Source organism: Microbacterium sp. Leaf320, from assembly GCF_001423485.1.
Taxonomy (GTDB): Bacteria; Actinomycetota; Actinomycetes; order Actinomycetales; family Microbacteriaceae; genus Microbacterium.
This window is the reverse complement of sequence record NZ_LMOD01000002.1, coordinates 336,781-392,055: the sequence shown is the minus strand read 5'-3', so window position 1 is coordinate 392,055 and position 55,275 is coordinate 336,781. Positions and strand designations below refer to the sequence as shown.

Below are 55,275 nucleotides of genomic sequence, written 5' to 3'. Positions count from 1 at the left end.
GCAGTTCGGCCCATGCGCTGGTCTTGCCTTGGGTACTCACATCCGCCGCGGTGTCCACGGGAAGACCCAGACCATCCGCCGGATCCACGGCGAGTCCCACGGCGACACGCTCGTCGCCGACCGGATGCTCTCGTTTTTCCCGCCGGGCGGCTGCAGCGTCGGCATCCGCTCCTGTGTCGATGATCCCGGCGCGGCGCACCTCGCGCTGCAGCATCCACGCCGTCACCGCCGCGACCGCGTGGCAGAGCGTCATGACGGCTCCGACGAGCCATCCGCCGACGCCCAGCAGCAGGCCGCCGAGCGGGCCGCCGGCGAGCTGGATCGCAGCATCACGCCCCTGATTCGCAGCCTGCGCGCGGCCCATGGCGTCGTCGGGCACGATCTCCTTGATGGCGCTCTCGCCGGCGACGTCGAACAGTCCGCTGCGCGCCGCCAGCAGCACGTCGGCGATGAGGAGCGTGGCGAAGGTCAGTGCGCCGCCGAGCGCCAGCAGGGTGAAGGCGCCCGCCAGCAGGATGCCGATCAGCGAGCCGATCAGCATCAGTAGGATGCGCCGGTGACGATCGGCGAGGATGCCGCCGGCGAGCGTGAGCAACAGCCGGGCGACCATGCCCGCGCCGCCGATGATGCCGGCCTGCGCGGGGTCGTTCGTGACGATCAGGGCGAGCAGCGGGATCGCGAAGGCGAACAGGGCGGCCGCCAGCCCCTTGCTCGTGTCGCTCACGAGCCAGGTCAGGTATCGGGTGTTGCGCCACAGACGGTGGGGCTCGGTCACGGTCGTCATGCTACTCACCGTAATTGCGCAAGAACAGTTGCGCAATACTTATTGCGCAACTTCCTGTGCGGATACACTCTCGGTATGGCGGAGGCGAAGAACGACGCGGACCAGGTCTGGATGACGTCGGCGATGCTCAAGGCCTACGCGCATCCGCTGCGTCGTCAGATGATCCGGCTGTTCTCGCGTCGCGAGCACCTGCGTGCGGCCGACGTCGCCGCCGACCTCGACGTGCCGGCCAACAGCGCGAGCTTTCACCTGCGGGTACTGGCCGATGCGGGCCTCATCGAGGAGGCTCCCGAGCATGCCCGCGACCGCCGCGACCGCGTCTGGAAGTCGCGCAGGGGATCGTTCAATGTCGGCGGGCCCGAGCACCCGGTGCCGGACGAAGCTCTGGGCACGGCCATGGTCCGTTCGGTCGCCGACGATCATCAGGACATGCTGAACCGCGTGGTCGCCTGGACTCCCGAATATCTCTCGGGTCGAGCGGCCGAGGTGCATGCCCACTTCTCGCAGCGCATGGTGCGCCTCACCGAGGCCGAGTTCGAAGCCGTGATGGAGCGCGTGCAGGAGGTCATCACCGAGGCGGTCGACGCCCACGACAAGGACGACCCCGCCGGGCGCTCATGGCAGGTCGACATCCTCGCCGCCGACGACACGATCTGAACCGCTACGCTCCTGCGCTCTCGGGACGGTCGCCATCCGCCTCGTCGGTCTCGCGGTGGCCGCTGAGGATCAGGATGCGGCGCAGATGCATGGCTGCGAGCACACCGGGTCCCATCGAGCGGCGCACGTCGATGGTGCGGACGTCGACCGTCTCGAGCAGCAGGCGGATCGCCCGCGCCGCCTCGGCCCTGGCGCGGTGGTCTGCGGCGGTCAGCGGCTCCTCCTGGCCGATGACGTCGGCGACGGCATGGCACGCGGCCGACAGCGGCTCGGGCAGTGCGGGATCGAGCGCGAGGGCGCCCGGTCGGTCCCAGATGGTGTCTGCGATCTCGTCGGAGATGTCGCGGATGAGGTGGGCGACCCGATCGAGGCGCGTCAGGTCGGCATGGATGTGCTGCGTCTCGCCCCGTCGACCGCGCGCCCTGACGTTGCCGCGCCGACTGTCGTCCGCATCGGCCAGAGCCTCTCGCAGAGCCGAGGTCGTGTCGGCGAGAGACGCCGCATCGTCCGCCCATTTCTCATGCTCGGGCGGCCAGGATTCCGCTACGGCCGAGCCGATGTCGTGCAGGTGAGTGCTCAACTGCTCACGGAACGCGTCGACCCGTGCGGCTGCGGCGAGCGTCAGCGGGGCCGGTGCGATCACCACGTTGACGATGAGGCCGATGGTGACGCCGACCGCCATCTGCACCAGGTACCCGAGCGAGTAGTCGTCGGCGTTCTGGCCGCCGATGATCAGCACGAACAGCGCGGCGACGGGCACATACTCGCGGGCGGCGCCGAACCATCCGGTGCCGGAGATGAGCATGCCGACCCCGACCACGACGGGGATCGTCCACCATGTCGGGCCGACCGTCATCACGACGAGGAGGGCCAGGCCGATGCCGGTGGCGAGGCCGAGCAGCGTCTGCAGGCCCGAACGCAGCGACCCCATGAGGGTCGGGTACATGCTGACGAGCGCGCCGAGCGGGGCGTAGTAGGGGTACTCGTCGGTGATGCCCGGCATGTGCGGGGCGATGGTCCAGGCGAGACCCACGGCGAGCGTGGTCTTCGCCACGAGCAGGAGGCGGGCCGGATGCACGGCTTCGCGGATCTCGAGTGCGGCCCCCGAGCGGCGCGCTCGGAGTCGCGTACTGATGGTGGTCACGGCATCCCTTCGTCATCCTCCCCGCAGGTGACGCTATCCGCTGCGCCTTCGTGCTCGCACCGGGTTGCGTCCTGCGCTCGCGGCGAGTAGCGGGCGCAGACGCGACGACGCCGGCCGCCCTGTGAGGAGCGACCGGCGTCGAGGGTCGAGCGGACCCCGAAGACCCGGAGGATCAGGGAATCGCTCGGCGGAACGCGAGGAACGAGACGCCGACGAGAATCACGGTGGCGACGAGTCCCCAGAGTGCGAGTCCGAGTGCACCCGCATCGAGGATGCCGGTCCACACCTGCCCCCAGAGATCGAGTCTGGTCGCGAGGAACGCGAGTCCGACGAGGACCAGCGCGAGGCCGACACCGACGATGGTGAGCACCGTCGGGCCCCAGCTCTTGTAGATCGTCGCGCCGGTGAAGCCGACGACGAACAGGAAGAGCGCGAGGGTGAAGTAGACGATGAAAGCCCCGAGCGGGCCCGCCTCCCACAGCCACGGCAGGTAGAACACGTAGCCGTTGACGCCGTATCCGTTGGTCAGCGTCTCGATGGCGCCGCCGATCAGGAACACCACGCCCATGAACGCGCTGCCGAGGATCGCCGTGAGCAGCGTGCCGAAGAAGAAGTCCCGGCGCGTGATGCTCATCGCCTGCGAGAACGGGAAGGTGAGCGTCATGGCCGAGATGCCGATCGCGAAGAAGTACCAGAGCGGCGCCTGGCCGCCACCGCCGTACTTCGGGGTGTCGACGGGGATCATCGCGTAGATGAGCACCGAGATCACGACCGCGGAGCCGAGGATGATCAGCGGCACCCAGATGAACGTCTGGCGGTTGATCAGCTGCAGGCGGATGACATTGAGTGTGCGTCGCATCAGCGCACCTCCTCCTTCACATCGGAACCTCTCGTTGCGGAATCCGCCTCTGCCCTCTGGGTGAGCCGGACGATCAGCTGCTGCAGTGAGACGGGTGCGAGATCGAGACCGGCTGCCATGACCTCGGCGCGCTCGGCGGGCGACAGCGCTCCGAGCACCGTGACGGATGCCACGCGGCCGAGCGCCTCGCGGTGCAGTACCTCGCGGCCGGAGGCCCACGCGTCGACCTTGGCCGCATCTCCGACCACGGTGACGGCACGGTCGCGCACTGCATCCGTGTCTTCGTTGAGCAGGATCTTGCCGTTGTCGATCACGATGACCTTCTCGATGAGGTTCGAGACCTCGTCGATCAGGTGCGACGAGAGCACGATCGTGCGCGGATGCTCGGCGTAGTCCTCGAGCAGGCGGTCGTAGAAGATCTGCCTGGCGACCGCGTCGAGACCCAGGTACGGCTCGTCGAAGAAGGTGAGCTCGGCTCGCGAGGCGAGCCCGATGATGACCCCGACGGCCGAGAGCTGGCCGCGGGAGAGCTTCTTGATCGTCTGCTTCATCGGCAGCTGGAACTGCTCGATGAGTTCGTCGGCGAGCTCCTGGTTCCAGTTGTGGAAGAACAGGCTCGCGGCCTTGAACGCGTGACGCGGGTAGGCGTCATCCGGATACTTCTGGCTCTCGCGGACGAAGCAGATCCGGTTCAGGACCCGCGCGTTCTCGTAGGGGTGCTCGCCGAAGACGCGCACGGTGCCGGACGACTCGAAGTTCTGCGCGGTCAGGATCGACATGAGCGTCGTCTTGCCGGCGCCGTTGCGTCCGAGCAGGCCGTAGATCGCGCCGCCCTCGAGGCTGAGCGACACATTGTCGAGCGCGTTCTTCTCCTTGTAGTGCTTGGTGAGGTTCTGGACCTCGATGACGGCGGTCATGCGGTGGTCTTCCCTTCGGTGAGGTCTGGCTGTGCTGGCTGTGCTGCCCGCTCGCGGAGCAGTGCGGCGAGGTCTTCGGCGCCGAGCCCCAGCGTGCGGGCCTCGGCGAGGAGCGGGTCGATGTAGCGGTCGGCGAATGCGGCGCGGCGCTCGCCGAGGAGCAGATCCTTCGCCCCGGCGGCGACGAACATGCCGATGCCGCGGCGCTTGTACAGCACTCCCTTGTCGGTGAGCATGGCGACTCCCTTGGCTGCTGTCGCGGGGTTGATCCGGTAGAAGCCGGCGAGCTCGTTGGTCGAGGGCGCCTGCGACTCCTCCTCGAGCGAGCCGTCGAGGATAGAGTCCTCGATCTGCTCGGCGATCTGGAGGAAGAGCGGCTTGCCTTCTTCGATCACGAGTCCTCCGCTGTGGTTAGTGGGTTAGTTACTCGACTATGTAACCACTGAACCTCGGGTGTGTCAACCCGTTTTTCGGACAGGCACGGCTGGTGCAGTGTGGAACTGACCCCGTCTGGCGGTGGCGGTGGTGGTGGCGGCGCGAACGGTGTCAGCCGCGCACGTCGCGCGCGCGGAAGGCGAAGACCGACGCCACGACGAACACGAGAGCCAGGCCCCAGGTGAGGGCGAGCCCACCGGCATCCACACCCTCGGCGAGGGGCGGCTGACGGTACACCCAGGCGTACGGGGAGAGCGCGTTCAACCACTCGAGGTCGTCGGACTGTCGGGCGATCGCCTGCAGGACGTACCCGACCACGGCGATTCCTGCGCCGACGCCCGTCGCCCAGATGCGGCGACCCGTCGCTGCGCCGGCGAGCAGAGCGGCGGATGCCGTGAGGAACGAGAGTCCGGTGAGCGCGGCGCTCGCTCCGACGATGCGCCAGCCTTCGAGGCCGAGCTCGGCCGAGTCGTTCAACGCCCAGACGACGACCCCCGAGAAGACGCCGAGCCACAGCAGTCGCACGAGCACGGCGAAGGCCGACTCCAGCGCATACTGGCCGCGGCCGATGCCGTGCGCGAGGTCGAGTTCGGCCCGCCCGCTCTCTTCGGCGCCGGCGATGGCGGCCGAGCCCCAGGTCACCGCTGCGATCGTGAGCAGAAGGAAGCCGATCAGGCCGAAGAACGTGCTCTGCGCGTATCCGGCGCCGGTCGCGATCTGGTCGTACCCGAGGGTGTCGACGAGTTCCTTCGGCAGCGACGAGATCATGGCCTCGAGCTGGCCGTCGCCGGCGAGGCTCGGATACAGCGGCAGATAGAGGAACAGCACCGCGGCGAGACCGACGGTCCATCCGAGCAGGCTTCGCCAGGACTCGCGCAAGCTTCGCCGGAACACGGGCAGGATGCCGTTCATCTCTGCTCCTCCCTGTCGCGTCGCGATCGTCGGGTCGCGGGTCGGGCGGATGCCGGAGTGGCAGAAGCGCCGTACAGCCGCAGCACCGACTCTTCGAGGTCGGGTTCCTCCACGGTCAGATCGCGCACCTCGAATCGGGCGAGCACCTTGATGAACGGATCGATGGCGCCGTCGATCGTGCCGGACAGCTGCAGGATGCCGTCGGCATCGCTCGCATCGATGCCGGTGAGACCGGGCACGCGGTCGAAGTCGGCGCGGGTGGCCGCGGCATCCGTCGTCGAGATCTCAGCGCGCACGCGGCGGATCGATCCCAGGCGCAGCGAGGCGACGTCGCCGTCGGCGACGACCCGTCCGTTCGCGAGCACCGCGACCTCGTCGGCGGTCTGCTGGATCTCGCTGAGCACGTGCGAGCTGAGCAGCACGGTCTGCCCCGCGTCCTTCGCCTCGCGTACCATCTGCAGGAACTCCCGCTGCACCAGGGGGTCGAGGCCGCTGGTGGGTTCGTCGAGGATCAGCAGCTCGGGCCGGTGCATGAAGGCCTGGATGAGCCCGACCTTCTGCTTGTTGCCCTTCGACAGTGTGCGGACCGGGCGCGACAGGTCGACGCCGAGACGGTCGGCGAGATCGCGGCCGGTGCGGAGGGTCGCGGTTGCGTCGCGGGATCCCGAGACCTGGGCGTAGAACGCCAGCATCCGGTGTCCGCTCGATCGCCCCTCGAGGTGGAGCTCGCCCGGCACGTAGCCGATGCGTCGACGCAGCGCTGCGCCGCCGTGCCGGGGGTTCTCGCCGAGGACGCGCACCGAGCCGGATGATGGGCGGATGACGTCGACGAGTGTGCGGAGGGTGGTCGTCTTGCCAGCCCCATTGGGGCCGATCAGTCCGAAGACCGTTCCGGGGCGTACGTGCAGGTCGAGCTCGTGCAGCGCGATGCGACTGCCGTAGCGCTTATGCAGACGGTCGATCTCGATCGTGTCGGTCATGATGCGTCTCCTCTCGGGGTGTTCCCCTCGGCCGCGAGTGCGTCTCGTGCGCCGTCGAGCAGTGCGGTCGTCGAATAGATGCCGTGAGTGAGCAGTTCGAGCGTCGGCAGGGTGGTGCGCAGGAGCCCCGCCGGGCTCAGCTGGTCGGTGCCCAGTGCGCGAGCGATCTGCGCACGCATGACGACGGGGGCGAGTCCGATCAGCGTCAGCAGCATCGTCGTCATCTCGGGGTCGCTCATCGGCTCGAGCATCCCGGCCTCGCGCTGATCGGCGAGCACATCGCGGGTGTTGGCCAGGAAGCTGTCGAACAGCCGATCGGCGGCGGCCGAGCCGTCGGCGAGCATGCGCGCGAGGTAGTCGATATAGGGGCCGTAGCGCTCGAGGTCGTTGAGGGCGGTGCGGATGCGGTCGCGGGTCGGCGCGACGATGAGGTCGTGGTCCTCGTCGATGAAGACGCCGACGACATAGTCGTCGCACGCCGTGCGCAGGGCGTTCTTGTCGCCGAAGTGGTGCACGATCAGCGCCGCGCTGACGCCGGCCTGAGTGGCGATCGTCCGCATGCTGGTGGCGTCGTATCCGTCGCGCGCGAAGGCGGCGATCGCGGCGTCGCGGATGCGCGCGCGTGCGGTGAGATCGTCAGAAGCTGAACGCATGTACAGAAGGCTAAACACTTGTTCAGCTCTCGTCAAGAGGTCCCGCTCGTAGTCTTGAGGGGTGGACTTCCCCTATAGCCGCCTGCGCCGCTGGCCCGATGTCGAGGCCGACAACCTCCAGGCGTATGACGCGACCGACCTATTGCTGGTCGAGCGCGGGCTGGCGTCGGGGGTCGCCGGAAACGAGATCGCGGTGATCGGCGACGAGTACGGGGCGATCACGCTCGCACTCGCGGCCGCCGGTCTTGACGGCGTGCGCGTGCATCAGGACCTCGCAACCGGACGGCGTGCCCTCGCACGCAACGCCGATGAGCTGGGTCTGTCGGGATTCTCGTCGCACGAACTCGATGCGACACTGCTCGATGGGGCACGACTCGTGCTGCTGCAGCTGCCCAAGGCGCTCGCCGAGCTCGAGGAGATCACGGATGCCGTCGCCCGCTGGTCCGCCTCGGATGTCGTGCTCGTCGCCGGAGGCCGGGTGAAGCACATGACCATCGCGCAGAACGAGGTGATCGGGCGCGGTTTCGCCGAGGTGCAGGCGCAGCGAGCCGAACGGAAATCGCGCCTCGTGATCGCGAGTGAGCCGCGGCCGGTGCCCGCTCACCCGCCCTTCCCGGTGGTGGCGAAGCACGACGGACTGACTCTGGTCGCCCACGGCGGCGCATTCGCGGGGGCGAAGCTCGACATCGGCACACGGGTTCTGCTCGAGGTGCTCGGTCTCGACGGTTCACGACTCAGCATCGATGCACCTGACCCGACCGGAAGCGCGCCGGAAACGGCCGATCCGGCCGATCCCTCCTGTGTTGTGAACGGCGACGAGTCGAGCCCGGCCACGACCGTCGTCGACCTCGGCTGCGGAACCGGTGCGCTCGCCGCGTCATACGCTCTCGCGCACCCCGAAGCCCGCGTCATCGCCACCGACCGATCGGCCGCAGCTGTCGCCTCCGCCCGCGCCACTGTGGCCGCGAACGGCGTCGGCGATCGGGTCGCCGTCATGCACGACGACGCCGGATCCGCACTCGCCGACGCCAGCGTCGACGTCGTACTGCTCAATCCGCCGTTCCACCTCGGCAGCAGTGTGCACACGGGCGCTGCGACGCGTCTGTTCGAGGCTGCTGCCCGCATCCTCCGCCCCGGCGGCGAGCTCTTCACGGTCTTCAACTCCTCGCTCGGATATCGCGCCGAACTGACCCGTCTCGTGGGTGCCACCGAGCAGCTCGAGCGCACTCCGAAGTTCACGGTGACGCGCAGCATCCGCCGCTGATCGCGTGCGCCCCGGCAGCCCGATCGCGCCTCCGTGGTCCGAATCTCCGGAATCCGGACTTGTGAGGCGTGATCCGACTGCGGAAGCGCCCAGGGCCCGTCCCGCGAAGCGCCCGAAACGCCCGCGTGACACCGCACCACGGCCATGGCCGAAACCCGCACAATCCCCCGGTCAGCCGACGGAACTGAACGTCGCTCGGGATTACGGATTTGCCCCTGACCGGCCATTTCGTTACGTTGGTTGGTGGGCCTGACGGCCCGAAGACCAGTCCGCGATCACGTCCTTCTTTCGAATGTGCTGTGCTGCGAAGAGGCGTGGACGTACGGTCGATGCTCTATCGCGGTGGATCCGAAATCCGCCGTCCGCGCCGCCACAGCACCATGTCGAAACGGCCGGGAGGATCACCCGGGCGTAACCGAAGCAGGCTCAGCCAGCCGAAGGCGAGCCGCAGGGGAAACGTGTCCGAAATCGCTCTTGAAGCGCGCAATCTGTACAAGGTGTTCGGGAAGAATCCGAGCAGTGCCGTCCGTCGACTGAAGGCCGGTGAGAGCAGATCCGCGGTCAGCGACGCAGGAACCGCCGCCGTCATCGACGCCAGTTTCACGGTCAACCGGGGTGAGATCTTCGTGATCATGGGGCTCTCAGGCTCCGGCAAGTCCACCATCATCCGCATGCTCAACGGGCTGCACGAGGCGAGCGATGGTTCCGTCGTCGTGAACGGCGACCCCATCACCGGCATCCCCTCGTCGCGTCTGCGCGAGATCCGCCGCGACCGCATCTCGATGGTGTTCCAGCACTTCGCACTGCTGCCGCACCGCACGGTCGCCGCGAACGTCGCCTACCCGCTCGAACTCAAGGGGGTCGGCAAGGACGAGCGCCTGAAGAAGGCCGAGGAGATCCTCGCCCTGGTGGGACTCGAGGGCCAGGCCGACAAGCTGCCGTCCGAGCTCTCCGGCGGCATGCAGCAGCGAGTGGGCATCGCCCGTGCGCTCGCCGCCGACTCCGACATCCTGCTCATGGACGAGGCGTTCAGCGCCCTCGACCCGCTGATCCGTCGCGAGATGCAGGAGCAGCTGCTCGAACTTCAGGAGAAGCTGCAGAAGACGATCGTCTTCATCACCCACGACCTCAACGAGGCCATGTTCCTCGGCGACCGCATCGCCGTGATGCGCGACGGCCGCATCGTGCAGATCGGCACGCCCGAAGACATCCTCACCGACCCCGCCAACGACTACGTCGAGCAGTTCGTGCAGGATGTCGACCGCGCCCGGGTGCTCACGGCCGCGAACGTCATGGAGCGCCCGCGCCCGGTCGTCGCCGAGACCGCCGGGCCTCGCACGGCGCTCCGCCAGATGCGCGACGCGTTCATGTCGGCGACCTACGTCACGGGTCGCGACCGCAAGCTGCTCGGGATCGTCACCGACCGGGATGCGGTCAAGCTCGTGCGTCAGGGTGTCTCGACGCTCGAGTCGATCATCAAGCCGGTGCCGCAGAGCGTCAGCAAGGACGAGGTTCTGATGAACCTCTTCATCCCGTCTGTCGAGTCGCCGCTGCCCCTGGCCGTGGTGGATGCCGAGGGGCGCCTCGTCGGCGTGATCCCGCGCATCACCCTGCTCGCAGCCCTGGGCCCCGGCCCTGGCGCCACCGGTGAGCTCACCCTGCCGCTTCTTCCGATGCCGCAGGCCGAGATCGATGCAGTACTCGATGACGGATGGACGGCCGACCCCCACCCGGTCGTTGAGCGAGGAGCGCAGCACCGAGACGAAACGCAGCCGACGACGGAGGAGGTGCGCTGATGGATGGTTTCCGCATTCCCCTCGGCAGCTGGGTCGCAACAGGAGTCGACTGGATCAAGACGAACCTCGACGGTCTGCTCGACGTCATCTCGTTCGTGGTGAGCTTCCTCGTCGACGGTCTCACCCGCGCCCTGCTCAGCCCGCATTTCGCGGTCATCATCGTGATCGCCGCGCTCATCGCCTGGCTCGTCCGGTCGTGGCAGCTCGCTATCGGCACGGTCGTCTCGTTCGGCCTGATCGTGGCCATGGGCCTCTGGGTGCCGGCGATGCAGACGCTCGCCCTCGTGCTCGTCGCCGCGGTGATCGCCGTGCTGATCGCGGTGCCGCTCGGCATCTGGTCGGCCCGCAACGCGACCGTGCGTGCGGTGCTCAAGCCCGTGCTCGACTTCATGCAGACCATGCCGGCGTTCGTCTACCTGATCCCGGCGATCGTGTTCTTCAGCATCGGCGTCGTGCCGGGTCTCGTCGCGACCGTGATCTTCGCGCTTCCTCCGGGCGTGCGACTGACCGAGCTCGGCATCCGCGGTGTCGACTCCGAGACGGTCGAGGCGGGTCAGGCGTTCGGCGCGAAGCCGGGGCAGATCCTGCGCGGCATCCAGCTTCCGCTCGCGATGCCGACGATCCTCGCCGGCGTCAACCAGGTCATCATGCTCGCGCTGTCGATGGCGGTCATCGCCGGTATGGCGGGCGCCGACGGCCTCGGGAAGATCGTCGTCGAGGCGATCTCGACCATCAACATCGCCAAGGGCGTCGAGGCCGGTCTGGGCGTCGTGCTCATCGCCGTGTTCCTCGATCGCGTCACGGCAGCGCTCGGCGACCTCGGCAGCAACCGCTCGTCGCTGCTCGGGATGCTGGCGCGTCGTCGCACGCAGCAGCGTCTCGCCGCGGCATCCGCAGCGTCGGAGGTGGCTGTTTCGGCCGCATCCGCTCCCGCATCGGCTGAGGCAGCCGCTGCGAAGGATGCCGAGGACGAGGCAGAGCGCCAGAAGGCCGCACCGCGCCGCACCGCCGTCGGCGGCGGCGTGCACTGACTCATCCCTTCCGCACAAGAGAACACGCAGTACACAGCAACACAGCACCCATATATACGGAACGAGAGACATACACATGAAGAAGAAGATCCTGACGATCGCGGCCATCGGCGCCGCAGCGACACTGACCCTCGCCGGCTGCAGCGGCGACGGCATGGGCGGCACCGGCGGAGGCACCGGCGGCGAAGAATCCGGTTCGGGCGACAAGGGCACGATCACCCTCGGGTTCCTGCCCTCGTGGACCGACGGCCTGAGCACCGCGTACCTGCTGCAGGACCAGCTCGAGAAGATCGGCTACAACGTCGAGATGAAGACGCTGACCGAAGCGGGCCCGCTGTACACCGGCCTCGCGCAGGGCGACGTCGACATCTACCCGTCGGCCTGGCCCGAGCTGACCCACGCCGAGTACATGAACACCTACGGCGACAACATCGAGGATCTCGGTGCGTACTACGACAACGCGAAGCTGACCATCGCGGTTCCGGAGTACTCCGAGCTGAACTCGATCGAGGACCTCGCGGGCAAGGGCGCCGAGTTCGACGGCAAGATCTTCGGCATCGAGCCCGGAGCCGGTCTCACCGCGCAGACCCAGAAGATGATGCCCGAGTACGGTCTCGACAGCGAGTACGAGCTCGTCACCTCCTCGACTGCGGCGATGCTCACCGAGCTGAAGTCCGCGACCGACAAGGAAGAGGACATCGTCGTGACGCTGTGGCGTCCGTTCTGGGCCAACGACGCGTTCCCGCTGAAGGATCTCGAAGACCCCAAGGGCGCCATGGGCGAGTCCGAGGCTCTGCACTTCCTCGGCACGAAGGGCTTCGCCGAGGAGTTCCCCGAGGCCGCTGAGCTGATCGAGCAGATCAAGCTCGACGACGAGCAGTACGGCTCGCTCGAGGACCTGGTCGTGAACGAGTACGGCGAGGGCAAGGAAGCGGATGCCGTCGACGCCTGGCTCGAGGAGCACGGCGACCAGTTCGACTGGGTCGTCAGCTGACCTGACTCACGGGAACGAGTCCGTCCTCACGCGGGTGGACTCCCCTCCGATGGGCGGAGGATCTGTCACGGATCCTCCGCCCATCGCTGTGTCGGGGCGGGTGTATTGATGTACCGAAACAGCGGCCATGCACCCCCGTCACGATGTCGCGAGCCCCACGTCTTGTGAGTGCCGTCGAAAGATCGACGACACCCCAGACATGCTTCGCCGGGGCTGATTGCCATGCGCATCGGTCCGTTGCTCGGATCCCGGAACTCCTGCGAGATGTCCCTGTGATTCGAGGACCTCATGACAGCACCCGCACCGGCATCCGCACCCGTACCCCGAGGGCGCCGTCGCCTCCGAACGATCCTCGGAGTCGCGTTGATGGGCGCGATCCTGCTCGCCGGCGGGCTGCCGATGACGCAGCAGCCGGCAGAGGCCATCGAGGAAGCGCTGAGCACGACGCGCACCGCGACGAGCGCGACCATGAACTACCGCGGCGGAGTCACGGCCACACTGACGGTGAATCCGGCCACCACGAAGTCGGGATCGGCTGGCGTGCAGTTCCTGGCGACCACGCCGCACAACGGATACGGCGCGACCAACGCGATGTTCGCGCCCGGCCTGGACGTCGCGACCACGCCGACGGTAGGACTCGAGGCCGGCGCCGGCATGTGCGACGGCCTGGACTTCTCCGGCTACTGCGCGAACAAGAACGGCACCCTCACCGTGGCATTCAGCCGCGCGGTCACGGATCCGATCATCGACATCTCCGGTCTCGGCGGCTACGCCCAGTGCGTGGAGGAGCGCAATACAGCCGACACGTTCTGCGAGATCATCACCGGCAACGGATTCACGATGAAGACGGATGCCGATGGTGACCGCACAGCCGCGGGCTGGATCGCCATGCAGATGGACATCGTGACACCCGGAGTGACCTTCGCTCCGATCGCCGGCGCGCAGAACCTCAGCGTCACCCCCACCACGCTCACCGCTGCGACGAAGACGAGCAGCTCGCGGTGCAACACCATGCTCCCCACTGCGGCCGAGCTGGCTGGGCGGACGATGACCAGCACCGCGCTCGCCGGCTGCGGCTCCGTCGTGCTGAAGGGCACCTTCCAGACGGTCACCATGAATCTCGGCACGCACATCCAGCGGGCGCCGGCGGCGGGTGGCTGGGCGAACGGGTACAACACCTACGACCCGGGCAAGAGCCTCGGCGACCTGATCCGGCTCTCGATCCGGCTGCAGGAGGACATGGGCGACGCGCCGAGCAGCTACGACGCCGCTCAGGCCGCGGTGCACGTCCAGGGGCCGCTGCGCCTCGGTGCGAGCATCACATCGGATGCCGACGCGACGGCCAAGCCGACGCTCTCGCCGAACGCCGGTGCAGGAGCCTCGCTCGACACGGATGACGCGATCGCCGACGGCATCCGGGCTCCGCGCGCGATCCGCGGCACCGCGTACTCGCTGCCGATCCCGCTGTCGGGCACCACGTCGCCCGGCACGGTCGCCGGATGGATCGACTTCAACAAGAACGGCATCTTCGATGCGACCGAGCGCGTGCAGGCCGCATTCCTCGCCGGTGCGACCTCGGTGAATCTCGCGTGGACGGTGCCGGGCACGGCCGTCGTGGGTGACACGTACCTGCGTCTGCGCACATCGTTCACCGCTGCGGAAGTGGCTGACCCGCGAGGCATCTCGCAGTCCGGTGAGGTCGAAGACTACATCCTCACCCTCGCCGCGGCGGCACCCGCGATCGAGGTCGTCAAGCTCGTGAACGGCGACGACGCGAACACCGCGCCGGGAGTCGCCGTCGACGCCGGATCGGCGATGACGTTCGAGTTCCGAGTCACGAACACGGGCAATGTCGTGCTGACCGCCGTGCAGCTCGCGGATGACGTCATCGCGGCCGCCTCGATCCTTCCCGTCGGCGCGTGGGACGGCACGCTCGATCCGGGGGAGTCGGTCGTGTTCACCGCGACCTACCCCGCCCCGACCACGGGCGGCGTGCTGCACAAGAACACGGCGACCGCCTCAGGGCAGCCGGCGTCGGGCGGGGCTCGGGTCACGGACACCGATCCGGCCCACGCGACCACGCGTGAGGTGCTGGCCTCGCTCATCGTCGAGAAGCTCGGCGAAGACGTCAACGGCGACTGGGTGCGGATGGACGGGTCGGGCTTCCGGCTGCTCGCCGACGCCGCGGGGGTTCCCGGTGCGCCGGTGACTCCCGGGCTGATCGCCGGGGCCGAGGTCGGGCTGTTCACCGCCGCGGGCCTGCGCCCTGGCACGTACTGGCTCGAAGAGACGACGGCGCCGGAAGGGTTCTCACTCCTCGCCGAGCCGGTGAAGATCATCGTGTCAGCGGCCGGTGTGCTGTCGATCGCCGACGGGCAGTCGAGTCCGCAGGTCACCCTCGCCGGCAGCACGGTGTCGGTGCGGGACGTGCCGGTGTTCGAGCTGCCGGCCGCGGGCGGAACGGGGACGCACGGCTTCACGCTCACCGGAGGTCTGCTGATCGCGCTCGCGATCGCGGGCGTGGTCGCGCTGGAGATCCGTCGAGCACGGCGTGGGCGTCGCGAGGAAGTGCTCGACGCCGTCAGCTGACCCGGGTCGAGTCGTCTGCGATCGGGAGGAGATCGGCGCTCGGGAGGGGGTCCCCGGTGGATCCTCCTCCCGATCGCCGTTCACCTCCCGATCGCTGGTCGTCTCCCGACACGGCGACTCCCGACACGGCGCCACCCGGCACGCGCAACCCCCTCTTCGACCTGTCGCACCCGGGTTAGCCTGTGGCCGTGGACGGGTTCGCGGCGGTCGACTTCGGGTTCGCCCGCGAGGTCCTGCAACGGGGCGTCGCGGCGCTCTATCTCGTCGCGTTCATCTCAACTCTGAACCAGTTCCGACCGCTGCTCGGCGAGCACGGGCTGCTGCCGGCACCGGCGCTGCTCGACTGGATCGGGCACAAGGAGTCACGGCGGCGGATGCTGCATCCGACCCTCTTCCTCCGCATCCGGTACTCCGACCGCAGGCTCGCGCTGCTGTGCGGGGCAGGGATCGTCGTGTCCGCGGCGCTGGTCGTCGGCATCCCGCAGTGGGGTCCGCCGTGGGTGCCGATGCTGTGCTTCCTCGCGCTGTGGCTCGGATACATGTCGGTGGTCAGCATCGGTCAGACCTTCTACTCGTTCGGCTGGGAGATGCTGCTGCTCGAGGCGGGGTTCCTGGCCGCCTTCCTCGGTTCGAACGATCAGCCTCCGCCGACCGTCGTGATCGTGCTGTTCTGGTGGCTGCTGTTCCGTGTCGAGTTCGGTGCCGGCATGATCAAGATCCGCGGCGGGCGGGAGTGGCGTGACCTCACGGCGCTGATGTACCACCACGAGACGCAGCCCATGCCGGGGCCGCTCAGCAGGCAGGCCCATCTGCTGCCACGGTGGTTCCATCGCGCCGAGGTCGTCGGCAACCACGTCGCGCAGCTCGTCGTGCCCTTCTTCGTGTTCGCTCCGCTGCTGTCGGTCTGGATTCCCGGTCCCGTGCCCCAGATCGTCGGGGCGGTGGCCGCGACGATCATGATCGCGACCCAGGTGTGGCTCGTCGCGACAGGCAACTTCGCCTGGCTGAACTGGGTGACGATCGTGATCGCCTTCTCGGCGATCGGACTGCCGGGGGTGGGCGCGGCGCCGCGCGACGATGCGATGGACGACACGCTGTGGCCCGGCATCCCGCTGTACTGGTTCGTGCTCACGGCGGCCGTGGGCGTGCTCGTCGTGGCGCTGAGCGGGCCCGCCCTGCGCAACCTTTTCGCGCGGCGGCAGCTGATGAACGCGAGCTTCAACCGGTGGCAGATCGGCAACGCCTACGGAGCGTTCGGCACGGTCACGAAGCAGCGGGTCGAGATCGTCGTCGAGGGATCGGTCGACGACGACGGTCTGCTGTGGCGCGAGTACGAGTTCAAGGGAAAGCCGGGCGACGTGCGACGCATCCCGGGGCAGTTCGCGCCGTACCACCTGCGCCTCGACTGGCTGATGTGGTTCCTGCCGCTCGGCCGTTCGCTCGACGACTGGTTCACGGTCTTCCTGCTGCGACTGCTCGAGGCCGATGCTCCGACGCTCGCTCTGCTGCGGTCCGACCCGTTCGACGGTGAGCCGCCCCGGTGGGTGCGCGCCGTGTCATACCGCTACCGCTTCGCGACGCGGGCCGAACGGCGCGACGGCGCCGGGGTGTGGGTGCGCACGCGCCAGTCCGTCGTGCTCGGCCCCCTCGGGCTGCGGTAGGCCGCGGCGCCCCGCATCCGGCATCCGGCATCCGGCGCCCGGCATCCCCCACCGTCGTTCCGGAGGAGATCTGCGATCGGGAGGGCACATTGCCGAGATTCATCCTCCGAATCGCAGATCTCCTCCCGCATGAAGGCACGAGGGTGCGGGAGTGAGTGCACGAGGGGCGCGGGAGTGCGCAGAAGAAGCCGACGCCGAGCGCGGCGAAACGCCCCGGCCGGGCGCGGGGCCCGGACGGAGCGTTCCGTCTCACTGCAGACGGTCAACTGACCTTCTTGCGGTACGAGATGATCGCGAACACGTAGGCGACGACCAGGATGCCGACGCACCAGGCGAGAGCGACCCAGATGTCGGTGCCGACCGGCTGCTCGGCGAACAGCGCCTGGATGGTGTCGACGATCGAGGTGACCGGCTGGTTCTCGGCGAACCACTGCACCGGACCCGGCATCGTGTCGGTCGGCACGAAGGCCGAGCTGATGAACGGCAGGAAGATCAGCGGATACGAGAACGCGCTCGCCCCGTCGACCGTCTTGGCGGTGAGCCCCGCGATGATCGCGAGCCACGTGAGCGCCAGGGTGAACAGCATCAGGATGCCGATGACGGCGAGCCAGGCCCAGACGCTCGCCCCGGTGCGGAATCCCATCACGAACCCGACCGCGAAGATGATCGCGAGGGTGATGGCGTTCGCGGTGAGTGATGTGAGCACGTGCGCCCACAGCACGCTCGATCGGGCGATCGGCATGGAGTGGAAGCGCTCGAAGATGCCGCTCTGCATGTCGGTGAAGAGCCGGAACGCCGTGTAGGCGATGCCGGACGCGATCGCGATCAGCAGGATGCCCGGAAGCAGATAGTTCACGTAATTGTCGACCCCGGTGCTCGTCTGCAGAGCCCCGCCGAAGACGTAGACGAACAGCAGCATCAGGGCGATCGGGGTGACCGCCGTCGTGATGATCGTGTCGGGGCTGCGGACGATGTGCCGCATCGAGCGGCCGGTGAGTGTCGCCGTATCGGCGGCGAAGTGCGTGCTCATGCTGCGTTCTCCTTTCCGGTGGTCGAACCCGACTTCGGTCCGATGAGAGTGAGGAAGATCTCCTCGAGGGTGGGCTGCTTCTCGACGTACTCGACCTTCGCCGCGGGCAGCAGCCGCTTGAGGTCGGCGAGGGTGCCGTTGGCGATGATCCGACCCTCGTGCAGGATCGCGATGCGGTCGGCCAGCTGCTCGGCCTCATCGAGGTACTGCGTGGTGAGCAGCACGGTCGTGCCGGTGTTCGCGAGTTCCTTGACCACGTTCCACACCTCGATGCGGGCTTCGGGGTCGAGTCCCGTGGTCGGCTCGTCGAGGTAGATGACCTCGGGGTGTCCGACGAGGCTCATTGCGATGTCGAGTCGGCGTCGCATGCCTCCGGAGTACGTGCCGACCTTGCGGCCGCCGGCATCCGTGAGCCGGAAGCGGGTGAGCAGGTCGTCGGCGATGATCCCCGGCTCCGGCAGATGCCGCAGCTTCGCGACCAGCACGAGGTTCTCGCGTCCGGTGAGTATCTCGTCGACCGCGGCGAACTGACCGGTGAGGCTGATGCGCTGCCGCACGGCGACGGGGTCGGCGGCGACGTCGATTCCCTGCACGGCGGCGGTGCCGGCATCCGACTTCAGCAGCGTGGAGAGGATGCGGACGATCGTGGTCTTGCCGGCGCCGTTCGAGCCGAGGAGGGCGAAGATCGACCCCTTCTCGACCTCGAAGTCGACGCCGCGCAGCACGTGGAGATCCTTATAGGACTTCTCGATGCCGCGGACGGCGATGGCGGGTGCGTTCATGATCGAGGCTCCTTCTTCTTCGCGTCGTCGACCGCCTTCGTCAGGCGGGCGCGTTCCTTGTCGATCCAGTGGGTTCCGCCGTAGGCCTCGGCGTAGGTCTCGGCGAACGAGACGGCGTCGTCGCCGACGATGTCGTCGATCGGGGTGCCGTCGATGGCGGCGCGCTCCCACAGGTCGGCGAGGTCGACGAAGATCTGCACGAGGATGTCGCCGTCGGTGATGCCCCCGTAGTACATCGTGTAGCGGTGCTGGGCGTTGGCGACCGTGCGATACGGCTCGGGAAGGGCATCGATGCGCTTCTTCGCATCGCGGTACTGCTTCTTCTGTTCGAGCGATCCGGTGAGCGCTTCGATCCACTTGGCGGCCATGTCAGTTCTCCTTGTTGTTCGTGTCGGTGTCGGTGTCGGTGTCGGTGTTCGTGCTGTTCGTGCTGTTCGTGCTGTTCGTGTCGTCGGTGCGCAGGCTGTCGATGCGCTGGGCGAGGAAGCTCCAGGTCTTCCAGAACTCCTCGAGCTCCTGCGTGCCCGCGGGGTTGAGCGAGTAGACCTTGCGGGGCGGACCCTTCTCGCTCGGGACCTTCTCGACGTCGACGAGCTTCTTCTGCTCGACGCGCACGAGGAGCGCGTAGATCGTGCCCTCGGCGATGTCGGTGAATCCGTGATCGCGCACTCGGTTGGTGATCTCGTATCCGTAGGCCGGCTGCTCGGCGAGGAGGGCCAGGACGATGCCCTCCAGGGTGCCCTTGAGCATCTCGGTCATCTGCTTGCCCATGAGAGCCTCCTTTCGTTCGGTTGCGGTAGTCAGTGTTGCTGGGTACCGGTACAAAGTAACACTGAGTACCGGTACTTAGCAACACCGAATACTGAATCTTCTCCAAGGTCTCGTGCGCCGCTGTTCGGGACGGGCGACCGCCTGGCGCGGAATACCCCCACGGGGTATTATCGGAGCACCGACGACCCGAAGGAGAGGCTGCGATGACCAGACGAACTGCGGCTGTGGCCGCACTGCTGCTCTCCGGAGCGATCGCGCTCGCGGGGTGCGCGACCACCACTCCCGGCGACGATTCGTCGATGCCGGGCATGGATCACTCATCGTCCGACGCTCCGATCGCGGGCGTGAACTCTGCCGATGTGATGTTCGCGACCATGATGATCCCGCATCACCAGCAGGCGATCGAGATGGCTGACATCGTGCTGGCCGACGAGGGGATCGATCCTCGCGTCGAGGACCTCGCCACGAGGATCAAAGCCGCCCAGGGCCCGGAGATCGAGCAGCTTCAGGGGTGGCTCGACGACTGGGGCGTCGATGCCGGCTCCGGGGGCGGGATGGGCCACGGCGACGGGATGATGAGCGACGATGACATGGACGCTCTCGAGGCAGCAAGCGCGGATGACGCGTCGAGGCTTTTCCTCGAGCAGATGATCGAGCACCACGAGGGCGCGATCGAGATGGCTGAGACGGAGGTCGCCGACGGTGAGAACGCGGATGCCGTCAGCCTCGCGCAGGACATCGTCGATGCGCAGACGTCCGAGGTCGCCGAGATGACGGAGCTGCTGGCGTCGCTCTAGGGCGCCAGGCTAACCGTTCAGGCGCGCCGCCATCACCCTCGCCTCGAGCAGCGGCAGGGTCCGGTCGCGGTCTGGCTGCGGGCAGATGTCGAGGGCTTTCGCGAGTTCGAGTGCGAGAGCGGCGTGACCTGCGGCGTTCGGGTGGAACGGATCGTTCATCATCCCCCACGGCACGCCGCCGTTGCCGAGGTCGGTGAAGCGCGCGTGCTGGTCGACGAGGATCACGTCTTCCGTTGCGGCGACCTGGCGCACGGCATCCGCGAACTCGACGATCCGCTCGCGGCCCGGCGCGTTCGGGATGTCGACCGACGGTGGGGTCTGCAGTACGACGATCGCGCCCGCCGCCCGTGCGCGCGTGACGAAATCGCGCAGCGAAGCGGCGAAGTCCGAAGGCTCGACGGTGACCTGGCCGGGGCCGGTCGCCATGTCGTTGGTGCCGATCATCAGGGTCACGATGTCGGGATTCCACGTCGCGATGCGCCGATCCCAGTCGCCGAGGATGTCGGTGATGCGGTGCCCGCTGATCGCCGTGTTGATGACGGCATCGCGGGTGCGGTCGAGTTCGCCGCGGATCAGCTCGTGCAGATGCTCGGCGTAGCTGCGGCCGCCCTGCGTGTGCACGAGTCCGTGCGTGATCGAGTCGCCGGTGATGACCCAGTTCAGTGGCTCGGCGCCTGCGAGCGCGTCTGCGAGGCGGCGGAGATCGGATGCGGCGGATGCGGGGGATTCGGCGTTCGGCACGCCCTAAAGACTAGCGGCGGCGTCAGTGGAAGACTGGTCTCATGGCTTCCCCTCTGCTCGATGACCTCCTCGCCCGCATCGTCGACAGCGGCCTGCTCGATGATCCGGTCGCGGAGAACGATCTCGTGTACGGCCGGGCGACTATCGACGCGGCCGGTGCGGTCGTCACGGTGAACGTCGACCCCGAGCTCGACGATGACGAAGAGAGCCTCGACGCCGACGCGCTGCTCGGGGCGATCGCCCGCATCCTGTCGGTGTCCGAGTCGCGGTGGCGTGCGGTGATCGACGAGGTCGCCGACGACATCGACGAGGCGGTCGACGACGAGCCGGTGCTCGAGCAGACCGACCTTCGTGACGACCTCGAGGCCACCTCCGTCGTGGTGTTCGCCGATGCGGTACTGATCGCCTTCGACGCGCCGAAGCAGTTCCCGGATTCCCGGATCCTCGTGCAGCTCGACGACGACCTCGAGGTCGCCAGCATCGAGGTGCGCGATCGCGACGGCGGCTCCGAGGCCTAGACGGTCGAGACCGACAGGCTCAGCGGCGACGTTCGCTGAGCCCGCCCGGCGTCACAACCACTTCTTGTACTTGAACACCCCGTAGAGGGCGACCGCGAAGGCGGCCATCGCGCCGATCGCCATCGGATACCCGTGCACCCAGTGCAGCTCGGGCATGACATCGAAGTTCATGCCGTAGACCGTGCCGACGAGCGTGGGGGCGAAGATGATCGCCGCCCACGATGAGATCCTCTTGATCTCGTCGTTCTGCGCCAGCCCCGCTTCGGTCTGGCGCCGGGCGACCAGAGCGGAATGCACGGTGAGGGCGTTCTCGAGGATCGCGCGGAACGAATCGACCCGCTCATTGACCCGGATGACGTGGTCGAGCACGTCACGCAGCGAGCGCTGCAGCTCCTCATCGATGCGGTACTTCTCGGACCCGCGGCGCAGCCATTCGAGCATCCCGGCGAGGGGGTGCACCGCCCGCTGGAAGTTGATGACCTCGCGCGAGAGCTCGTAGATGCGGCGCGACAGTGCGTCGTCGTCGCTGTCGCCGAAGAGCTGATCCTCGATCTCGTCGATGTCGTTGAGCAGCCCGGTGACGATCGGCTCGTAGCCGTCGACGACCTCATCGAGGATCGCGTAGAACACCGCCTCCGGGCCCATCGCGAGCAGCTCGGGGTGTGCTTCCATGCGGCGGCGCACGCCCACGAGGTCGGGCGACTCGGCGTGCCGGATCGTGACCACGAAATCGGGTCCCACGAACAGGTGCAGTTCGCCGAACTCGATCGACTCCTGCTCGTCGCGGTAGCGCGCAGGGCGCAACACGGCGAAGAGCGTGTCGCCGTAGCGCTCGACCTTCGACCGCTGATGCCCCGAGAGTGCGTCTTCGACGGCGAGTGGATGCAGGTCGAACTCGCGGGCGACCGAGGCTACCTCCTGCGGGCTCGGCCGGTAGAGGCCGATCCAGGCGATGCCCCCGTGGGCATCGAGCGACCGGTAGGTCTCGTCGAGGTTCTTCGGGGTCTCCACGCGACGTCCGTGGACGTACACGCCGTTGTCGATGAGGGCCATGACTGGCTCCGTTCTCGCAGGCGCACTGCCTCGTCAGAGAGGGCGTGCGCAGTATTTCGTCAGGGGGCGGATGACGCCGCCGACGGCTGCGGAGCAGGACGTGCAGGTGCGGAGCCGGAGCTCAACGCACGGATGCAGTCAGACGCGACGCAACGAAGGCGGCGTCGCAACTATCACCGGACATCGCCATCACCGCCTCTCGCGCTCTGAAGGGGTCACGTGACCCGGTGTGCCAGCATACTCCTGCCTGCTGGGCGCGAGATCCATGCGGTCCGTGATGCGTGGCTGGGTGCTCCTGTCGCAGTTCGTGCGATCGAACAGCCGGGCCGTGATGCGCTCAGGCGTCGATCCCGACGAGCTCGGCGCTCTTCTGCCAGAGCGCCTCGGCCAGCGCGGCATCCTCGATCCGCGGGTTCACGCGATGGGTCAGCACGCGCTCGTCGTAGTACTCGCCCGAGATCCAGGTCTCGTCGGGCGTGCCCTCGATGAACCAGCTCAGCGTGCTGCCGCCTTTCTCGCTGCTGATCAGCAGCAGGCGCCCCAACGGAGTGCGGTAGACGAACCGCATGAGAGTGTTCGAGTCGGACGCGAAGTTGGTCTGCACGGTGCCGGGGTGGAAGGCGACGGAGGTCAGCCCCTCGCCGTGGAACTTCGTGTGCAGGCTCTTCGTGAAGAGCACGTTGGCGAGCTTCGCGTCTCCGTAGGCGCGGTTCGCGCTGAAGTCCTTGCGGTTGTCGAGGTCGTCGATGTCGAGCTTCGCGAACAGGCGATGCGCGACACTCGACGTGTTGATGATCGCCGCATGACCGGTGCGCAGCTGAGGCAGCAGCAGGTTCGTCAGCAGGAACGGCGCCAGGTGGTTCACCTGCAGCGTCTTCTCGAAGCCGTCGACCGTCGGAGTCTGGTCCCCGAAGATGCCGCCCGCGTTGTTGGCGAGCACGTCGATCCCGCCGTCTCCGACGGCGTCGGCGATCTTGACGGCGAGCTCGCGCACGTCATCCAACCGGGTGAAGTCGGCGGTGAACCATTCGGCGCCGGTGTCGGCGGCGACGGCGCGCGTCTTCTCGAGAGACCGTCCGACCAGGATCAGCCGGTGACCGGATGCCGCGAGCTGGCGTGCGGATGCTGCGCCGATGCCGTCGGATGCGCCGGTGAGGACGACCGTCTTCGCGGTCACGACGTCGAACCCGGTCGACGGTCGGCCGTCGATTCCCCCGCGCCGCGGCTGCGCGCGACATACACGGTGTTGGATGACGTTCCGCCCGTGACGGCGTTCGCGAAGTCGACCACATGGGCGACCGCGTCGTCGAACACCGCGTGCATCTCGACCATGAACTCGTCGTCCGGCGGATCATCCGACCACAGCGCGAAGACGCCACGGGCAGCGAGGCGCCGGTCGAGTGCACGCAGGCCCGCCGCGGTGTACAGGTCGGCGTGCGTGGGGTCGAGCTGGTGACGCGGCGAGTGGTCGACATCCAGCAGGATCGCGGAGTATCCGCGGTGGCCGTCTGCGGGCGCTGCCCGGACGAGGGCGAAGAAGTCGTCTTCGACCAGAGTCATGCGCGGGTCGTCGACGAGCTCAGCCGACACGGGCAGCAGCTTCCTTCGGTGCCAGCCGATCACCGCGCCGAGCCGATCGACCACGGTGAGCGACGTCACACGTGCATCGCGCAGCGCCGCGACCGCCGTGTATCCGAGCCCGAGGCCACCGACCAGGACCGAGAGGTCATCGCCGGAGGCAGCGGCCAGACCGAGATTCGAGAGCTCCTCCTCGGCCACCGTGAACAGGCTCGACATCAGGTATTCGTCGCCGAGCTTGACCTCGTAGATCTCCTGGCCGACCGCAGGCTGGGTGCGTCGGCGCAACGTCAGCTCGCCGATCGGCGTCTCCTGCCAATCGAGTTCTTCGAATCTCGTGATCACTGCGGGTTCTTCCCGTCGTCGTTCGTGCTCGCGGGCGAGGGGGCAGGCGCCTCTGTGCGGGGCCGGGTCACGGGAGAGCTCGTCGAGGAGGGAAGGAAGATCCTCTCGGGCTCCGGCTCAGGCGTGGTCCCCGTGGCGGGCGCGGGTGACGGGTGCGCCGGCAGCTCGCGCGCGACCTGATTCTCGAGCACCTGCACGGCCTCGTCGCTCAGCAGGATCAGACCCTCGAGCTCGTCGCGCACGCGCCGATAGGCGATGTTGCGCTCGGCCTGAGTGGCCGATTCGTCGACGGCGACTTTGAGCAGCTGCTGCGCGCGATCGAGCCGCTTGCGCTCCGGTTCGGTGAAGGTCGAGTCGCGCAGGCGGCGGGCATCCTTCTCTGCGATCTCGAACGCCACGGCGTAGGCGCCCACGGCGTCGAGGTACTCCGAGACCTGCCGCTCGGTCACGGTCGAATCGGCAGACAGCGGGCGCAACGCATCCGCCGTCTTCTTGGCCCGCAGGAACGCGGCGACCAGAGGCTGGCGTCCGTCGCTCATGGCGGGGAAGGCGATCAGCTTCGCGACGTCGAGCTCGTAGTCGAGCCAGTGGGCGGTGATCTCGTCGTGCTCAGAGAAGAGGCGCTCGAGCAGGGTGTTCGGGGCGACCGAGGCCCGGGTGTCGACGACCGCCGGGCCGATGCGCTTCGCCCGTCCGCTGCGCGCTTCGAGCTGGGCGGTCTTGATCTCGGCCTTGAGTCGCAGAGTCTCGATGCGTCGTTCGTGCCGGCGCTTCGCGCTGCGCTCCCACGCCTTCGCCGCGCCGCCGGCCATGCCGAGGATCGGGAAGGCGAGCCACCAGTAGTTGCCCGCAAAGATCCAGAAGCCCCGGATGAACTCGTCCATGATGCCCTCAGCCTACTTCTCGGGCTTCACGGAGTCGCCTGCTCCGGCACCGGCTGCCGGTTAGCCTGTGGGCATGATCATCGACGATTTCCCGCGGGACCTGCTGATGACCGGGGCGATCTTCGGGATCGCCGCCTTCGTGTGGGCGGGGTGGGCGCAGGAGCGCCCGCCGAAGCACTGGAGCTGGCGCGTGATCCTCGGGGTGCTCAGTCTCGGCGGCGCGGCTCTGGCAGGGATCAGTCTGCCCGCGGCGATCCGCAACTGGTCGGCGCCGACGGCGATCAGCTGGGGTGGCGCAGCGTCGACCTGGTATCTGATCGTCTTCTGGATCGAGGTGGTGGCGATCATCGTGCTGGCGATCTGGGCGACCAGGCGCAAGCGACAGGACCTCATCGCGCCCCTCGTGCTGGCTGTCGTCGGCATCCACTTCATTCCGCTCGCGTGGGTGTTTCAGCAACCGGTCTTCGTGTTCGCCGGGGCGCTCATGGCCATCGCCGCGCTGGTGCCCGACAAGGAGGCGGCCCGGAGCTTCTGGTGCGGCATCGTGGCGGCGCCGATTCTGCTGACGGTCGGCACGATGTGCGTGGTGATCGCGTTCGGGAGCCTCTGAACCGGCATCCGTGCTCGGGGCCGCGCCCGCATCCGATCCGACCGTCGGAGAATCCCCCTTTTTCCGTAATTACGAACTTTTGATAGGTTCGGATCATGGAATCTGACGAGCAGAGCACGATCGAGCGCCGGCTCGCCGACCTCGAGCACGAGGTCGCGCGACTCTCCGCACTCGCCGCTCTCCCTGCCGCACCCGCCGACGGTGCGGAATCGGAAGCGACGGATGCTGCGCCCGAAGCCGCCGGCTCCGACGATCCGCTCTGGTTCGTGAACGAGCTCGGCCGCCGTGCGCCGGGGGCCGTGATGATGGCCGGCGCGGTCGAGACGCAGGCGGGCCCCATCCGCTGGCAGTACGGACTGCACGCCGAAGGGCTGCTCGCGAATGACTGGAGCGACCTCGCCCGTCCGCTCGAAGCTCTGGGGCACCCGGCACGCATCGAGCTCGTGCGCCAGGTGATGCGCGGCGCGCACACGACGGCCGAGCTGCTGCAGCTCGAGCACCTCGCCTCGTCGGGCCAGCTCTACCACCACCTGCGCCAGCTCGTCAGCGCGGGCTGGCTCGTCTCTCCGCGCCGCGGGCACTACGAGGTGCCCGCGGCACGCGTGGTTCCCCTTCTCGTCCTGACCATGATCGCTTCGAGCTGAGGAGCCCCCCATGACCACTCCCTCGATCCCTTCCCCCGACCTGCACGACCACGAGAGCGCGCCGGATGCTCCGCGACGCCGCCCCACACGAGCGATCCTCGCCGTGATCGGCGCGGCAGCGGTCGTCGGCGTCGCGCTCGGTGCGGCGATCGGCCCTCAGCATCAGACGGTCAGCGCGTCGACTGCGGGCGATGAGGCACTGGCCGACCGCATCCGCTCCCTGCCCGGGAGTCTCGACAGCTTCCGCGCACTCTCCGTCGCTGAGGTCGGCCCCGACGGTGCCGTCTTCGCCGGGCTCGGCGACGCCGACCCGTCGAACGCTGGAGCCCCGACCGCCGACACGGTGTTCGAGCTCGGATCCATCACCAAGACCTTCACGGGTGCGCTGTTCGCCGATGCGATCGAGCGAGGCGAGGTCGAGGCCGAGGATCAGCTCGCTGAGCACCTTCCCGACCTCGAAGGCACGGAAGCCGGCGAGGTGACGCTCGCTTCGCTGTCGCAGCACTCCTCCGGACTGCCCGGACTCGGTGTCACGGCGGAAGCGGAGTCGCTGACCGGCGTCCTCCTGAACGAGAATCCCTACGCGACGACCACGACCGAGCAGCTGATCGCCGACGCGGCGGTCGCGCCGGTCGACCCCGATCAGGGCTCGGTCTATTCGAACTTCGCCGTCTCGCTGCTCGGGACGGCACTCGTCGAAGCGGCGGATGCCGATAGCTACGCGGCCCTGCTGAGGGACCGCATCACGGAACCGCTCGGCATGGACGACACGGTCGTCGCGGCGACGGCCGACGAAGTGCCCGCTGACGCGGCGCCCGGGTTCCTGTCGAACGGCACACCCGCGCCGCGCTGGTGGGGCGAGGGATACCTGCCGGCCGGTTCGTCGACCTTCACGACCGCCGCCGACCTGGCGACCTGGGCGCAGGCCAACCTCGACGGCACGGCCCCGGGCGCAGCCGCTCTCGACCCGACCGCACCCATGGGGGAAGGCGCCGAGATCGGATGGGGATGGATCACGTCGGCCGCGTTCGACGGCGACGGCCTGCAGACGTGGCACAACGGCGGAACCGGGGGCTTCCGCACCATGCTCACACTCGACCGGGAGGCCGGCACCGCCTTCCTCGCGCTGTCGAACACGACCGCCCCGGCCGACTACATCGCCATGTCGTATGCGTCCGGCGCGCCGATTCCCGCGATCGACAGCGCGTCGGTCGGCATCGCGTGGGGCATCTTCGGGCTCGCTCTGCTGTTGAGCCTGGTCGCCCTGATCCGCACGTTCCGGGTGAAGGCGCTTCTACCGTCGATCGGCGACCTGATCTGGGCGACCTTCGGCCTCCTGCTGCTCTGGCACAGCGGGCCGTGGTTCTCCGTCGGCGGCTGGGTGTGGGGCATCGCTCTCGCACCGGCGCTCGCTGCCATCGGCGTCCTGGTACTGCGTGGTTCGCGGACGCCGCTGCCCTTCCGGCCTCGCCGCCGCGCATGGTACTGGTGGGCGGTCGCCGTGATCGGTGCGGTGTTCGCCGTGGGGGTCACGTTCCTCTGGTGAGGTGATACCCGGGAGCCCCGGCTCAGAGGCCGAGCTTCTCGGCACAGGCGACGCAGTGCGTGGCGAACGGGCGCACCTCGAGTCGCGCCTCGGGGATGGGACGGCCGCAGTGGGCACATGCGCCGTAGGTGCCGGCATCCAGTCGTGCGACCGCGTCGTCGACCTGCTGGAGTTCGGATGCCGCCGCCTCGGCGAGCCCCGTCAGGCGTGACCACTCCGACGAGAGCGTGACGCCCTCGGGATCGTGCTCGTCGTCGTCGTTCGAGCCCTCCCGGTCGTGCATGAGCTCGGCGAGCGTGACCCCGGTCGCTTCGACCCGCTCCGCTGCCTGGGCGCGCAGCTGTTCGAGGCGAGCACGGGCATCCAGGGTCATCCGCACACTCTAGGCCGGGGTCCCGACATCCGGGTCGGTCGGCCACCGTCACCAGCCGTTCATCCAGCGTTCCTTTTCGAGTACGGCGGTCTCGTAATTGCCTGTCACCTTCGCGAGTTGGAATACTCCTGTTCTCGGAAATCGGGAACACCTCCTCCCGAAAGGTCATCATGCGCCGCCTCACCCTGCCCGCCGTCGGCCTCCTCGGCGTCGCCGCCCTCGCCCTGACCGGCTGCCAGAGCCCGTCCGCCGAAGCGGTTCCCGCCGACCCGAATGCTCCGATCACGATCGCGACGCTCCCCGTCGGCGATGACCCCACCGCCGAGAACCCGATCGAGGTCTTCGCCGAACTCCTCGAAGAGTCCACAGGCCGCGATGTCGAGATCACGGATGTGCCCGACTACCTCAGCGTCGTCGAGGCGATCCGCGCCGACCATGTCGACATCGGCATCATGAGCGGCTTCCCCTCGGCGCTCGCCGTGAACACCGGCGAAGTCGACGCGCTCGTCGCGTTCCAGGGTGATGACAAGCCCGTCTCGACCTGCGTCGTGCTGAACGACTCGCCCATCGAGACCGTCGAGGACCTCGAGGGCAAGACCGTCGCCTTCGCCGACCAGGCATCGAGCTCGGGCTACTTCATGCCGGTGTACATGCTGCACGAGGCCGGCCTCGAGCAGGGCACCGACTACGAGGCGATCTTCGCGGGCGGTCACGAGGGCAGCTTCGCCGCGCTGCAGCAGGGACAGGTGGATGCCGCCTGCACCGCCGTCATGCTCACCGAGCTCGGCGCCCCGATGTTCCCGTTCGCCGACGGCGAGTGGCGCGCGGTGGGCGAGAGCCCTGCGATGGACATCCAGGGTGCAGTGCTCGGCCGCCAGTCGCTCGACGCCGAGACCCGCAAGCTCATCCAGGAAGGCATCGCCGAGGTGTTCTCCCCCGAGAATGCGGAGGCTCTCGGGGCCTACGGCGCCTTCGCCGCCGCCGAGCAGACCGTCGACCCCGACGGCTCGTCGTTCTCCTCCTTCGCCGAGATCGCCGCGGTCGCCGGCGTCGAGCTCGAGGACCTCAAGTGACGAGTCCAGCACTCACGGGGGCGGATGCCGCGGCCTCCGCCCTCCCGGCCTCCGCCCTCCCGGCCTCAACCCTCTTTGCGTCGGAAAACGCAGACGGTGCGGCCGCCGCACGGCGTGCCGCGTCTCGACGCGCCGAGCCGGCATCCGCTGGTCTGGGTTTTCCGACGAACACAGGGGCGGGCGAGGGAGCGGATGCCGCGGCCCCCGCCCGCACCTCCACCGCCGAACTGCGCCAGGCCCTGCCGCTCGTGACGGTGCGCGACCTCAGCGTCGCGTACGACGCGACCACGGTGCTCGACGGTGTGGATCTCGACCTGTTCCCTGGTGAGATGGTCGCCCTGCTCGGCGCCTCTGGGTCGGGCAAGTCGACTCTGATGCGCAGCCTCACCGGGTTCGCGCCGATCTCGGCGGGCTCCGTGCGGGTCGCGGGGCACGATGTCACCAACCTCGCCCGGGGCGAGCTGCGCACCCTGCGGTCTGATGTCGGCCAGGTGTTCCAGCAGTTCAACCTCATCCCACGGCTCAGCGTCATGACGAACGTGCTCGCCGGTGGCCTGCACGGGGCGGGCGCGATCAATCTGGTCGGCGGGTTCTCGAGCGCACATCGCCGCCGCGCACTCGAACTGCTCGACCGGGTCGGCATCGCGCACAAGGCCAACGCCCCCGCGCGCTCGCTCTCGGGCGGACAGCAGCAGCGCGTCGCGATCGCCAGGGCACTCATGCAGCAGCCCAAGGTGATCTTGGCCGACGAGCCGGTCGCCTCGCTCGACCCCAAGCTCGCCGACTCGGTGCTCGAGCTGCTGCGTGAGATCGCCACCGAAGACGGCATTCCGGTGCTGGTCAGCCTGCATGTGCTGCCGCTCGCACTCGCGCACAGCGACCGCATCATCGGCCTGCGGCACGGACGGAAGCTGATCGCCGGCGCCACATCACAGCTGGATGCCGCGGCGCTGTCGCCGCTCTACGACGACGAGGAGCACGACGATGACGCTCACCACTGACCCGCGTTCGGCAGGCGGCCCGACGGGCGGCAAGGCGCGCGCGACCGGCGGCAAGACCGACCGCTCGACCACCCGCCCGACCCTCGATGCTGCCGAGCGATCACGCCTGGAGCGCGCCTTCCGCATCCCGCGGGCACGTTTCCTGATCGGACTGCCGATCGCAGCACTGCTGCTGATCTGGTCGTTCAACGGCGCCGAGTTCAACTTCATCAAGCTGGGCGACGGTGCGGTCAACATGGGCGAGTTCCTGTCTCGCCTGTTCCCTCCGGACTTCTCGAAGATCGGCACCATCCTCGCGTTGCTGCTCGAGACGTTCCAGATGGCCGTCGTCGGCACGGTGCTCGGTGCCGTGCTGTCGCTGCTCGCCGCGTTCGGGGCGTCGTCGAACATCGCACCCAAGTGGGTCTACTACCCGACGCGGTGGGTGATGAACATCATCCGCTCGGTGCCCGATCTCGTCTTCGCGCTCATGTTCGTCTCGGCTGTCGGGCTCGGCCCGTTCGCCGGCATCCTGGCCATGACCCTCGGATCCATCGGGTCGATCGGCAAGATCTTCGCCGAAGCCATGGAGCAGGTCGACCGCGGACCCGTCGTCGCGATGGAGGCCGTCGGCGCCTCGAAGAGGCAGGTCATCCAATACGGCATCCTGCCGCAGTCGGCGCCCCTGCTGACCTCGTACACACTGCTGCTGTTCGAGGGCAACGTGCGCGGCGCGACCATCCTCGGCCTGGTCGGCGCCGGCGGCATCGGCCTCGAGCTGACGACCGCCATGCGCATGTACGACTACGGCCACCTCAGCGCCATCATCATCTGCATCATCGTGCTCGTCACGGCGATCGACCAGGGCAGCGCCCTCATCCGAAGGAGAATCACATGACCATCGCCGACATCGACCTCGTGCTCAGCGCCCCCGTCAACCTGCGCGACCTCGGCGGAATCCCGATCGACGGGGGAGTGCTGCGCGAAGGACTCGCGATCCGTACCGACGATCTCGCGTACGTCACGACCGAGATCGCTTCGCAGCTCGTGGCGGCAGGGCTCACCGCGATCATCGATCTGCGCTCGCCGCTGGAGGTGTCGGTGACCGGCCGTGGCCCGCTCGCCGACTACCCCGTGGCGTACCACCACCTGCCGCTGATCGCGGATGTCGGGCGCTCGATGGGCGAAGGGGCCACCGAGCTCAGCCACGATGCAATGGGCCAGATGTACCTGCGCATGGTCGAGGTCGCGGCTCCCCAGCTCGTCACCGCGCTGAACGTCATCGCATACGCTCCGGGGACCGCGGCCTTCCACTGCGCCGCCGGGCGCGATCGCACAGGTGTCGTGGCAGCGATGCTGCTGCTCGCGCTCGGTGCGGCGGATGACGACATCGTCGCCGACTACGCCCTCACCGGCAGCAACATGGTCGCGATCATGCAGCGCACCGCTCCCGTGATGGGGGCGATGTGGAAGGCCCTCGGATTCGATGCGGATGCCGTCGCCTCCACGTCATCCCTGCTCGAGGGGTCGATGGAGGTGTCGATGCGCGTGCTGCTCGACACCCTCCGCGAGCAGCACGGTGATGCGCTCGCACCGCTTCGCGCTGCGGGGCTGTCGGATGCGACGGTCGCCCGGCTGCGCGAGCGGGCGCTCGGGGCGTGACGATCGTGGAGGCGGATGCCGGGGCTGGTGCTGGTGCTGGTGCTGGCGCTGCCGACGGTGTTCCGGTTGCAGTCGGTGCCGCGTCGGACCCCGGTGTCGGTGTTCCGGTTGCAGTTGGTGCCGCGTCGCACCCCATGAACACGGCACAAAGTGCGACCGGAACTGCGGGCGCGATGGATGCCGGGGCTGCGGTTCGCCGCCGCCCCGGTCGCCCGCGTGATGAGGACATGGACGGTCAGATCGTCGCCGCGACGCTCGAGATCATCGATGCCGGCGAGGAGGTGACCGTGAGCCGCGTCGTCGCGCACAGCGGAGTGAGCCGCGCCGCGCTGTATCGGCGGTGGCCTTCGCTCACGACGCTGATCGCGGCGGCGCTCGACGTCGGGCGCACGATTCCGCCCGAGTACCCCGACGGCGCCGATCTACGAGAGGCGCTGGTCGACGGGTTCGGTCTCGGCGGCAGCAGCGTCGCGCTGGCGGTGTCCGGCTATTCGGAGGAGCGTTTCCGGCAGCGCATCCGTCTCGTCATGTCGGATCGCGCCCTGCAGAAGGCGTACTGGCAATCGCATGTGTCGCGGCGACGGGTTCCGTTGCTGAACGCGCTGCGCTCGGGCATCGCGCGCGGTGAACTGAGGGCCGACCTCGACGTCGAGGCGTGTTTCGATGCGATCGCCGGCACCGCGTACTACCAGATCGTCGTGCGCGGCGACCGGATGGACGACCCCGCGGTCGCCGCACGGCTGCGTGCCGCGGTCGACGTGATCTGGCGCGGGATGGCGGCCTGAGCCCCCATCCCGCTGATCCGATCCGCATTCGGCGCACATCTCCATGCTCAGATCACTGATGCAGGCCGATATCCACGGATCCGGCCTGCATCCGTGATTTGGGCCCGCATCTGCGTGGGCGAGCTCCTCGAGTGCGCCGTCGTGCGGCACCGCGCGCTGCGAAGGAGATCTCGCGCACCGAAGGAGCAATCCTCGGATGGACTCCTTCGGTGCGCGAGATCTCCTTCAGAGAGCGCGACCTGACCGGCAGCGCGCGCCGACCCGGGCCGTCAGCGGCGCTCGGGTGCGGGCTCCGTGCTCGGCACGACCTGAACCGTATCCGTCCGCACGCCGGGGTGGTCGCGCTCGAGCGCTGCACCTTCCATGTCGACGTTCGGGAGGATGCGGTCGAGCCACCGCGGCAGCCACCAGGCCGACCGGCCGAGCAGGTGCATGAGCGCCGGCATCAGCAGCATCCGCACGACGAAGGCGTCGAGCAGCACGCCGAAGGCGAGGCCGAAGCCGATCGAGCGGATGATGGTCGACTCAGAGAAGATGAACCCGCCGAACACCGACACCATGATGAGGGCTGCGGCGATGACGACCGAGCGGCCTGCGCGGAAGCCCTGCCCGACGGCATCCCTCGCCGAAGCTCCGTGCACGTACGCTTCGCGCATGCCCGAGGCGAGGAAGAGCTGATAGTCCATCGCGAGCCCGAACAGGATTCCGACGAGGATGACGGGCAGGAAGCTCAGGATCGGTCCCGGGCTGTCCAACCCGATGAGGTCGGCACCCCAGCCCCACTGGAACACGGCGACGATCAGGCCGTAGGTCGCGAACAGCGAGAGAACGAACCCGCCGGTGGCGATGATCGGCACGAGCAGAGAGCGGAACACGACGATCATGATGAGCAGCGAGAGCCCGACCACGACGACGAGGTAGAGGGGCAGGACGCCGGCTAGTGCCTCGGAGATGTCGATGTTGGTCGCAGCCTGCCCGGCGACGCCGAGCGTGATGCCCCCGTCGAGCTGGGGGAGGGCGCGGATGTCCTGCACGAGCTTCTCGGTCGACGCGCTGTTTGGGCCTTCGGCCGGCAGTACCTGGAACGCGAGCAGGGTGTTGTCGTCGGAGGTCGCGATCGGGGCGACGGCGACGACGTCATCCTGATCGGCGATCTTCTGGGCGACCTCGACCTGGGTGGCGAGAAGGTCGTCGTCGCTCACGGCGTCGTCGAGGGTGGCCGTGACGAGCAGCGGCCCGTTCGCGCCTTCGCCGAACTGCTCGTCGACGATGTGGAACGCGCGGTAGCTGGTCGAGTCCGAGGGCTCGCTCGCGCCGTCGGGCAGGCCGAGGCGCATCGACATCGAGGGGATCGCGACGATCAGCAGGGCGATGACGCTGACGAGCACGGTGACGATCGCGCGCAGCGTCGACATGCGTGTGACCGGCTTGCCCGCGGCGTGCGGCTGACCGATCGTGGCGCGGGCCTTGCCGCTGAGCAGGCGGGTGCCGACGAGTCCGAGAATGGCGGGGGCGAGGGTGATCGCGACGAGCACGGCGACGGCGACACAGACCGCACCGACGGTGCCCATGAGTCCGAGGAACGGCACGCCCGTCACGTTGAGGGCGAGCAGCGCGACGATGACCGTGGTGCCCGCGAACACGACCGCCGTGCCCGAGGTGCCGGTCGCGAGCCCGATGGATTCGCGAACCGGAACACCGTTGAGCAGTTGTTTGCGGTGTCGGTTGACGATGAAGAGCGAGTAGTCGATGCCGACGGCGAGGCCGAGCATGACACCGAGCACCGGGGTGACGGATGCCATGTCGACGACACCCGAGAAGGCGAGGGATGCGGTCACGCCGACACCCACGCCGACGACGGCGGTCACGATCGGCAGCGCGGCGCCGATGAGCGACCCGAGCATCACGATCAGCACGATCGCGGCGAACGCGAGACCGATGGCCTCACCGACGCCGAAGATCTCGGGCACGCCCTGCGCGATGTCTGTGCCGAAATCGACCTCGACGCCGTCGATCGGCGAGGAGTCGAAGTGCTCGATCGTGCCTTCCTTGACCTCTTCGGAGAGCTCGAGGCGAGGGTCTTCGAACGAGACGTTGACGATCGCGGTCGAGCCGTCGTCGGACACGACGCCGATTCCGTTCGTCAGATCGAGGAGCGTGGAGCCGAGGTCGACCTTCTCGGCATTGGCGTCGAGCTCGGCCCGCGACTCGTCGATCGTCTTCTGCTGGGCGTCGAGTTCGGCGAGCTGGGCGTTGAGTGCGGCGATCTGCGCGTCGAGTTCGGCGAGCTGGGCTGCGGGAGCACCGCCCGCCTCGGCCTGCGACCGAGCGGTGGTGAGCTGTTCGAGACCCGCATCGAGCTGGGTGCGCCCGTCATCGAGCTGCGTCTGACCGGCATCCAGCTGGGCGCGGCCGCCTTCGATCTGGTCCTTGCCGTCGGCGAGGTCCTGCGCCTGCACGGCCTGCTGCTGCTGTGCGTCGAACGGGTCGACGACCGAGGCGACGCCGTCGAGGTCCTCGGCGCTCTTGGCGAGCGCGGAGATGTCCTGCTTCTGCTGCTCGGTGAAGGCCGAGCCGTCGGTCGTCTGATAGACCACGGTGCCCGTGCCGCCTGCGGTGTCCGGCAGCTTCTCGGCGAGCTGGTCTGTCACGGCGCCCGAGGCGGTGCCGGGGATGTCGAAGCTGTTGCTCAGCGTGCCGCCGAGCGTGAGGAACGCGCCGACGCCGAGGCCGAGGATCACGATCCACGAGACGATCACCGTCCACGCCTTGCGCGCAGCGAGAGAACCCAGACGGTAGAGCAGTGAGGCCAAAACGATCTCCTTCAGACGAATAGATCATACGAGGCGTCTCGTCTAGAGTTCTGTGGTTATCCTGAACGAGTGGTGAACGAGCATCGAAGCGGGCCTGTGCGCAGCACTGCTGCCCGGGAGGCGATCCTCGACGCGACCTCCCGCCTGTTCCACAATCAGGGCTACGACCGTCTCACGATCGAGGGGATCGCGAAAGAGGCCGGCGTCGGCAAACAGACCATCTATCGGTGGTGGCCCTCGCGGGGCGCGTTGATCGGCGAGTGCCTCGCCGAGGGGCGCCTCATTCCCGTCGACTTCGTCGTGCCCGACACCGGAGACCTCGCCGCCGACGTCGAGACCTGGCTGCGCAGTGTGCTTTCGATCCTCGAGGCTCCTGAGGGCGGAGCGCTGCTGCGATCGCTCGTCGCCGCTGCCACCGAGGATGCCGGGGTCGGCGCTCACCTCGGCGACAGCCTCGGCGTCGAGAAGTACCTCACCGAGCGCATCCGCGGGGGCATCCGCGACGGACAGCTCGCCGATGACGCCCCGGTCGAGCAGCTCGGACGCGCCATCCTCGGAGCGATCATCGTCGAGTCGCTGGGGCGCGAGCACCACGACCCGGAGTCGATCGTGCAGCTGACCCGCTTCTTCTTCTCGCGCCAGCAGCGGTAGGCCCGGACGCAGTCGCCGGCGGCCGCGCGGTCATCGCGCCGAGACCGCTCTGACGCCACCGGTCTGCGCCTCCAGGCCCGAGCGGTGACCATGCGCGAAGGAGCCGGGATCCGCGCCGCGCCGCCGCCGCGAGTGCTTCGTCGCCATCTCGTCGACCGCGGCATCCACTCGGCTGCGACGAGAGGAGAGCACGAGCTCGGTCCCCGTGCCGCTCTCTTCGACAGCGGCGCGGCGACTCTGTTCTATTCGGTTCATGGCACCGACGGCGAAGCCCCGGATGAAGCCGCTGCGCGCTCGACGTTTCACCCCGTCGCGATGGCCGGTGTACAGATCTCGATGCTCGAGCCACCAGCTGCGCATCGCGACCATCGCCTGCACCTGCAGGCTGGCTGTCAGCGTCTGGACCTGCGTAACGTCGGATGCGTGCCCGACCAGGAGCAGGCCCGCGATCGGCGGATACTCGGCGAGCAGCGGACGCACGACGCCAAGAGCCCTGGCCACGCCGATGCCGATCTCGCGGAGATCCTTCGCATAGACGCCGCGGAACAGCACCTGCTCGGTGACGATCTGCTCCCGAGTCTGCCCCAGTCGGCCTCGTCGTTCATCGATCTGCGCCTGTTCGATGCCGTACTTCACGATGAGTCGTTCGGCGTGCTCGGTCAGAGCCTCGGCCTCTTCGGGTGTCGTGCTCTCGGCTTTGGCGAGCAGTTTCGCGATGAGGTCGAGTTTGGCTTCGGTCATGGCATCCCCCTTGGATCTGTGATGCCTCGAATCCTTCGCGGGGGTGCCTACATTCCGAGGCCGGATCCCGGGGTCTGTGAAGAAACCCAGATCAGGGATGCCGGTGCAGAAGCGGTTGCCGGTGCACGGCCGAGCACAGATTCGGACCCGCCCCCGACCCGCCGTGGCGAGGGCAGTGGCGAGGGCCGTGGCGAGGGCCGGGGTCGCCGGTGCGTCGGCCGTCGACTCAGAAGTCGTGCCCGGGGCCGGGGGGCGAAGTCGTGCCCGGGCCCGGGTCACGTACTCCGGACGACCTCAGCCGAGGATCAGCGTGATCACGGTCGCTCCGCCGCCACCGAGGATCAGTGCGATGATCACCGTCCACGCGACGATGCGGATGCGACGGTTGCGCTTCTCGCCGAGGTCGCCGTAGTCGTCGTCGGGCCGGCTGAGTTCGTTCATCGTCTCGTCTCGCTTCGCTCGCTCAACGACCGGTCAGCTGACCGGCTCCGTGACCGTCGGGCCGAAGGCGGCGGGCAGCGTGGCCTGCGAGCGCTCGCGGATCTCGGCGATCGGAACCGTGAAGACGTCCTGCACCTCGAGCTTGTCGCCCTCGGAGTCGGTCACGCCGATGCGCATCACCGGGTAGTCGCGTCCTTCGCAGAGCCCGCGGAACTTCACGTCGTCCTCGCGGGGAACCGTCACGATGACGCGACCGGTCGACTCGGAGAACAGTGCGGATGCGGCATCCACGCCGTCTCGTTCGATGATCTCGTTCAGCCAGACGCGTGCGCCGACGCCGAAGCGCGAGACGCCCTCGGCGAGAGCCTGCGCCAGGCCACCCTCAGACACGTCGTGTGCCGACGAGATCAGCCACTCGTCACGGGCAGCGCCCAGCAGACCCGCGAGGCGCTTCTCGCCTGCGAGGTCGACCTTCGGGGGCAGTCCGCCGAGGTGCTGGTGCACCGTCTCGGCCCATGCCGAACCCGAGAGCTCGGTCGAGGTCGTGCCGAGCAGGTAGATGTTCTGGCCCTCGTCCTGCCACCCAGAGGGGATGCGGCGCGAGACGTCGTCGATGATGCCGAGCACGCCGACGAGCGGGGTCGGGTGGATCGGCACGTCGCCGGTCTGGTTGTAGAACGAGACGTTGCCGCCGGTGACCGGGGTGCCGAGCTCGTAGCATCCGTCTGCGAGGCCGTCGACGGTCTGGCCGAACTGCCACATGACCTCGGGGTTCTCGGGAGAGCCGAAGTTCAGGCAGTCGGTGATCGCGGTCGGAACCGCTCCGGTGACGGCGACGTTGCGGTAGGCCTCGGCGAGGGCCAGCTGCGCGCCAGCGTACGGGTCGAGCTGGCAGTAGCGGCCGTTGGCGTCGGTCGAGATCGCGAAGCCCAGGCCCGACTCCTCGTCGACGCGGATCATGCCGGCGTCGTCGGGGAACGAGAGGGCCGTGTTGCCGAGCACGTAGTAGTCGTACTGGTTGGTGATCCAGCGGGTGTCGGCGAGGTTCGGCGAGGCGACCAGGTTCAGGAACTGCTCGCGCAGCACCTCGGGGTCATTCGAACGGGGGAGGTTCTCGGCGGCATCCGCCTGCAGCGCATCGATCCACGTCGGGTACGCGACGGGACGGTCGTAGACCGGGCCGTCGACCGCGACGGTCGAGGGGTCGACGTCGACGATGCGCTCGCCCTGCCAGTCGATGATGAGGCGGCCGTCGCCGGTGACCTCACCGAGCACCGACGTCTCGACGTCCCACTTCTCGACGACCGCGAGGAACGCGTCGAGCTTCTCGGGGGCGACGATCGCCATCATGCGCTCCTGCGACTCCGACATGAGGATCTCCTCAGCCGTGAGCGACGGGTCGCGCAGCAGGACGTTGTCGAGCGAGACCTTCATGCCGCTGTTGCCGTTGGCCGCGAGCTCGCTGGTCGCGCACGAGATCCCTGCAGCACCGAGGTCTTGGATGGCCTCGACGAGCTCGTCGCGGTACAGCTCGAGGCAGCACTCGATGAGCACCTTCTCGGCGAACGGGTCGCCCACCTGCACCGCGGGGCGCTTGGTGGGTCCGGTGCTGTCGAACGAGTCGGATGCCAGGATGCTGGCGCCGCCGATGCCGTCGCCACCCGTGCGGGCGCCGAACAGCACGACCTTGTTGCCGACGCCGGTGGCGTTCGCGAGCTTGAGGTCTTCGTGGCGGAGCACGCCGACCGCGAGCGCGTTGACGAGCGGGTTGGCCTGGTAGACGGAGTCGAAGACCGTCTCGCCGCCGATGTTCGGCAGTCCCAGGCAGTTGCCGTAGAAGCTGATGCCGCTGGTCACGCCGTGCACGACGCGGGCCGTGTCGGGGTGGTCGATCGCGCCGAAGCGCAGGGCGTCCATGACCGCGACCGGGCGTGCGCCCATCGAGATGATGTCGCGGACGATGCCGCCGACGCCGGTCGCGGCGCCCTGGAAAGGCTCGATGAACGAGGGGTGGTTGTGCGACTCGGCCTTGAAGGTGACGGCCCAGCCCTCGCCGACGTCGATGACGCCCGCGTTCTGGCCCATGCCCACCATCAGGCGCTCCTTCATCTCGTCGGAGACCTTCTGGCCGAAGCGGCGCAGGTAGTTCTTCGACGACTTGTACGAGCAGTGCTCCGACCACATGACGGAGTACATGGCCAGCTCGCCGGAGGTCGGGCGGCGGCCCAGGATCTCCCTGATGCGGGCGTACTCGTCGTCCTTGAGGCCCAGCGCTGCGTACGGCTGCTCCTTCTCCGGAGTCGCGGTGGCGTTCTCGACGGAGTCGGGGACGTGCTTGTGGGCAGGTGCAGGGGCGGTGGTCACGCGCACTCCTAGATGAGGGTCCGGCGGGGCACGGCCAGTCTACCGGGGGATGCCGTGGCCATCGGCCCGGGCGGATGACGGGGTCTACGTCAGGAGCGGCCCGAGCTCCCGCGCAGCCGCGACGAGGGAGAGGGCGATCGAGTCGGAGCTGTCGATCTGCCGGCGCGGACCCGAATAGGAGAGCGCTCCGGCGAGCGTGCCGGAGGCGTCGGTGATCGGCGCGGCCAGGCAGCCACGCTGACCGTCGCGGGCGCGGATCACCCCCTGCGAGCGGAGCTCGGTGACCAGGTCGCCGGCGACGGTCTCGCCGCGCACGACCAGGGGCAGCAGGCCGAGGGCGTAGCGGGTGGGCTCCTGCTGCAGACCCTGCCGATTCGAGAGGGGGAAGTCGGGATCCTCATCGGCGACGACGACCCGGTCGTCACGATAGAGCACGAGGTGGATGCCGCCCCTCGCGCTCGCCCTGGTGCGCTCGAGGACGTCCCGTGCGGCGCGCGGGATGCGCTCGACGCCGATGCTGCCGGCCAGCAGCGCCACCTTCGTGCCCAGGGCGAATCCGGTGAGATCCGGCGTCCGGACGAGGTATTCGTCCTGCACCAGCAGGTTGAGCAGGCGATAGGTGGTTGCGCGCGGTATTCCGAGCCGCTCGGCCAGCTGCCGCGCTGTGACGCCGGCACCCATCGCAGCGACGGCCTCCAGCATCGACAGCGCGCTGTGGATGGCGGCGGGCTGGCGGGCCGTGATCGATACCGCGTCGCCAGCCGTCATCCGTCGGCGTCCCCCGGTTCGCCCCCGTGTGCGCTACCGCCGCCGGTGCGGGCCACGCCGCCGAGCACGTGGGCGGCGACCGGCTCGTCGTAGCGCCCGACCTCGCCGAGAGGCGAGCGCCGGCGCCACCGGATCAGCACCGCCGCGATCAGGGCGAAGCCGAGGGCGAACCAGACCCCGGGGTTTCCCGCGGCCGCCTCCGCGACGAGATAGACCGTCAGGCATGCCGCAAGCGCCGCCGCCGCGCTGACGGCGGCGATGATGGAACCGACGGTGACCTCCCCGATACGGCGCAGGAACAGGGGAGCGGCGATGCAGACCAGCACGTAGGCGACGATGTAGCCCGCTGCCGAGATCAGCAGGACGGCCTTCATCGCGTCCCACGGTGACACGCCGGCCGCGACGATCACGATCGGTGCGAGGACGATCGGCGGGACCGCGACGACGACCGCGCCGATCGGAGTGCGGTGGCGCCCGTGCGTGCGGCCGAGCCGGGCGGGGAGGACACCGTCGCGGGCGAGCGCGAACACGATACGAGTGAGGGCGGTCGTCGAGGCGATCGCGCAGGCCAGACCCGAGGTGGCGATGCCGACGTCCGCCACGGCGGCCCATGCGGAGAGGCCGAAACGCGACGCGAGATCGTCGAGGAGCGCGACCGATGCCGTCCCCCCGATCGCGGCGGCTCCTGCGATCTGCGTGTAGGCGGCGATGAGGTAGAACACTCCGGCGACGCCGACGCTCCACACGATGGCGCGAGGGATGTTCTTCAGCGGCGAGCGGGATTCGACGCCGAGCGTCGCGGAGCTCTCGAACCCCACGAACGCGGTGATCGCGAGAACGGCACCGCCGGCGACGCCGGCCACGGAGATGCCGTCTGCCGAGAAGATCGCCGCCGGCTGGAGCGGTCCGATGTGCACGAGGAGCACGATCATCAGCAACAGGATCAGCGCGACGGAGACGAGTTCGACGACGAGCGCGACTCGGGATGAGAGGCGGATGCCGCGCACGAGAACGATCGCGAGCACCGCTGCTTCGGCGACGAGAGCGCCCAGGGCGATCGGCATCGCGGCGAGCTGAGGCCACAGTCGGGTCACGAGCATGGTCGCATAATGGGCGCCGCCCAGAAGAGCGAAGATCGAGATGAAGGCATACCCGACGAGGATCGCTGCACCGGTCGCGAGTCCGCCCGCCGCGCCGAGTCCGCGCGCCGCGTAGGTGTACAGCGAGCCGCTGGCGGCGAATCGACGAGTGAACTGGTTGATCGTCCGAGCGACCAGGAACGTGATGATCATGGCGAGGGCCATCACGAGGACGGTGGCGCCGCCCGCCAGGTCCGCCACCAGCAGCACCGCCATCGCCGAGGCGGCCGCTGGGGCGACGGCCGCGACCGATTGCGCGAGGACGTCGGCGAAACCCACGGTGTGTCTGTCCAGCCCGTGCAACGGTGAGCGCGCGGCGAACGAGCGCACGGTCTGCGGGCGCTCGATCGCCTCTTCCAGTGCAGACATGGGGCCTCCGCCTGTTGCGCGATGAACGCTGCTGCGCGATGGGAAGAGGCTACGAGCGATCGGTTGCAGGGACGCTTCAGTCGTGTTTCGCGCAGATCTCGCCCGAATGAGACAGCCCGTATTCGAGTGTCCCGTTCGCGGCGACCGCAGACGTCACTCCGGCGAGACGGGCGGGAAATCCCGCCGCGGCAGGGTGGGTGAACCGCTCCACTCCGCTTCTCTCAGAAGGGTTTGCACATGGTCCAGATTCAGCCCAGCGCCACCGAGGCCTCCCCGAAGAAGGTCCTGTCGGGATCGCTCGGTGCTACGGCGATCGTCTTCATGGTCGTCGCCGCCGCCTCGCCCCTGACTGTCATCGGCGGGTCGGCCCCACTCGGCATCCTGCTCGGCAACGGGTCGGGGTTCCCGGCGCTGTATGCGATCAGCGCCGTCGTTCTCGTGCTCTTCGCCGTCGGCGTCTCGGCGATGGCCAAGCACGTCCCCAACCCCGGGGCGTTCTTCACCTACGTCGGATATGGCCTCGGACGCTCGACCGGTCTCGCGTCCGCCTGGATCGCGATGCTCACGTATACGACGATCCAGGTGTCCGTGTACGGGTACATGGGCTACGTGCTGAGCTTCACATTCGAGGGGTTCGGCATCACGCTCCCATGGTGGCTGTACTCGATCGCCGTCGTCGCGCTCGTCGGGTTCCTCGGCTATCGCCACATCGATCTGTCCAGCAAGGTGCTCGGCGTCCTGCTCTGCGCCGAGGTCGGAATCGTCCTCCTTCTCGTTGCCGCGGTCGTGATCTCCGGCGGCCCCGAAGGTCTGAGCCTGGCGCCGTTCGAGCCGAAGAACGTCGCGAGCGGTTCCCCCGGCGTCGGCCTCATGATGGCGATCGCCGCCTTCATCGGGTTCGAGGCGACCGCCGTCTTCCGCAGCGAGGCGCGCGATCCCGACCGCACGATCCCCCGCGCCACCTATATGGCCGTGATCGGCGTCGGTGTGTTCTACACCCTCGCCTCATGGGGCCTCGTCATGGCGTGGGGTCCCTCGAACATCCTGGAGGAGGCCGCGGCCGACCCGGGAACGCTCATCCTCCGCACGATGTCGGCGTACCTCGGCCCCACCGGCGAGATCATCACGAACATCCTCCTCATCACCGCGATGTTCGCCTGCGTGCTGTCTTTCCACAACGTCGTCGCCCGTTACCAGTACTCCATGGCAGGCGCCGGCGTGCTGCCCGACCGGGTGGGCGCCGTGCACCCCCGGCACATGTCTCCGCACGTGTCCTCGCTCGTGCAGAGCATCACCGCGATCGTTCTCGTCGCGCTGTTCGCCGTTCTGCAGCTCGACCCGGTGCTGCAGGTGTTCACCTGGTTCGCCGGGGTCGCGACCGTGGCCATCGCCCTCCTGATGGCAGTCACCTCGATCGCGGTCATCGTCTACTTCGCGAGGACACGCAAGGACCGGAGGATCTGGAACACCGTGATCGCCCCCGTGCTCGGTTTCATCGGCCTGGTGCTCTCCGTGGTCATGATCGTCGTCTACTTCCCGATCATGGTCGGCGATACGGATGGCACAGGCGCGCCCGTGTTCGGCGCGGTCAGCTGGAGTCTGCTCGGGCTGGTGATCGTCTTCCCCCTCATCGGGTACGCCCAGGCCGCGTGGATCAGAGCCCGCAGGCCCGCGGCATACGCCAAGCTCACCGACGCCATCGCCGGCTGAGGCGCACCATGAGCGCGACCGACACACTCTCCCCCACCCCCTCGACGACAAGGACCGTCATGCCCCTGCCCCACGTGGATTTCCTCTATCTCTCCGAAGCCGACATGATCGCGGCCGGAGTGACCGATATGCACCAGTGCGTCGACACCATGGAGGAGATGTTCGCGCTGTTCGCCGCCGGCGACTACCGCATGACCGGTGAGAGCAACGATTCGCACGGCGCGATGATGACTTTCCCCGAGACGTCGCCGTTCCCGAACATGCCGGTGCCCACTGAGGACCGACGGTTCATGGCGATGCCGGCGTACCTCGGCGGAGACTTCCAGACGACCGGCGTCAAGTGGTACGGATCCAACATCGCCAACCGCGAGAAGGGTCTGCCGCGGTCGATCCTCATGTTCACGCTCAACGACACCGACACCGGGGCACCACTCGCGTTCATGTCGGCGAACCTGCTGTCGGCATACCGGACCGGCGCCGTGCCGGGGGTCGGCGCGCGGCACTTCGCCCGCAAGGACTCGCGCGTCGCGGGGATCGCCGGGCCCGGCGTCATGGCACGCACGGTGCTCCTGGCCTTCATGGATGCGTGCCCGCTGATCGACACGCTGAAGATCAAGGGGCGAGGGGCGGAGAGCCTCGCGCGCTTCCAGGAGTGGGTGCGCGAGGAGTTCCCGACGATCACTACGATCGAGGTCGTCGACTCGATCGAGGACGTCGTCCGGGGGAGCGACCTGGTGAGCTTCTGCACCACGGGCACCGGTGCCGGCGGGTCGGAGAACTACCCCACGATCCAGCGGGAGTGGATCACGCCAGGGGCGTTCTTCGCGATGCCGTCCCTGTGCAACACCGACGACTCGCTGCTGGACAGCGACATCACGAAGGTCGTCGATGCGTACGGGTTGTACGAGACCTGGTACGAGGAGTTTCCGAAGCCGTCGTTCGAGCACATTCCGATGGTCGGGCAGAAGTGGATGGATCTCGTGAAGGCCGGGGAGCTCTCCCGTGACGAGCTCGTCGACATCGGCGACGTCGTCTCCGGAAAGCGGCCCGGTCGGCAGAGCGACGACGAGATCGTCATCATGTCGGTCGGCGGGATGCCGGTGGAGGACGTCGCGTGGGGGACGAAGGTGTACCGCAACGCCCTGGAGCGCGGCATCGGCCAGAAGCTGAACCTGTGGACCGAGCCGGCTCTCGCATGAGTGCGGCAGAGGTCATCCGGACCGTCGACGTCGCGGTGGTGGGTGCAGGCTCCATGGGATCGATGGCGCTGTGGCACCTCGCGAAATCGACGGGGCTGTCGGTGCTGGGCATCGAGCAGTACGGACCGGCGCACGGCCATGCAGCGTTCGCCGGTGAGTCGCGTCTGTTCCGTGCGGCGAACAAGGAGGGCGCGCTCTACACGGCAGCTGCTCTCGAGGCCAGGGCGCTGTGGACCGAGCTGGAGCGTGAGACCGGCCGCCAGCTGCTGCTGAAGACCGGCGTCCTCGCGGTCGCGCCGGAGGGACATCCGTTCCTCGAGTCCACGCAGCGATCGATCGTGGAGGGCGATCTGCCGCACCGGTTCCTCGATGCGGCGGAGCTCCGCCGGGAGTATCCGCAGTTCACCGTCGAGGACGGCGACATCGGGATCATCGACGTGCTCGGCGGCGGGTTGCGCTCAGAGCTGGCGGTGGCGGCCGCGCAGCGGGCCGCGATCAGGCGCGGGGCGGAGATCCTGTACAACACCCCGGTGCTCGGCATCGATGAGGGCGAGAGCGGTGTCGTGATCTCGACATCCGAGGGGATCATCCACGCGCAGAGGGTGATCGTGACGACCGGCGCGTGGACGACGAGGATCGTGCCGGAGCTGCGGGATCTGGTGAGCGCGATCGCCATCCCGCTCACGTGGTTCATGCCGGAGGACATCAGCCAGTTCGCCCCTGACCGCTTCCCCTGCTGGATGCGCGACCTGGACGGCGACCATGCCTTCGGCGTCCCCACGCTCGACGGCTACTCGGTCAAGATCGCCCCCACGACTCGTATCGACACGATCGAGGACCCCGACACAGAGCCCCGCGAACTGTCGCGTGCGGAACTGCGGAGCTGCACGGCGATCGCCACCCGGATGTTCCCCGGCATCCTGCCCGAGGTGGTCCGGTCGTCCATCCACCCGGAGTCGACGACGGCTGATCATGTCCCGATCCTCGACGTCTCCGAGTCGGGGCGGATCGTCATCGGAGCCGGGTTCTCCGGCAACGGCTTCAAGTTCTCGCCCGCCTACGGGCGAGTACTGGCGCAGCTCGCCGAGAGCGGGTCGAGTGCGCTGCAGCACCCCCTTTTCACGCTCGGTCACCACCGGCGCCGTGCTCAGGCGCGCGCCGACGATCTTGTCCTCGCAGACGACTATCCGGTCCTCCAGGGCCACTGACACGAAAGACGGAACCGTTGATCATCACCAGTGTGAAGAGCGGAAGCAAGTTCGAGACCCTCGCGAGCTACTCGCGGGCGGTCGCGATCGGCGACTGGATCTTCGTCTCGAACACCGCCGGCATCGACTACGAGACGAGGACCCTGCCGGACACGGCGGCAGAGCAGCTGCGCCTCGCGATCGCCACCGTCGCGCGGGCGCTCGCCGCCGTGGATTCATCGCTCTCCGATGTCGTCCGGATCCAGGTCTTCGTTCCCGATGCGTCCGATCAGGACGAGACGATCGAGGTGCTCGGCGAGGTGTTCCGCGGCATCGACCCGGCGCTCACCATGACGCGCAGCCCGCTCGCGGGCGAGTACAAGGCCGAGATCGAGGTGACGGCGCACCGCGGGGCGGGGGCGGCGCGGCGTACGCAGATCGGTCTGTGAGCACTCGGCGACTCGGGGCGCGGGGTCTCGGATGCGGTCAGGGCTGACCCGGTGAGCGGGCCTCGCCCGCGTCGGACAGGCGTCGCGAGAGGGCCGTCGCCGCGTCGCGCAGCTCGGACGGTCCGACGACGTGGAACGGGGCGTCGAAGCGCGCGATCGAGGCGAGGATGCCGGTCCACGACCAGGATCCGACCCTGACGCGGCACGAGTTCTCGTCGATCGGCTCGACGCTGCCGTCGCGTCCGATCCAGTGCGCGACCTCGCGGGCGGGCACCTCGAGCACGAGCTCGCCGATGCAGGGCCAGCGGTCGCCGGCATCCGACCCCTTCGCCCGCGCCGCGATGTAGGTCTGCGCGTCGGTGGCGGGCAACTCGCGCGGCGTGAAGGCGGGGCCGGTCGGGATGCGCGGGGTCATCCGATCGAGGCGGAAGGTGCGCCAGTCGTCGGCCTCGCGATCCCACGCGAGCAGGTACCAGCGTCCTTCGCGGGCGACGACGGCGTGCGGCTCGGTGCGCCGGGCCGGGCGGTCGTGGTCGCCGTAGTCGAAGCGCAGCACGTGCCGGTCGCGCACCGCGGCGCTGACGGCCTCGAGCACCGCGGGATCGACCCGGGTCTCGTTCTCGACGCCGGTGAAGCGGATGCCGTCGACCCGGTGGCGCAGGCGTGACGGCATCACCTGGCGCACGGTGGCGAGCGCACGAGCGGCGCCCTCGTCGATGTCGATCCCGGTGGCGGGCACGCTCTGCAAGGCGACCGCGATCGCCACTGCCTGCTCGTCGTCGAAGAGAAGGGGCGGGAGCTCGGAGCCCGCGGCCAACCGATATCCGCCGTCGGGACCCTTGATCGCGCTGATCCGGTAGCCGAGCTCGCGCAGGCGGTCGACGTCCCGGCGCACGGTTCGGGGCGTCACGTCGAGGCGGTCGGCGAGCACCTGTCCCGGCCAGTCGCGCTGCGTCTGCAGCAGCGAGAGCAGGGTGAGCATGCGCGAGGAGCTGCCGGTCATGACATTCATTCTGCGTCAGGTAGAGGACTGAAACTGTCCGCTTCTGCTGTGAATGTTGTTCATGACGGCACTCCGCCGCGCATCATTCGAGGAGACATCATGACCATCGCAACCACCACCCACCTCAACTTCCGCGGCACCGCTCGGCAGGCGCTCGAGTTCTACGGAACCGTGTTCGGCGGTGAGGTCACGCTCGCGACCTACGGCGACTTCGGGATGCCGGCCGGGGTCCCCGGCGCCGACAAGATCGTGTTCGGGCAGGTCGAGAACGCCGAGGGATTCCGGCTGATGGCATACGACATCCCCGGTGCGGATGACTCTGACGCGACCGCGGGCACCACCGCGCGGGAGAACGGGATGACGATCACCGACCGCTCCTTCTTCCAGTCGCTGCGCGCCGACTCGCTCGACGAGCTCACCGGATACTGGGACGCTCTCGCAGACGGCGCCTCGATCGTCGAGCCGCTCGCCGCGTCGGCGTGGTCGCCCGGGTTCGGGATGCTCACCGACCGCTTCGGCGTGACCTGGGTGCTCGACGTGCGGGCCGCCTACGCGGGCTGATCCGGTTGGCGGTCACGATTCAGCAGCGATGAAGGGGATCGGCGCGAACCGCGGGTTCGAGCACGATCCAACACGACCCTGCTGAATCGTGACGCGCGACCCCGGTCAGTTCTTGCCGGAGTTGCCGTTCGACTTGTCGGCCTTGTCGGCCTTGTCGGCCTTGTCGCCCTTGCCGGAGTTTCCGGAGTTACCGCTGTTGCCCGGGGTCGCCGCATCGGTGACCGCATCGACGGTCGTGTCGGCCGGTGCGGTGTCGGCGGGAACGGACGCCGTGCGGACGACGGCGCCCGACGCGGTGCGACCGATGTCTGTCGCCGGTGTCGTGAATGCGGCGAGTCCGACCACGAGCGCTCCGGTCGCAGCCAAACCGGCGGCTCCGGCGATCACGCGGTTGCGCGCGCGGTTGCGGGAGCCGGTGCTCGGTCGCGCGCCGGCGACGTCGGCTGCCGGGAGCACAGCCGTCGCATCGGTGGATGCCGAGCTCGCGCCGGTGAATGCCGGGTTCGCGGGGATGGATGCCTGGTTCGCCGGTCTCGACGGAGTCGCAGCTGCGATTGTCGCTGCCGCAGCATCCGACTCCGGCATCGCGATCGTCGCCTCTTCTGCGGGTGGACCTCCGGCGCCGGCGACGATGGCGGCAGCCGCGGCAGCGACGGCCACTCCGTCGCTGTTCGCGGCGTACCCGCGCAGCAGGCCGCGGGCGGCCCGGGCCACCTCGGTCGCGGTCGGGCGCTCTTCGGGCTCGAGCCGCGTCATGCGGGTCAGCAGGTCGCGCCACTCCGTCGGCACGGTCTCAGAGATCCTCGGCGGCTCCGCCAGGCGTGCGATCGCGGCGGCGCGGCCTGATGCGAGCGACGGATACCCGGGCTCGCCGGTGAGAGCCTCCAGCAGCACGAGGCCGAGCGCGAAGATATCGACCGGAAAGCCGGGGTCGAGATCGCGCAGCTGCTCGGGCGCCATGTAAGTGAGTGTGCCGAGCACGATTCCCGGTGTCGTGAGCCTCGTGTCCTCGATCGAGCAGGCGATGCCGAAGTCGGCGAGCTTCGCGGCCACCGGGCGGCCGGCGCGCCCGCGTGCGAGGAGCACGTTCGACGGTTTGATGTCGCGGTGCACGATCCCGGCGCCGTGCACGGCGGTCAGACCTTCGGCGAGGTCGCGGGCGATGCGGGCCACGTCGCGGGGAGGGAGAGGACCGGCTGCCATGCGCTCGGCCAGGGTCGGCCCGTCGACGAACTCCATCACCAGGTACTGCGGCCGACCGGGCACGAGCTGAGCGTCGTGCAACGTCACCAGCGATGGGTGGCTCAGCGACGCGAGCAGCGCCTTCTCGGTGTGTGCGCGCTCGATCGACGCCACGGGGCCTTCACCCTCGTGGATCATCTTGATCGCGACGGTGCGTCCGAGATGGGAGTCCTCGGCGCGGTAGACGGTCGCCATGCCGCCCTTGCCGACGCGGTCGTGCAGTACATATCGTCCATCGAGCAGTGCCGCCGTCGGCGACATCACTTCCAGCGCCATGGCTCGCTCCTCGGGTGCATCCGGGTCATGCATCAGACGACCGTATCGCTGTTCGCCGGCGGGATCATCGGGGTTGACGCGAGAGCGAAACGGTGGATGCGGAGCGGGCGAAAGCTGTCAAGGGGCTCTTTCGTGGGGGACGCAGCGGATATGAATGAGGGAGATCGAAAGGACTTCAGGCATGGCCGCAGGCGACATCGAGACGTTCCAACGTGACGGGATCTGGTTCAACCGCATCGAGGGCGAATCCCGCACATTGGCGTCGAGCTTCGAGACCGAAGACGAAGCCGTCCGAGTCGGGCGCGGAGCAGCCGCGGCACGACAGGTGCAGCACGCGGTGCGCACCGAAGAGGGCCCATCCGACACGGGCAACCTCCACGACTGGCATCCACGCGATCTCATGAACTGATGGGCGCGGTGCCCGGAGAGTCAGAACGACGGATGCTGCTGCAGGCGTGTCTCAACGGAGCGCGCGATGTCACAGAGCATCCCGGATTGAGCGCCGACCCGACGCTGGCCGCTGCGGATGCGGCGAGGGCGGTGGCGGCCGGTGCACAGGAGATCCATGTGCACCCGAAGGATGCAGAGGGCCGCGACACCCTGGATGCCGATGACGTCGCACGCTGGTTGCGCGCGCTGCGATCGTCGTGCCCGGGTGTGCCGGTCGGCGTCACCACCGGAGCGTGGACCGAGCCCGACGTCGAGAAGCGGGTGGCCGCCATCGCCGCGTGGACCGAGCTCCCCGACTACGCATCCGTGAACTGGCACGAGACGGGCGCCGATCGTGTGGCCGCATCGCTGCTGAGCCGAGGCGTCGGCGTCGAGGCGGGCATCTGGGACGCGACCGGTCTCGAGGCGTGGAGCACATCGCCGTCACGCGCGGAGTGCACGCGGGTGCTGATCGAGCTGCCCGACGAGGCCGCCGAGGTGGTGCGGCGTCATGCCGAGGGGCTGATCGCGCATGTCCGTCTCGACGAGCCGAGCATGCCGATCCTGCTCCATGGTGAAGAGCGCTCGGCCTGGCCGGCACTCACTCTCGCGGTCGAGCTGGGAGTCGACACCCGCATAGGGCTCGAAGACACCCTCACGCTGCCCGACGGACGGAGCGCGCCCGACAACGCGGCGCTGGTGCGGGCGGCATCCGCGTTCACATCCGCTTCCTGACGGTCGCAGGGCGCTGTCGGACACCAGGCGTCCGCCTAACGTTCACGCTCGCCTTTGGGCCGACAGGGCGGGGCGGAGCAACCACGCCTCGCCCGACATTCACCGAAACGTGAATCGCGAGACCACGGTGGGCGTCTTTAGGCTGGAGGCGTCCGCCGTGAACGCCGCGGGTAATACCGCCGTGAAAGATGCCGTGAAGGAGCCGCCGTGTCCGAGCCTCAGACGACCACCCCGTGGATGGCCCTCGCGTCCCGAGGCGCGGGTGCTCGCCGCGCGGCCCCTGTGGATGCCGCCGTTCGATGTCGGATTGCCGGCTGAGAGCCGCACGCCATGACTGACGACCGCGCGCACACCGACCCGCACCCCTTCGACTCCCGCACGAGGTTCGACCTCGATCGGCCGGAGAGCCGCAAGTGGAGCCTGCACCCCGGGCGCATCGGCGCCTGGGTCGCCGAGATGGACTTCGGCGTCGCGCCGGTGATCGCCCAGGCCATGCACCGCGCGATCGAGGAGGAGAACCTGGGATACCTGTCGCCGCCGCTGGCAGCCCGGTTGGGCGAGGCGACGGCGGAGTGGATGCGTGGTGAGTACGGCTGGAGCATCGACCCCGAGCGCGTGCATCCCGTGTCGGATGTCATGGCCGCTCTGCGCGTCGCGGTCGAAGAGTATGCGCCCGCCGGGTCGCCCGTGATCGTGCCGACTCCGGCATACATGCCGTTCCTGACATATCTTCCCGCGATCGGGCATCCGGTGATCGAGGTCCCCGGCGTCGGGGTCGACGGCCGCTGGCACCATGACCTGCAGCGCATCGACGAGGCGTTCGCTGCGGGTGCCCGTACCCTCGTGCTCTGCAACCCGCACAACCCGACCGGGACCGTGGTGGAGCGCTCCGAGCTCGAGGCGCTCGCAGAGATCGTCGAGCGGCATGGCGGTCGGGTGTTCGCGGATGAGATCCACGCGCCGCTGCGCTTCGACGGCCGCCCCTTCATCCCTTATGCATCGCTGTCGGATGCGACCGCCGCGCACACCGTCACCGGCACGAGTGCGTCGAAGGCCTGGAATATCCCCGGGCTCAAGACGGCGCAGCTGATCACGTCGAATGATGCGGACCAGGAGCTCTATCGCCGCTTCGGCTTCTCGGTGCAGCACGGCGCCGCGACGCTCGGAGTGGTCGCGTCGACCGCCGCGTACCGCGAGGGCAAGCCCTGGCTCGACGGAGTGCTCTCCTACCTCGACGGCTCACGCGAGCTCGTCGGATCGCTGGTCTCCGAGCACCTGCCCGGTGCGACGTATCGCTCACCGGAGGCGACGTACATCGGCTGGATCGACACGAGAGCCCTCGAGATCGACGGCCCGCCCGCCGCGTTCTTCCGTGAGCACGCGGGCGTCGTGCTCACGGAGGGCGCGCTGCTCGGGCACGGGTACGAGAACTTCGTGCGGGTCGTGTTCGCGACCCCGCGTCCGATCCTGCGCGAGGCGTTCGCCGCGATGGGAGATGCCGTTCGCGACCGCTGATCCACCTCCCCGGGGTCGGGCTCAAACCCGAGAAGATGCCGGGATGCCGAGTCGAGTCGCCGCCGCGGCGAACTCGACATCGAAGGTGAGGATGCTGGTGAGCGCGTCCCCGATCTCGACCGCCGTCGCGAGGTGCAGTGCGTCGAGTGTGCGCAGCCCGCTGTGCAGGTCGACGGCTCGCGTGAGGGTGTCGTCGGCGAGCGACACCAGTGCGACGCGGTCGAGGAGCTCCTGCGCGGCTTCGGAACTGACCGAGCGGCGGTCGGCCACGGCGTGCAGTTCCACCGCCAGCAGGCGCGATGAGACGAACGGCGCGCCGTCGGTGAAAGCCTGACGCACCGCATCGCTCCCGTCCTCCTCGATGAGTGCTTTGGCGGCTGCCGAGGTGTCGAGGTAGATCACAGGCGATCGCTCCGGAGGTCGTCGAGGATCTCGCGGGTCGTGCGGTCGCTGGTCGTCGCGGGGGTGCGGAGCGCGCCGGTCTTCGTCGGCAGAGAGACGCGGCCTGACGACACCAGCCTCTCCCAGGGGTTTTGCGTCGGGGGCGTCAGCTCGGCGATCGGGCGGCCCCGGTCAGTGATGGTGAGGCGCTCACCCGCGGCGACGCGAGCCAGGACCTTCGCGGTCTGCTGGTTCAGTTCGGTCTTCGTCACCGTGGCCATCTCCTGATTCTACGCTCGAACTAGTAGAAGTAGTAGAAGTTGGGCTGTCGAACGTGCTGCCATCATGCGCGCAGCCTCCGACATTCGTCCTCGTGTTCGGGACCGCTCGCGTGCGTGGTCGATTTCGCACCCGAAACAGCCGTTTCGGGTGCGCAACTGCCCCCGCACGAAGCCGCGCGTAGGCGCCGACCGGCAAGCAAGGTGCCGAGCGGCGGCTAACTCGAGACCGAGACCCGCTCGGTGAGCGCAGCGGCGATCCGCTCGACCGCCTCGACCATCACCGGTCGCGGCAGCGCGAACACGAAGCGCGTGTACCCGATGGCGGCCTCACCACACGCGGCACCATCCGTCATCGCGACTCCCGCGTTCTCACGGAACCATTCGCCGAGGTCCCCCGTCAACCCGGTCTCGCGGAAGTCGAGCAGGGCGATGTAGCTGCCCTCGGGCACGATCATCCGCACGCCGGCGAGCTTCTCGTCGACGAGCTGCGCCAGCATTCGCCGGTTGCCGTCGAGGTAGTCGACGACCTGATCGAGCCATTCGCCGCCCGCCGTGTAGGCCGCGGTGTTCGCGATGACTCCGAGGGTCGAGGTGCCGTGTCCCGGCCAGAATCCGAGGCGCTCCCAGAGCTCGGCATCCGTGTCGTTCGAGAGGATGACCTGCGCGCACTTGAGGCCCGCGAGGTTCCACGCCTTCGAGGCGGAGGTCGCGGTGAACGTGTGGCCTGCGGCGGCATCCGACACCGAGGCGTACGGGATGTGCCGTGCGGGGGCATAGATGATCGGCGCGTGGATCTCGTCGGCGAAGACGCGGCCGCCCGCATCCGTCACGACCGACTCGATGGCGAGCAGCTCGTCCCGCGTCGCGACCGTGCCGAGGGGGTTGTGCGGGTTGCAGAGCACCAGCATCTCGCCGCCGTCGCGGAACGCTTGCGCGACGGCATCCAGGTCCATGACCCAGCGCCCGTCGACCTCGATGCTCGGCACCTCGATGACCCGGCGGCCTCGCATCGGCGGCACCAGGAGGAACGGCATGTACGCGGGCGTCGGCACGATGATGGCCGAGCCGGGAGTGGTGAAGTGGTCGATCGCCAGCTCGAACGCGGCGATCACATCGGGCACGTGGTGAACCCGCTCGGGGGCGATCTCCCATCCGTACGAGTCCGAGTACCACCGGGCCGTCGCCGCCGAGAGGTCCTTCGCGAGCTTCTCGGGCAGGTAGCCGGTGACGCCCAGGTCGAGGGCATCCTTCACGGCGGTGGTGACGGCCGGGGCGAGTCCGAAGTCCATCTCGGCGACGAAAGCGCCGATCATGTCGGGGAACGTCGTCCATTTCAGGCTGCCCGCGTGGCGCAGGTCGTCTTGAGTGATCTGGTCGAACGTGCCGGAGGTCATGAAGAAAGTCTTTCATCCGGCGGCGGCACCGGGCCCGTCGCGCCGTCGCCCCGTCTCACTTCCGGGTGAAGGTCACCACACCGGCGGCATCCCGGGTCACGGTGCCCTCGTACACGGCGGGAGTCGGGTACGAGTCGCCGTCGGCGCGGAGAGTGAATCCCTTCGAGTACTCCACCACCCCATCGGTGCCGCTGACGCCGTAGCCGGGTTCGCGCAGCCACTCCACGGTCGACGGATCGACCAGCGGTCTGTCGTACTCCACCACCGAGGCGGGGCACGACGGGCCGGCGAGACGTTCGGCGACGCAGGCGGCCATGAGCTCGTCGATCTGCGCGTCGACGGCATCGGTCACGTCTGCTTCGACGTAGGCGACCACAGACACGTTCGCGGTGCTCACGTTCACGCGGTCGGGAAGGTCGGCGTCGGAGGGCTGATCGTCCATCGGCCACGCGACGGTGAACTCGTTCGTGCCGTCGGGGTCGAGCTGGGTGATGCCGGTGGGGTCGTCATAGGTGAACTCGTAGAGCGCGGGCAGCAGGAACGCCAGCTCCGCATCGGCGCTCATGGGGTACTCCATCTCGCCGTTGAGCACGAGTCGCCCCGGGGAGCCGACGTTGATCACGGCGAGCCGTTCGTCGCTCCAGGAGATCAGGCGCTCGCCATCGGTGTTCTTGACCTTGAAGGTCGCCGTCATCGGCTGATCGGGATCATCGAGCACGTACTCGACGATCGCCGTGACGGTGTGCTCGTCGCTGCCCTTGACGTCGACGACTTTCGCG

At 68.5% G+C, this 55,275-nt stretch carries 57 protein-coding genes (2 of these 57 cut by a window edge); 27 read left to right on the top strand and 30 right to left on the bottom strand.

Annotated features, from left to right (window positions below; genetic code table 11):
- Nucleotides 1-784 carry the 5' portion of an MFS transporter gene (locus ASF63_RS06660; RefSeq protein ID WP_056511103.1) on the bottom strand. The gene continues 623 nt to the left of window position 1, outside the view, so the window shows 784 of its 1,407 coding nt (coding positions 1-784); it begins with the start codon at nt 782-784; its stop codon lies off the left edge, out of view.
- 75 nt (nt 785-859) lie between these two features.
- Here ASF63_RS06660 and ASF63_RS06655 point away from each other — a divergent pair, with 75 nt between their 5' ends.
- A complete protein-coding gene (locus tag ASF63_RS06655; protein WP_056511100.1) occupies nt 860-1,441 on the top strand; it encodes a helix-turn-helix domain-containing protein in 582 nt (193 codons plus the stop codon).
- A 4-nt stretch (nt 1,442-1,445) separates the two neighbouring features.
- On the opposite strand, the gene ASF63_RS06650 is transcribed toward ASF63_RS06655, so the two are convergent.
- The 7 genes from ASF63_RS06650 to ASF63_RS06620 all read right to left on the bottom strand — a co-directional run bounded on the left by ASF63_RS06650 (nt 1,446) and on the right by ASF63_RS06620 (nt 7,341).
- Nucleotides 1,446-2,585, bottom strand: a complete 1,140-nt coding sequence (locus ASF63_RS06650; protein WP_082477893.1) for an FUSC family protein — start codon at nt 2,583-2,585, stop codon at nt 1,446-1,448.
- A gap of 172 nt (nt 2,586-2,757) precedes the next feature.
- Entirely contained in the window at nt 2,758-3,444 is a 687-nt protein-coding gene (locus ASF63_RS06645) for a hypothetical protein (RefSeq protein WP_056511096.1), read from the bottom strand.
- Nucleotides 3,444-4,361 carry an ABC transporter ATP-binding protein gene (locus ASF63_RS06640; RefSeq protein WP_056511093.1) on the bottom strand — a complete coding sequence of 306 codons (918 nt, stop codon included), beginning with the start codon at nt 4,359-4,361 and terminating at the stop codon, nt 3,444-3,446. Before ASF63_RS06640 ends, ASF63_RS06645 begins: the two co-directional genes overlap by 1 nt.
- Nucleotides 4,358-4,756: a GntR family transcriptional regulator gene (locus ASF63_RS06635; RefSeq protein WP_056511090.1), complete on the bottom strand. Its 399-nt coding sequence runs from the start codon at nt 4,754-4,756 to the stop codon at nt 4,358-4,360. The genes ASF63_RS06640 and ASF63_RS06635 overlap by 4 nt, the downstream gene beginning before the upstream one ends.
- A 151-nt stretch (nt 4,757-4,907) precedes the next feature.
- On the bottom strand, nt 4,908-5,708 hold the full coding sequence (locus ASF63_RS06630) for an ABC transporter permease subunit (RefSeq protein ID WP_056511087.1): 801 nt from the start codon (nt 5,706-5,708) through the stop codon (nt 4,908-4,910).
- Nucleotides 5,705-6,688, bottom strand: a complete 984-nt coding sequence (locus ASF63_RS06625; protein ID WP_056511085.1) for an ABC transporter ATP-binding protein — start codon at nt 6,686-6,688, stop codon at nt 5,705-5,707. The genes ASF63_RS06630 and ASF63_RS06625 overlap by 4 nt, the downstream gene beginning before the upstream one ends.
- Nucleotides 6,685-7,341: a TetR family transcriptional regulator gene (locus tag ASF63_RS06620; RefSeq protein ID WP_056511081.1), complete on the bottom strand. Its 657-nt coding sequence runs from the start codon at nt 7,339-7,341 to the stop codon at nt 6,685-6,687. Before ASF63_RS06620 ends, ASF63_RS06625 begins: the two co-directional genes overlap by 4 nt.
- Nucleotides 7,342-7,402: 61 nt before the next feature.
- Between ASF63_RS06620 and ASF63_RS19300 the strand changes: the two genes are divergently transcribed.
- The 6 genes from ASF63_RS19300 (at nt 7,403) to ASF63_RS06590 (ending at nt 16,676) form a co-directional block, all read left to right on the top strand.
- Nucleotides 7,403-8,605 carry a class I SAM-dependent methyltransferase gene (locus tag ASF63_RS19300; protein WP_056511075.1) on the top strand — a complete coding sequence of 401 codons (1,203 nt, stop codon included), beginning with the start codon at nt 7,403-7,405 and terminating at the stop codon, nt 8,603-8,605.
- A 458-nt stretch (nt 8,606-9,063) separates the two neighbouring features.
- A complete protein-coding gene (locus ASF63_RS06610; protein ID WP_056511072.1) occupies nt 9,064-10,401 on the top strand; it encodes a quaternary amine ABC transporter ATP-binding protein in 1,338 nt (445 codons plus the stop codon).
- Complete coding sequence (locus ASF63_RS06605; RefSeq protein WP_056511069.1) at nt 10,401-11,432, top strand: ABC transporter permease; 1,032 nt, start codon at nt 10,401-10,403, stop codon at nt 11,430-11,432. Before ASF63_RS06610 ends, ASF63_RS06605 begins: the two co-directional genes overlap by 1 nt.
- A 76-nt stretch (nt 11,433-11,508) precedes the next feature.
- Complete coding sequence (locus tag ASF63_RS06600) at nt 11,509-12,426, top strand: glycine betaine ABC transporter substrate-binding protein (RefSeq protein WP_056511066.1); 918 nt, start codon at nt 11,509-11,511, stop codon at nt 12,424-12,426.
- A 288-nt stretch (nt 12,427-12,714) separates the two neighbouring features.
- Nucleotides 12,715-15,015 (top strand): GEVED domain-containing protein, encoded by a 2,301-nt coding sequence (locus tag ASF63_RS06595; protein WP_157534258.1) that lies wholly within the window; start codon nt 12,715-12,717, stop codon nt 15,013-15,015.
- 188 nt (nt 15,016-15,203) lie between these two features.
- Complete coding sequence (locus ASF63_RS06590) at nt 15,204-16,676, top strand: lipase maturation factor family protein (RefSeq protein WP_056512804.1); 1,473 nt, start codon at nt 15,204-15,206, stop codon at nt 16,674-16,676.
- Between the two features lie 262 nt (nt 16,677-16,938).
- On the opposite strand, the gene ASF63_RS06585 is transcribed toward ASF63_RS06590, so the two are convergent.
- Genes ASF63_RS06585 through ASF63_RS06570 form a run of 4 tightly spaced genes read right to left on the bottom strand, consistent with a single transcriptional unit; the run spans nt 16,939 to nt 19,259 of the window.
- The gene (locus ASF63_RS06585; RefSeq protein ID WP_056511060.1) at nt 16,939-17,706 is read right to left on the bottom strand and encodes an ABC transporter permease; all 768 of its coding nucleotides are present in this window, start codon (nt 17,704-17,706) and stop codon (nt 16,939-16,941) included.
- Nucleotides 17,703-18,488 (bottom strand): ABC transporter ATP-binding protein, encoded by a 786-nt coding sequence (locus ASF63_RS06580; protein ID WP_056511057.1) that lies wholly within the window; start codon nt 18,486-18,488, stop codon nt 17,703-17,705. The genes ASF63_RS06585 and ASF63_RS06580 overlap by 4 nt, the downstream gene beginning before the upstream one ends.
- Nucleotides 18,485-18,856 (bottom strand): DUF1048 domain-containing protein, encoded by a 372-nt coding sequence (locus ASF63_RS06575; protein WP_056511053.1) that lies wholly within the window; start codon nt 18,854-18,856, stop codon nt 18,485-18,487. Before ASF63_RS06575 ends, ASF63_RS06580 begins: the two co-directional genes overlap by 4 nt.
- 1 nt (nt 18,857) lies before the next feature.
- Nucleotides 18,858-19,259 (bottom strand): PadR family transcriptional regulator, encoded by a 402-nt coding sequence (locus tag ASF63_RS06570; RefSeq protein WP_082477891.1) that lies wholly within the window; start codon nt 19,257-19,259, stop codon nt 18,858-18,860.
- Between the two features lie 203 nt (nt 19,260-19,462).
- Here ASF63_RS06570 and ASF63_RS06565 point away from each other — a divergent pair, with 203 nt between their 5' ends.
- Nucleotides 19,463-20,056, top strand: coding sequence for a DUF305 domain-containing protein (locus ASF63_RS06565; RefSeq protein ID WP_056511049.1), 594 nt, complete (start codon nt 19,463-19,465; stop codon nt 20,054-20,056).
- Between the two features lie 9 nt (nt 20,057-20,065).
- On the opposite strand, the gene ASF63_RS06560 is transcribed toward ASF63_RS06565, so the two are convergent.
- A complete protein-coding gene (locus tag ASF63_RS06560) occupies nt 20,066-20,797 on the bottom strand; it encodes an SGNH/GDSL hydrolase family protein (protein ID WP_056511046.1) in 732 nt (243 codons plus the stop codon).
- Nucleotides 20,798-20,838: 41 nt separating this feature from the next.
- Between ASF63_RS06560 and ASF63_RS06555 the strand changes: the two genes are divergently transcribed.
- Nucleotides 20,839-21,315 carry a hypothetical protein gene (locus ASF63_RS06555; RefSeq protein WP_056511043.1) on the top strand — a complete coding sequence of 159 codons (477 nt, stop codon included), beginning with the start codon at nt 20,839-20,841 and terminating at the stop codon, nt 21,313-21,315.
- Nucleotides 21,316-21,366: 51 nt separating this feature from the next.
- Here ASF63_RS06555 and ASF63_RS06550 read toward each other — a convergent pair whose 3' ends face one another.
- From ASF63_RS06550 to ASF63_RS06535, 4 genes are all read right to left on the bottom strand, one after another.
- Nucleotides 21,367-22,368 carry a magnesium and cobalt transport protein CorA gene (locus ASF63_RS06550; RefSeq protein WP_056511040.1) on the bottom strand — a complete coding sequence of 334 codons (1,002 nt, stop codon included), beginning with the start codon at nt 22,366-22,368 and terminating at the stop codon, nt 21,367-21,369.
- Between the two features lie 337 nt (nt 22,369-22,705).
- A complete protein-coding gene (locus ASF63_RS06545; RefSeq protein ID WP_056511039.1) occupies nt 22,706-23,545 on the bottom strand; it encodes an SDR family NAD(P)-dependent oxidoreductase in 840 nt (279 codons plus the stop codon).
- Nucleotides 23,542-24,291 (bottom strand): hypothetical protein, encoded by a 750-nt coding sequence (locus ASF63_RS06540; protein ID WP_056511034.1) that lies wholly within the window; start codon nt 24,289-24,291, stop codon nt 23,542-23,544. Before ASF63_RS06540 ends, ASF63_RS06545 begins: the two co-directional genes overlap by 4 nt.
- Nucleotides 24,288-25,175, bottom strand: a complete 888-nt coding sequence (locus ASF63_RS06535; RefSeq protein WP_056511032.1) for a hypothetical protein — start codon at nt 25,173-25,175, stop codon at nt 24,288-24,290. Before ASF63_RS06535 ends, ASF63_RS06540 begins: the two co-directional genes overlap by 4 nt.
- 73 nt (nt 25,176-25,248) lie before the next feature.
- Between ASF63_RS06535 and ASF63_RS06530 the strand changes: the two genes are divergently transcribed.
- The 3 genes from ASF63_RS06530 to ASF63_RS06520 all read left to right on the top strand — a co-directional run bounded on the left by ASF63_RS06530 (nt 25,249) and on the right by ASF63_RS06520 (nt 27,975).
- Complete coding sequence (locus tag ASF63_RS06530; protein WP_157534257.1) at nt 25,249-25,785, top strand: hypothetical protein; 537 nt, start codon at nt 25,249-25,251, stop codon at nt 25,783-25,785.
- Between the two features lie 95 nt (nt 25,786-25,880).
- Entirely contained in the window at nt 25,881-26,429 is a 549-nt protein-coding gene (locus ASF63_RS19405) for an ArsR/SmtB family transcription factor (RefSeq protein WP_056511026.1), read from the top strand.
- 10 nt (nt 26,430-26,439) lie between these two features.
- Complete coding sequence (locus tag ASF63_RS06520; RefSeq protein ID WP_056511024.1) at nt 26,440-27,975, top strand: serine hydrolase domain-containing protein; 1,536 nt, start codon at nt 26,440-26,442, stop codon at nt 27,973-27,975.
- Nucleotides 27,976-27,997: 22 nt separating this feature from the next.
- Here the strand turns inward: ASF63_RS06520 and ASF63_RS06515 are convergent, their stop codons facing one another.
- The gene (locus ASF63_RS06515) at nt 27,998-28,348 is read right to left on the bottom strand and encodes a TraR/DksA family transcriptional regulator (RefSeq protein ID WP_056511020.1); all 351 of its coding nucleotides are present in this window, start codon (nt 28,346-28,348) and stop codon (nt 27,998-28,000) included.
- Nucleotides 28,349-28,518: 170 nt separating this feature from the next.
- Here ASF63_RS06515 and phnD point away from each other — a divergent pair, with 170 nt between their 5' ends.
- From phnD to ASF63_RS06490, 6 genes are read left to right on the top strand one after another with little or no spacing between them, the layout of a single operon-like run.
- Nucleotides 28,519-29,421 carry a phosphate/phosphite/phosphonate ABC transporter substrate-binding protein gene (gene phnD / locus ASF63_RS06510; RefSeq protein WP_056511017.1) on the top strand — a complete coding sequence of 301 codons (903 nt, stop codon included), beginning with the start codon at nt 28,519-28,521 and terminating at the stop codon, nt 29,419-29,421.
- A complete protein-coding gene (locus ASF63_RS06505; protein WP_235560721.1) occupies nt 29,418-30,422 on the top strand; it encodes a phosphonate ABC transporter ATP-binding protein in 1,005 nt (334 codons plus the stop codon). The genes phnD and ASF63_RS06505 overlap by 4 nt, the downstream gene beginning before the upstream one ends.
- Entirely contained in the window at nt 30,406-31,299 is an 894-nt protein-coding gene (gene phnE, locus ASF63_RS06500; protein WP_056511013.1) for a phosphonate ABC transporter, permease protein PhnE, read from the top strand. Before ASF63_RS06505 ends, phnE begins: the two co-directional genes overlap by 17 nt.
- Entirely contained in the window at nt 31,296-32,063 is a 768-nt protein-coding gene (locus tag ASF63_RS06495; RefSeq protein ID WP_056511010.1) for a tyrosine-protein phosphatase, read from the top strand. Before phnE ends, ASF63_RS06495 begins: the two co-directional genes overlap by 4 nt.
- Nucleotides 32,064-32,078: 15 nt before the next feature.
- Nucleotides 32,079-32,201: a hypothetical protein gene (locus ASF63_RS19520; protein ID WP_268770182.1), complete on the top strand. Its 123-nt coding sequence runs from the start codon at nt 32,079-32,081 to the stop codon at nt 32,199-32,201.
- The gene (locus ASF63_RS06490) at nt 32,198-32,848 is read left to right on the top strand and encodes a TetR/AcrR family transcriptional regulator (protein WP_235560720.1); all 651 of its coding nucleotides are present in this window, start codon (nt 32,198-32,200) and stop codon (nt 32,846-32,848) included. Before ASF63_RS19520 ends, ASF63_RS06490 begins: the two co-directional genes overlap by 4 nt.
- A 269-nt stretch (nt 32,849-33,117) precedes the next feature.
- Here ASF63_RS06490 and ASF63_RS06485 read toward each other — a convergent pair whose 3' ends face one another.
- Nucleotides 33,118-35,661, bottom strand: coding sequence for an MMPL family transporter (locus ASF63_RS06485; RefSeq protein WP_056511005.1), 2,544 nt, complete (start codon nt 35,659-35,661; stop codon nt 33,118-33,120).
- A 72-nt stretch (nt 35,662-35,733) separates the two neighbouring features.
- Here ASF63_RS06485 and ASF63_RS06480 point away from each other — a divergent pair, with 72 nt between their 5' ends.
- The gene (locus ASF63_RS06480; RefSeq protein WP_235560719.1) at nt 35,734-36,312 is read left to right on the top strand and encodes a TetR/AcrR family transcriptional regulator; all 579 of its coding nucleotides are present in this window, start codon (nt 35,734-35,736) and stop codon (nt 36,310-36,312) included.
- Nucleotides 36,313-36,342: 30 nt separating this feature from the next.
- On the opposite strand, the gene ASF63_RS06475 is transcribed toward ASF63_RS06480, so the two are convergent.
- The 5 genes from ASF63_RS06475 to ASF63_RS06460 all read right to left on the bottom strand — a co-directional run bounded on the left by ASF63_RS06475 (nt 36,343) and on the right by ASF63_RS06460 (nt 42,134).
- Nucleotides 36,343-37,053, bottom strand: a complete 711-nt coding sequence (locus ASF63_RS06475; RefSeq protein ID WP_056510999.1) for a DUF2786 domain-containing protein — start codon at nt 37,051-37,053, stop codon at nt 36,343-36,345.
- 294 nt (nt 37,054-37,347) lie between these two features.
- Nucleotides 37,348-37,494, bottom strand: coding sequence for a hypothetical protein (locus tag ASF63_RS19290; RefSeq protein ID WP_200933979.1), 147 nt, complete (start codon nt 37,492-37,494; stop codon nt 37,348-37,350).
- 33 nt (nt 37,495-37,527) lie between these two features.
- On the bottom strand, nt 37,528-39,858 hold the full coding sequence (gene purL / locus ASF63_RS06470) for a phosphoribosylformylglycinamidine synthase subunit PurL (protein WP_056510996.1): 2,331 nt from the start codon (nt 39,856-39,858) through the stop codon (nt 37,528-37,530).
- Nucleotides 39,859-39,942: 84 nt separating this feature from the next.
- Nucleotides 39,943-40,626, bottom strand: a complete 684-nt coding sequence (locus tag ASF63_RS06465; protein ID WP_157534256.1) for a helix-turn-helix domain-containing protein — start codon at nt 40,624-40,626, stop codon at nt 39,943-39,945.
- A complete protein-coding gene (locus ASF63_RS06460) occupies nt 40,623-42,134 on the bottom strand; it encodes an APC family permease (RefSeq protein WP_056510993.1) in 1,512 nt (503 codons plus the stop codon). Before ASF63_RS06460 ends, ASF63_RS06465 begins: the two co-directional genes overlap by 4 nt.
- Nucleotides 42,135-42,371: 237 nt before the next feature.
- Between ASF63_RS06460 and ASF63_RS06455 the strand changes: the two genes are divergently transcribed.
- From ASF63_RS06455 to ASF63_RS06440, 4 genes are read left to right on the top strand one after another with little or no spacing between them, the layout of a single operon-like run.
- Entirely contained in the window at nt 42,372-43,844 is a 1,473-nt protein-coding gene (locus ASF63_RS06455; protein ID WP_056510990.1) for an APC family permease, read from the top strand.
- 8 nt (nt 43,845-43,852) lie between these two features.
- Nucleotides 43,853-45,043: a tyramine oxidase subunit B gene (locus tag ASF63_RS06450; RefSeq protein ID WP_235560718.1), complete on the top strand. Its 1,191-nt coding sequence runs from the start codon at nt 43,853-43,855 to the stop codon at nt 45,041-45,043.
- Complete coding sequence (gene solA / locus ASF63_RS06445; protein WP_082477993.1) at nt 45,040-46,251, top strand: N-methyl-L-tryptophan oxidase; 1,212 nt, start codon at nt 45,040-45,042, stop codon at nt 46,249-46,251. The genes ASF63_RS06450 and solA overlap by 4 nt, the downstream gene beginning before the upstream one ends.
- 17 nt (nt 46,252-46,268) lie before the next feature.
- Complete coding sequence (locus ASF63_RS06440; RefSeq protein WP_056510983.1) at nt 46,269-46,679, top strand: RidA family protein; 411 nt, start codon at nt 46,269-46,271, stop codon at nt 46,677-46,679.
- Between the two features lie 37 nt (nt 46,680-46,716).
- Here the strand turns inward: ASF63_RS06440 and ASF63_RS06435 are convergent, their stop codons facing one another.
- Nucleotides 46,717-47,682, bottom strand: a complete 966-nt coding sequence (locus tag ASF63_RS06435) for a helix-turn-helix transcriptional regulator (RefSeq protein WP_056510980.1) — start codon at nt 47,680-47,682, stop codon at nt 46,717-46,719.
- A 99-nt stretch (nt 47,683-47,781) separates the two neighbouring features.
- Between ASF63_RS06435 and ASF63_RS06430 the strand changes: the two genes are divergently transcribed.
- Nucleotides 47,782-48,243, top strand: a complete 462-nt coding sequence (locus tag ASF63_RS06430) for a VOC family protein (protein WP_056510976.1) — start codon at nt 47,782-47,784, stop codon at nt 48,241-48,243.
- Between the two features lie 105 nt (nt 48,244-48,348).
- Here ASF63_RS06430 and ASF63_RS06425 read toward each other — a convergent pair whose 3' ends face one another.
- Nucleotides 48,349-49,794 carry a serine/threonine-protein kinase gene (locus ASF63_RS06425; protein ID WP_082477889.1) on the bottom strand — a complete coding sequence of 482 codons (1,446 nt, stop codon included), beginning with the start codon at nt 49,792-49,794 and terminating at the stop codon, nt 48,349-48,351.
- A 148-nt stretch (nt 49,795-49,942) separates the two neighbouring features.
- Here ASF63_RS06425 and ASF63_RS06420 point away from each other — a divergent pair, with 148 nt between their 5' ends.
- The 3 genes from ASF63_RS06420 to ASF63_RS06410 all read left to right on the top strand — a co-directional run bounded on the left by ASF63_RS06420 (nt 49,943) and on the right by ASF63_RS06410 (nt 52,440).
- Nucleotides 49,943-50,170, top strand: coding sequence for a DUF2188 domain-containing protein (locus tag ASF63_RS06420; protein WP_056510971.1), 228 nt, complete (start codon nt 49,943-49,945; stop codon nt 50,168-50,170).
- Nucleotides 50,170-50,925: a 3-keto-5-aminohexanoate cleavage protein gene (locus tag ASF63_RS06415; RefSeq protein ID WP_235560717.1), complete on the top strand. Its 756-nt coding sequence runs from the start codon at nt 50,170-50,172 to the stop codon at nt 50,923-50,925. The genes ASF63_RS06420 and ASF63_RS06415 overlap by 1 nt, the downstream gene beginning before the upstream one ends.
- A gap of 330 nt (nt 50,926-51,255) precedes the next feature.
- On the top strand, nt 51,256-52,440 hold the full coding sequence (locus ASF63_RS06410) for a MalY/PatB family protein (protein ID WP_056510968.1): 1,185 nt from the start codon (nt 51,256-51,258) through the stop codon (nt 52,438-52,440).
- A 21-nt stretch (nt 52,441-52,461) separates the two neighbouring features.
- On the opposite strand, the gene ASF63_RS06405 is transcribed toward ASF63_RS06410, so the two are convergent.
- The 4 genes from ASF63_RS06405 to ASF63_RS06390 form a co-directional block, all read right to left on the bottom strand.
- Entirely contained in the window at nt 52,462-52,842 is a 381-nt protein-coding gene (locus ASF63_RS06405) for a type II toxin-antitoxin system VapC family toxin (RefSeq protein ID WP_056510964.1), read from the bottom strand.
- Nucleotides 52,839-53,102 (bottom strand): type II toxin-antitoxin system Phd/YefM family antitoxin, encoded by a 264-nt coding sequence (locus ASF63_RS06400; RefSeq protein WP_056510962.1) that lies wholly within the window; start codon nt 53,100-53,102, stop codon nt 52,839-52,841. Before ASF63_RS06400 ends, ASF63_RS06405 begins: the two co-directional genes overlap by 4 nt.
- A 215-nt stretch (nt 53,103-53,317) precedes the next feature.
- Nucleotides 53,318-54,496, bottom strand: a complete 1,179-nt coding sequence (locus ASF63_RS06395) for a MalY/PatB family protein (RefSeq protein ID WP_056510957.1) — start codon at nt 54,494-54,496, stop codon at nt 53,318-53,320.
- A gap of 55 nt (nt 54,497-54,551) precedes the next feature.
- Nucleotides 54,552-55,275: the 3' portion of a hypothetical protein gene (locus ASF63_RS06390; protein ID WP_056510954.1), read on the bottom strand. 257 nt of this gene lie beyond the right edge of the window; 724 of the gene's 981 nt are visible here — the last part of the coding sequence; its start codon lies off the right edge, out of view; it ends in the stop codon at nt 54,552-54,554.

Excerpts from the sequence above, each read along its gene's own strand:
- ASF63_RS06575 (WP_056511053.1), bottom strand. The coding sequence starts at position 18,856 with ATGGCCGCCAAGTGGATCGAAGCGCTCACCGGATCGCTCGAACAGAAG.
- ASF63_RS06490 (WP_235560720.1), top strand. The coding sequence starts at position 32,198 with ATGAACACGGCACAAAGTGCGACCGGAACTGCGGGCGCGATGGATGCC.
- ASF63_RS06595 (WP_157534258.1), top strand. The coding sequence starts at position 12,715 with ATGACAGCACCCGCACCGGCATCCGCACCCGTACCCCGAGGGCGCCGT.
- ASF63_RS06395 (WP_056510957.1), bottom strand. The coding sequence starts at position 54,496 with ATGACCTCCGGCACGTTCGACCAGATCACTCAAGACGACCTGCGCCAC.
- solA (WP_082477993.1), top strand. The coding sequence starts at position 45,040 with ATGAGTGCGGCAGAGGTCATCCGGACCGTCGACGTCGCGGTGGTGGGT.
- ASF63_RS06465 (WP_157534256.1), bottom strand. The coding sequence starts at position 40,626 with ATGACGGCTGGCGACGCGGTATCGATCACGGCCCGCCAGCCCGCCGCC.
- ASF63_RS06640 (WP_056511093.1), bottom strand. The coding sequence starts at position 4,361 with ATGACCGCCGTCATCGAGGTCCAGAACCTCACCAAGCACTACAAGGAG.
- phnE (WP_056511013.1), top strand. The coding sequence starts at position 30,406 with ATGACGCTCACCACTGACCCGCGTTCGGCAGGCGGCCCGACGGGCGGC.
- ASF63_RS06555 (WP_056511043.1), top strand. The coding sequence starts at position 20,839 with ATGGCTTCCCCTCTGCTCGATGACCTCCTCGCCCGCATCGTCGACAGC.
- ASF63_RS06620 (WP_056511081.1), bottom strand. The coding sequence starts at position 7,341 with ATGCGTTCAGCTTCTGACGATCTCACCGCACGCGCGCGCATCCGCGAC.
- ASF63_RS06450 (WP_235560718.1), top strand. The coding sequence starts at position 43,853 with ATGAGCGCGACCGACACACTCTCCCCCACCCCCTCGACGACAAGGACC.
- ASF63_RS06475 (WP_056510999.1), bottom strand. The coding sequence starts at position 37,053 with ATGACCGAAGCCAAACTCGACCTCATCGCGAAACTGCTCGCCAAAGCC.
- ASF63_RS06530 (WP_157534257.1), top strand. The coding sequence starts at position 25,249 with ATGATCATCGACGATTTCCCGCGGGACCTGCTGATGACCGGGGCGATC.
- ASF63_RS06420 (WP_056510971.1), top strand. The coding sequence starts at position 49,943 with ATGGCCGCAGGCGACATCGAGACGTTCCAACGTGACGGGATCTGGTTC.
- ASF63_RS06535 (WP_056511032.1), bottom strand. The coding sequence starts at position 25,175 with ATGGACGAGTTCATCCGGGGCTTCTGGATCTTTGCGGGCAACTACTGG.
- ASF63_RS06515 (WP_056511020.1), bottom strand. The coding sequence starts at position 28,348 with ATGACCCTGGATGCCCGTGCTCGCCTCGAACAGCTGCGCGCCCAGGCA.
- ASF63_RS19290 (WP_200933979.1), bottom strand. The coding sequence starts at position 37,494 with ATGAACGAACTCAGCCGGCCCGACGACGACTACGGCGACCTCGGCGAG.
- ASF63_RS06400 (WP_056510962.1), bottom strand. The coding sequence starts at position 53,102 with ATGGCCACGGTGACGAAGACCGAACTGAACCAGCAGACCGCGAAGGTC.
- ASF63_RS06585 (WP_056511060.1), bottom strand. The coding sequence starts at position 17,706 with ATGAGCACGCACTTCGCCGCCGATACGGCGACACTCACCGGCCGCTCG.
- ASF63_RS06430 (WP_056510976.1), top strand. The coding sequence starts at position 47,782 with ATGACCATCGCAACCACCACCCACCTCAACTTCCGCGGCACCGCTCGG.
- ASF63_RS06580 (WP_056511057.1), bottom strand. The coding sequence starts at position 18,488 with ATGAACGCACCCGCCATCGCCGTCCGCGGCATCGAGAAGTCCTATAAG.
- ASF63_RS06645 (WP_056511096.1), bottom strand. The coding sequence starts at position 3,444 with ATGCGACGCACACTCAATGTCATCCGCCTGCAGCTGATCAACCGCCAG.
- ASF63_RS06410 (WP_056510968.1), top strand. The coding sequence starts at position 51,256 with ATGACTGACGACCGCGCGCACACCGACCCGCACCCCTTCGACTCCCGC.
- ASF63_RS06550 (WP_056511040.1), bottom strand. The coding sequence starts at position 22,368 with ATGGCCCTCATCGACAACGGCGTGTACGTCCACGGACGTCGCGTGGAG.
- ASF63_RS06495 (WP_056511010.1), top strand. The coding sequence starts at position 31,296 with ATGACCATCGCCGACATCGACCTCGTGCTCAGCGCCCCCGTCAACCTG.
- ASF63_RS06570 (WP_082477891.1), bottom strand. The coding sequence starts at position 19,259 with ATGGGCAAGCAGATGACCGAGATGCTCAAGGGCACCCTGGAGGGCATC.
- phnD (WP_056511017.1), top strand. The coding sequence starts at position 28,519 with ATGCGCCGCCTCACCCTGCCCGCCGTCGGCCTCCTCGGCGTCGCCGCC.
- ASF63_RS19405 (WP_056511026.1), top strand. The coding sequence starts at position 25,881 with ATGGAATCTGACGAGCAGAGCACGATCGAGCGCCGGCTCGCCGACCTC.
- ASF63_RS19520 (WP_268770182.1), top strand. The coding sequence starts at position 32,079 with ATGCCGGGGCTGGTGCTGGTGCTGGTGCTGGCGCTGCCGACGGTGTTC.
- ASF63_RS06455 (WP_056510990.1), top strand. The coding sequence starts at position 42,372 with ATGGTCCAGATTCAGCCCAGCGCCACCGAGGCCTCCCCGAAGAAGGTC.
- ASF63_RS06605 (WP_056511069.1), top strand. The coding sequence starts at position 10,401 with ATGGATGGTTTCCGCATTCCCCTCGGCAGCTGGGTCGCAACAGGAGTC.
- ASF63_RS06520 (WP_056511024.1), top strand. The coding sequence starts at position 26,440 with ATGACCACTCCCTCGATCCCTTCCCCCGACCTGCACGACCACGAGAGC.
- ASF63_RS06655 (WP_056511100.1), top strand. The coding sequence starts at position 860 with ATGGCGGAGGCGAAGAACGACGCGGACCAGGTCTGGATGACGTCGGCG.
- ASF63_RS06415 (WP_235560717.1), top strand. The coding sequence starts at position 50,170 with ATGGGCGCGGTGCCCGGAGAGTCAGAACGACGGATGCTGCTGCAGGCG.
- ASF63_RS06630 (WP_056511087.1), bottom strand. The coding sequence starts at position 5,708 with ATGAACGGCATCCTGCCCGTGTTCCGGCGAAGCTTGCGCGAGTCCTGG.
- ASF63_RS06460 (WP_056510993.1), bottom strand. The coding sequence starts at position 42,134 with ATGTCTGCACTGGAAGAGGCGATCGAGCGCCCGCAGACCGTGCGCTCG.
- ASF63_RS06600 (WP_056511066.1), top strand. The coding sequence starts at position 11,509 with ATGAAGAAGAAGATCCTGACGATCGCGGCCATCGGCGCCGCAGCGACA.
- ASF63_RS06425 (WP_082477889.1), bottom strand. The coding sequence starts at position 49,794 with ATGCATGACCCGGATGCACCCGAGGAGCGAGCCATGGCGCTGGAAGTG.
- ASF63_RS06625 (WP_056511085.1), bottom strand. The coding sequence starts at position 6,688 with ATGACCGACACGATCGAGATCGACCGTCTGCATAAGCGCTACGGCAGT.
- ASF63_RS06565 (WP_056511049.1), top strand. The coding sequence starts at position 19,463 with ATGACCAGACGAACTGCGGCTGTGGCCGCACTGCTGCTCTCCGGAGCG.
- ASF63_RS06435 (WP_056510980.1), bottom strand. The coding sequence starts at position 47,682 with ATGACCGGCAGCTCCTCGCGCATGCTCACCCTGCTCTCGCTGCTGCAG.